The sequence below is a fragment of the Thiomicrorhabdus arctica DSM 13458 genome (genome assembly GCF_000381085.1).
In the GTDB taxonomy this organism is placed as follows: domain Bacteria; phylum Pseudomonadota; class Gammaproteobacteria; order Thiomicrospirales; family Thiomicrospiraceae; genus Thiomicrorhabdus; species Thiomicrorhabdus arctica.
Map to the genome: position 1 here is coordinate 1,268,770 of NZ_KB905899.1, position 57,671 is coordinate 1,326,440.

The 57,671-nt window shown below is 42.1% G+C and carries 53 protein-coding genes (2 of these 53 only partly in view); 21 read left to right on the forward strand and 32 right to left on the reverse strand.

From position 1 onward, the window contains the following. On the forward strand, positions 1-464 hold the 3' portion of the coding sequence (locus F612_RS0105900; protein ID WP_019556833.1) for a bile acid:sodium symporter family protein. It extends 397 nt beyond the left edge of the window; only the last 464 of its 861 coding nucleotides appear in the window; its start codon lies beyond the left edge, outside the window; its stop codon occupies positions 462-464. Between the two features lie 75 nt (positions 465-539). Here the strand turns inward: F612_RS0105900 and F612_RS0105905 are convergent, their stop codons facing one another. The 3 genes from F612_RS0105905 to F612_RS0105915 form a co-directional block, all read right to left on the reverse strand. Continuing rightward, complete coding sequence (locus F612_RS0105905) at positions 540-806, reverse strand: hypothetical protein (protein ID WP_019556834.1); 267 nt, start codon at positions 804-806, stop codon at positions 540-542. Positions 807-945: 139 nt separating this feature from the next. Then, positions 946-1,656, reverse strand: coding sequence for an N-acetylmuramate alpha-1-phosphate uridylyltransferase MurU (murU, locus tag F612_RS0105910; RefSeq protein WP_019556835.1), 711 nt, complete (start codon positions 1,654-1,656; stop codon positions 946-948). Positions 1,657-1,696: 40 nt separating this feature from the next. Beyond that, a complete protein-coding gene (locus tag F612_RS0105915; protein ID WP_245539513.1) occupies positions 1,697-2,734 on the reverse strand; it encodes an aminoglycoside phosphotransferase family protein in 1,038 nt (345 codons plus the stop codon). Positions 2,735-2,905: 171 nt separating this feature from the next. On the opposite strand from F612_RS0105915, the gene F612_RS12290 reads away from it, so the two are divergent. From F612_RS12290 to F612_RS0105945, 6 genes are all read left to right on the forward strand, one after another. Next, positions 2,906-5,176, forward strand: coding sequence for an LPS-assembly protein LptD (locus tag F612_RS12290; RefSeq protein WP_019556837.1), 2,271 nt, complete (start codon positions 2,906-2,908; stop codon positions 5,174-5,176). A gap of 68 nt (positions 5,177-5,244) precedes the next feature. Beyond that, the gene (locus tag F612_RS0105925; RefSeq protein ID WP_019556838.1) at positions 5,245-6,567 is read left to right on the forward strand and encodes a peptidylprolyl isomerase; all 1,323 of its coding nucleotides are present in this window, start codon (positions 5,245-5,247) and stop codon (positions 6,565-6,567) included. Positions 6,568-6,707: 140 nt separating this feature from the next. After that, positions 6,708-7,691, forward strand: coding sequence for a 4-hydroxythreonine-4-phosphate dehydrogenase PdxA (gene pdxA / locus F612_RS0105930; RefSeq protein WP_019556839.1), 984 nt, complete (start codon positions 6,708-6,710; stop codon positions 7,689-7,691). Positions 7,692-7,784: 93 nt separating this feature from the next. Then, complete coding sequence (gene rsmA / locus F612_RS0105935; protein ID WP_019556840.1) at positions 7,785-8,609, forward strand: 16S rRNA (adenine(1518)-N(6)/adenine(1519)-N(6))-dimethyltransferase RsmA; 825 nt, start codon at positions 7,785-7,787, stop codon at positions 8,607-8,609. A 26-nt stretch (positions 8,610-8,635) separates the two neighbouring features. Next, on the forward strand, positions 8,636-9,502 hold the full coding sequence (locus tag F612_RS0105940; protein ID WP_019556841.1) for a symmetrical bis(5'-nucleosyl)-tetraphosphatase: 867 nt from the start codon (positions 8,636-8,638) through the stop codon (positions 9,500-9,502). Positions 9,503-9,550: 48 nt separating this feature from the next. Beyond that, positions 9,551-10,114, forward strand: a complete 564-nt coding sequence (locus F612_RS0105945; RefSeq protein WP_019556842.1) for a hypothetical protein — start codon at positions 9,551-9,553, stop codon at positions 10,112-10,114. A gap of 35 nt (positions 10,115-10,149) precedes the next feature. Here the strand turns inward: F612_RS0105945 and F612_RS0105950 are convergent, their stop codons facing one another. After that, positions 10,150-10,446 (reverse strand): BolA family protein, encoded by a 297-nt coding sequence (locus tag F612_RS0105950; protein WP_019556843.1) that lies wholly within the window; start codon positions 10,444-10,446, stop codon positions 10,150-10,152. A gap of 188 nt (positions 10,447-10,634) precedes the next feature. On the opposite strand from F612_RS0105950, the gene F612_RS0105955 reads away from it, so the two are divergent. Beyond that, entirely contained in the window at positions 10,635-11,150 is a 516-nt protein-coding gene (locus F612_RS0105955; protein WP_019556844.1) for a DsrE family protein, read from the forward strand. 119 nt (positions 11,151-11,269) lie between these two features. Here F612_RS0105955 and F612_RS0105960 read toward each other — a convergent pair whose 3' ends face one another. Continuing rightward, positions 11,270-12,115, reverse strand: a complete 846-nt coding sequence (locus F612_RS0105960) for an ion transporter (RefSeq protein ID WP_019556845.1) — start codon at positions 12,113-12,115, stop codon at positions 11,270-11,272. Positions 12,116-12,294: 179 nt separating this feature from the next. Here F612_RS0105960 and F612_RS0105965 point away from each other — a divergent pair, with 179 nt between their 5' ends. Further along, the gene (locus F612_RS0105965) at positions 12,295-12,546 is read left to right on the forward strand and encodes a 2Fe-2S iron-sulfur cluster-binding protein (protein WP_019556846.1); all 252 of its coding nucleotides are present in this window, start codon (positions 12,295-12,297) and stop codon (positions 12,544-12,546) included. 148 nt (positions 12,547-12,694) lie between these two features. Here the strand turns inward: F612_RS0105965 and F612_RS0105970 are convergent, their stop codons facing one another. After that, positions 12,695-13,663: a PstS family phosphate ABC transporter substrate-binding protein gene (locus F612_RS0105970; RefSeq protein ID WP_019556847.1), complete on the reverse strand. Its 969-nt coding sequence runs from the start codon at positions 13,661-13,663 to the stop codon at positions 12,695-12,697. Between the two features lie 265 nt (positions 13,664-13,928). Between F612_RS0105970 and F612_RS0105975 the strand changes: the two genes are divergently transcribed. Continuing rightward, a complete protein-coding gene (locus F612_RS0105975; protein WP_019556848.1) occupies positions 13,929-15,500 on the forward strand; it encodes an inorganic phosphate transporter in 1,572 nt (523 codons plus the stop codon). Positions 15,501-15,844: 344 nt separating this feature from the next. On the opposite strand, the gene phoR is transcribed toward F612_RS0105975, so the two are convergent. The 6 genes from phoR to F612_RS0106005 all read right to left on the reverse strand — a co-directional run bounded on the left by phoR (position 15,845) and on the right by F612_RS0106005 (position 23,545). Then, on the reverse strand, positions 15,845-17,134 hold the full coding sequence (phoR, locus tag F612_RS0105980; RefSeq protein ID WP_019556849.1) for a phosphate regulon sensor histidine kinase PhoR: 1,290 nt from the start codon (positions 17,132-17,134) through the stop codon (positions 15,845-15,847). A 3-nt stretch (positions 17,135-17,137) separates the two neighbouring features. Beyond that, complete coding sequence (gene phoB / locus F612_RS0105985) at positions 17,138-17,836, reverse strand: phosphate regulon transcriptional regulator PhoB (protein WP_019556850.1); 699 nt, start codon at positions 17,834-17,836, stop codon at positions 17,138-17,140. A gap of 36 nt (positions 17,837-17,872) precedes the next feature. Further along, entirely contained in the window at positions 17,873-18,604 is a 732-nt protein-coding gene (gene phoU, locus F612_RS0105990) for a phosphate signaling complex protein PhoU (protein ID WP_019556851.1), read from the reverse strand. 58 nt (positions 18,605-18,662) lie between these two features. Next, positions 18,663-19,481, reverse strand: coding sequence for a phosphate ABC transporter ATP-binding protein PstB (gene pstB / locus F612_RS0105995; protein WP_019556852.1), 819 nt, complete (start codon positions 19,479-19,481; stop codon positions 18,663-18,665). Positions 19,482-19,590: 109 nt separating this feature from the next. Next, positions 19,591-21,231 (reverse strand): phosphate ABC transporter permease PstA, encoded by a 1,641-nt coding sequence (gene pstA / locus F612_RS0106000; RefSeq protein WP_019556853.1) that lies wholly within the window; start codon positions 21,229-21,231, stop codon positions 19,591-19,593. A 10-nt stretch (positions 21,232-21,241) separates the two neighbouring features. Continuing rightward, complete coding sequence (locus tag F612_RS0106005) at positions 21,242-23,545, reverse strand: ABC transporter permease subunit (RefSeq protein ID WP_019556854.1); 2,304 nt, start codon at positions 23,543-23,545, stop codon at positions 21,242-21,244. A gap of 381 nt (positions 23,546-23,926) precedes the next feature. Here F612_RS0106005 and glnA point away from each other — a divergent pair, with 381 nt between their 5' ends. After that, entirely contained in the window at positions 23,927-25,333 is a 1,407-nt protein-coding gene (glnA, locus tag F612_RS0106010) for a type I glutamate--ammonia ligase (protein ID WP_019556855.1), read from the forward strand. Between the two features lie 98 nt (positions 25,334-25,431). Here glnA and glnE read toward each other — a convergent pair whose 3' ends face one another. Together glnE and F612_RS0106020 are read right to left on the reverse strand one after the other, a co-directional pair. Next, complete coding sequence (gene glnE / locus F612_RS0106015; RefSeq protein ID WP_019556856.1) at positions 25,432-28,203, reverse strand: bifunctional [glutamate--ammonia ligase]-adenylyl-L-tyrosine phosphorylase/[glutamate--ammonia-ligase] adenylyltransferase; 2,772 nt, start codon at positions 28,201-28,203, stop codon at positions 25,432-25,434. A 230-nt stretch (positions 28,204-28,433) separates the two neighbouring features. After that, the gene (locus F612_RS0106020; protein ID WP_019556857.1) at positions 28,434-29,201 is read right to left on the reverse strand and encodes a class I SAM-dependent methyltransferase; all 768 of its coding nucleotides are present in this window, start codon (positions 29,199-29,201) and stop codon (positions 28,434-28,436) included. A gap of 222 nt (positions 29,202-29,423) precedes the next feature. On the opposite strand from F612_RS0106020, the gene F612_RS0106025 reads away from it, so the two are divergent. The 3 genes from F612_RS0106025 (at position 29,424) to F612_RS12295 (ending at position 31,657) form a co-directional block, all read left to right on the forward strand. Continuing rightward, positions 29,424-29,762: a P-II family nitrogen regulator gene (locus F612_RS0106025; protein WP_019556858.1), complete on the forward strand. Its 339-nt coding sequence runs from the start codon at positions 29,424-29,426 to the stop codon at positions 29,760-29,762. A 15-nt stretch (positions 29,763-29,777) separates the two neighbouring features. Then, a complete protein-coding gene (locus tag F612_RS0106030) occupies positions 29,778-31,031 on the forward strand; it encodes an ammonium transporter (protein ID WP_019556859.1) in 1,254 nt (417 codons plus the stop codon). 146 nt (positions 31,032-31,177) lie between these two features. Then, entirely contained in the window at positions 31,178-31,657 is a 480-nt protein-coding gene (locus F612_RS12295) for a flagellar basal body-associated FliL family protein (RefSeq protein WP_019556860.1), read from the forward strand. A 125-nt stretch (positions 31,658-31,782) separates the two neighbouring features. Here F612_RS12295 and F612_RS0106040 read toward each other — a convergent pair whose 3' ends face one another. Then, the gene (locus F612_RS0106040; RefSeq protein WP_019556861.1) at positions 31,783-32,211 is read right to left on the reverse strand and encodes a hypothetical protein; all 429 of its coding nucleotides are present in this window, start codon (positions 32,209-32,211) and stop codon (positions 31,783-31,785) included. Between the two features lie 67 nt (positions 32,212-32,278). On the opposite strand from F612_RS0106040, the gene F612_RS0106045 reads away from it, so the two are divergent. From F612_RS0106045 to F612_RS0106055, 3 genes are all read left to right on the forward strand, one after another. Continuing rightward, positions 32,279-33,070 carry a flagellin gene (locus tag F612_RS0106045; protein ID WP_026329655.1) on the forward strand — a complete coding sequence of 264 codons (792 nt, stop codon included), beginning with the start codon at positions 32,279-32,281 and terminating at the stop codon, positions 33,068-33,070. A gap of 259 nt (positions 33,071-33,329) precedes the next feature. Next, positions 33,330-36,098 carry a valine--tRNA ligase gene (locus F612_RS0106050; protein ID WP_026329656.1) on the forward strand — a complete coding sequence of 923 codons (2,769 nt, stop codon included), beginning with the start codon at positions 33,330-33,332 and terminating at the stop codon, positions 36,096-36,098. After that, on the forward strand, positions 36,076-36,810 hold the full coding sequence (locus tag F612_RS0106055; RefSeq protein ID WP_019556864.1) for a TIGR04211 family SH3 domain-containing protein: 735 nt from the start codon (positions 36,076-36,078) through the stop codon (positions 36,808-36,810). The genes F612_RS0106050 and F612_RS0106055 overlap by 23 nt, the downstream gene beginning before the upstream one ends. Positions 36,811-36,938: 128 nt before the next feature. On the opposite strand, the gene F612_RS0106060 is transcribed toward F612_RS0106055, so the two are convergent. The 7 genes from F612_RS0106060 to ffh form a co-directional block, all read right to left on the reverse strand. Next, a complete protein-coding gene (locus F612_RS0106060; RefSeq protein ID WP_019556865.1) occupies positions 36,939-37,655 on the reverse strand; it encodes a DsbC family protein in 717 nt (238 codons plus the stop codon). A gap of 200 nt (positions 37,656-37,855) precedes the next feature. Next, positions 37,856-38,761: a site-specific tyrosine recombinase XerD gene (gene xerD, locus F612_RS0106065; RefSeq protein ID WP_019556866.1), complete on the reverse strand. Its 906-nt coding sequence runs from the start codon at positions 38,759-38,761 to the stop codon at positions 37,856-37,858. Between the two features lie 183 nt (positions 38,762-38,944). Further along, positions 38,945-39,289, reverse strand: a complete 345-nt coding sequence (gene rplS / locus F612_RS0106070; protein ID WP_019556867.1) for a 50S ribosomal protein L19 — start codon at positions 39,287-39,289, stop codon at positions 38,945-38,947. A gap of 127 nt (positions 39,290-39,416) precedes the next feature. Beyond that, a complete protein-coding gene (trmD, locus tag F612_RS0106075; RefSeq protein ID WP_019556868.1) occupies positions 39,417-40,106 on the reverse strand; it encodes a tRNA (guanosine(37)-N1)-methyltransferase TrmD in 690 nt (229 codons plus the stop codon). Then, the gene (gene rimM, locus F612_RS0106080) at positions 40,096-40,617 is read right to left on the reverse strand and encodes a ribosome maturation factor RimM (RefSeq protein ID WP_019556869.1); all 522 of its coding nucleotides are present in this window, start codon (positions 40,615-40,617) and stop codon (positions 40,096-40,098) included. Before rimM ends, trmD begins: the two co-directional genes overlap by 11 nt. 29 nt (positions 40,618-40,646) lie before the next feature. After that, entirely contained in the window at positions 40,647-40,892 is a 246-nt protein-coding gene (gene rpsP, locus F612_RS0106085; protein WP_019556870.1) for a 30S ribosomal protein S16, read from the reverse strand. Between the two features lie 398 nt (positions 40,893-41,290). After that, entirely contained in the window at positions 41,291-42,676 is a 1,386-nt protein-coding gene (gene ffh, locus F612_RS0106090) for a signal recognition particle protein (RefSeq protein WP_019556871.1), read from the reverse strand. 199 nt (positions 42,677-42,875) lie between these two features. Here ffh and F612_RS0106095 point away from each other — a divergent pair, with 199 nt between their 5' ends. The 4 genes from F612_RS0106095 to F612_RS0106110 all read left to right on the forward strand — a co-directional run bounded on the left by F612_RS0106095 (position 42,876) and on the right by F612_RS0106110 (position 46,774). Next, positions 42,876-43,667 (forward strand): cytochrome C assembly family protein, encoded by a 792-nt coding sequence (locus F612_RS0106095; RefSeq protein ID WP_019556872.1) that lies wholly within the window; start codon positions 42,876-42,878, stop codon positions 43,665-43,667. Positions 43,668-43,812: 145 nt separating this feature from the next. Beyond that, entirely contained in the window at positions 43,813-45,084 is a 1,272-nt protein-coding gene (locus tag F612_RS0106100) for an HlyC/CorC family transporter (RefSeq protein WP_026329658.1), read from the forward strand. A gap of 17 nt (positions 45,085-45,101) precedes the next feature. Beyond that, complete coding sequence (locus tag F612_RS0106105) at positions 45,102-45,908, forward strand: inositol monophosphatase family protein (RefSeq protein ID WP_019556874.1); 807 nt, start codon at positions 45,102-45,104, stop codon at positions 45,906-45,908. Positions 45,909-46,180: 272 nt separating this feature from the next. Continuing rightward, positions 46,181-46,774: an HvfX family Cu-binding RiPP maturation protein gene (locus tag F612_RS0106110; protein ID WP_026329659.1), complete on the forward strand. Its 594-nt coding sequence runs from the start codon at positions 46,181-46,183 to the stop codon at positions 46,772-46,774. A 113-nt stretch (positions 46,775-46,887) separates the two neighbouring features. Here the strand turns inward: F612_RS0106110 and F612_RS0106115 are convergent, their stop codons facing one another. The 10 genes from F612_RS0106115 to murA all read right to left on the reverse strand — a co-directional run. Further along, positions 46,888-48,174 (reverse strand): OmpP1/FadL family transporter, encoded by a 1,287-nt coding sequence (locus F612_RS0106115; protein ID WP_019556876.1) that lies wholly within the window; start codon positions 48,172-48,174, stop codon positions 46,888-46,890. A gap of 158 nt (positions 48,175-48,332) precedes the next feature. Continuing rightward, positions 48,333-49,700 (reverse strand): DNA repair protein RadA, encoded by a 1,368-nt coding sequence (radA, locus tag F612_RS0106120; RefSeq protein ID WP_019556877.1) that lies wholly within the window; start codon positions 49,698-49,700, stop codon positions 48,333-48,335. A gap of 178 nt (positions 49,701-49,878) precedes the next feature. Beyond that, positions 49,879-51,426 carry an FMN-binding glutamate synthase family protein gene (locus tag F612_RS0106125; RefSeq protein ID WP_019556878.1) on the reverse strand — a complete coding sequence of 516 codons (1,548 nt, stop codon included), beginning with the start codon at positions 51,424-51,426 and terminating at the stop codon, positions 49,879-49,881. Positions 51,427-51,574: 148 nt separating this feature from the next. Beyond that, complete coding sequence (locus F612_RS0106130) at positions 51,575-52,234, reverse strand: cytochrome c1 (RefSeq protein WP_019556879.1); 660 nt, start codon at positions 52,232-52,234, stop codon at positions 51,575-51,577. Continuing rightward, the gene (locus F612_RS0106135) at positions 52,235-53,464 is read right to left on the reverse strand and encodes a cytochrome b (protein WP_019556880.1); all 1,230 of its coding nucleotides are present in this window, start codon (positions 53,462-53,464) and stop codon (positions 52,235-52,237) included. After that, positions 53,464-54,081: a ubiquinol-cytochrome c reductase iron-sulfur subunit gene (gene petA, locus F612_RS0106140; RefSeq protein ID WP_019556881.1), complete on the reverse strand. Its 618-nt coding sequence runs from the start codon at positions 54,079-54,081 to the stop codon at positions 53,464-53,466. The genes F612_RS0106135 and petA overlap by 1 nt, the downstream gene beginning before the upstream one ends. Before the next feature lie 155 nt (positions 54,082-54,236). Beyond that, the gene (locus tag F612_RS0106145; RefSeq protein ID WP_019556882.1) at positions 54,237-54,977 is read right to left on the reverse strand and encodes a Nif3-like dinuclear metal center hexameric protein; all 741 of its coding nucleotides are present in this window, start codon (positions 54,975-54,977) and stop codon (positions 54,237-54,239) included. 105 nt (positions 54,978-55,082) lie between these two features. Further along, positions 55,083-56,384, reverse strand: coding sequence for a histidinol dehydrogenase (gene hisD / locus F612_RS0106150; RefSeq protein WP_019556883.1), 1,302 nt, complete (start codon positions 56,382-56,384; stop codon positions 55,083-55,085). Continuing rightward, the gene (gene hisG, locus F612_RS0106155; RefSeq protein ID WP_019556884.1) at positions 56,377-57,018 is read right to left on the reverse strand and encodes an ATP phosphoribosyltransferase; all 642 of its coding nucleotides are present in this window, start codon (positions 57,016-57,018) and stop codon (positions 56,377-56,379) included. Before hisG ends, hisD begins: the two co-directional genes overlap by 8 nt. Positions 57,019-57,091: 73 nt before the next feature. Continuing rightward, positions 57,092-57,671 carry the 3' end of a UDP-N-acetylglucosamine 1-carboxyvinyltransferase gene (murA, locus tag F612_RS0106160; protein ID WP_019556885.1) on the reverse strand. It continues 683 nt past the right edge of the window, so only the last 580 of its 1,263 coding nucleotides appear in the window; its start codon lies beyond the right edge, outside the window; the stop codon is at positions 57,092-57,094.

The window sequence follows — 57,671 nt, forward strand, 5'->3', positions numbered from 1 at the left end:
ATTTGCCTATCCTTAAAACCATACTGCAATTATTAGTGATTACCTTAATTCCAGTGGCATTAGGCATGTTTGTTTTATCTCGCTGGCCAAATGCCGCTAAAAGCATTGAAAACAAACTAAAGTGGTTCTCTCTGTTTTTCTTAATCCTTATTATCGTTTTGATTGTGCTCAAAAACGCCGACAATGTTTTCGGCTTTTTTGCCCAGGCAGGCCTGGCGACGTTCATTTTGAATGTCGTGGTTTTGGGGGTAGGTTATCAAATGGCTAAACTGGCAAAACTATCGCATCCACAAGCGGTTTCGATTGGGTTTGAAGTAGGTATTCAAAATGGCACTTTAGCGCTGGTGGTCGCCGGGTCTTTGATTGGCAATGACGTGATGATGATTCCTGCAGTCACTTACTCTTTGATTATGTTTTTTACGGGCGCAGCATTTGGTTGGTGGGTCAACAGAAAGTCGGCCTAACACCTTACTGATAGACGTAAAGAGCAACCACAAAAAAGGCCCGAAGGTCGGGCTTTTTTGTGGCATTAAAAATAATTAAATCGTTTCTGGCGTCAACTCAACAGACTCTAAGAAATGTCTTAGTTTAGTGATTTCATCCTTATCAGCTAATTCATGTCCGTGATGCGGCAACCCTAAAACAATTTCTTGCTCGCGAAGTATCACTTTGGCTTTATTCGTAGTTGAAATATCGATTTCAGCGCCAAAATGTTCTAATGCATGTTGCAACTTTTTCCAATCAATATTCGTTGCAATTGGGTGGGCAAAAATCTTTTCAAGAATCACTTTATGCTTATGGCTCATGGTTTTCCTTTTCCGTTTTTAAGTTACTTAGTTATTTACTTCTGTTAATTCATTGTAAATAATTCAAACGAATACAGGAAAAAAATTAGATAGATATCGGATGGATAATTACCTCAAATCAATAATTAAACATGCAACCTTACTTCTCAAAAGGACAAGCAACAGCTTCCGTCTCTTTGAGACGCTCAAAAGTCCCTACATCAGACCAAAAACCCTCAAACACACCGCCAATCACGTGCTGCTGTAGCATCGCATGTCTAAGCAGTGGTGCCAACTTAATGAAACCCACTTCTAAACCTATGAATAATTTTGGATGCAAGACACTCATTCCTGAAAACGTGTAACAGCCCTGTTCTGTCACTTGCCGACTATCCAGCAAGCCAAAATCGCCTTGAGTATTGTGCTCCGGGCTAGGAACTAACATTAAAAAAGCCTCAATCTCCGGTGCTGAACGCATCGTGGTCGCTTGCTGTATTAAAGTGTCATAGTTAAAGTCAGAATAGACATCGCCATTAATGACTAAGAATGGTGCTTCTCCTAATAATGGTAAGGCTTGAATAATACCTCCCGCTGTTTCTAACCCACCTGCGGGTTCAGCCGAGTAGTGAATGTTCACCCCCCAACGTTTTCCATTGCCTAAAGCCGCTTCAATCTTATGACCTAACCATGCATGATTAATAATAATATCATTCACACCTGACTGAGCGAGTTTTTCAATATGATATTCAATCAAGGGTTTACCGCAAACCTCAATTAAGGGTTTTGGAATAGTATCCGTTAATGGACGAAAGCGATTGCCGCGACCTGCAGCCAGAATCATCGCTTTGATTGGCACTGTTTTCTCATTCATTACACTATCCACTGTCATCATTGAATTTAACCATTCACTATTATTGATTACTGAACCCTGCAAGTTTCGGTAAGATTTTGTTTTCTAGTAAGCGTACCAAGTCGATCATTTCCGGGTACAAAGAGCCCACCTGTACCAAATAATCTAACGTTAAAGGAATATCGTTTAGATAACTATCCTTACCATCGCGATGTGCCAGTCGACAAAAAATACCTGAGGCTTTTAAATGGCGCTGTATTCCCATCCAATCCATGGACTTTTGAAAGGCTTGCCACTCATCTTTGCTGACCAATTTGGCTTCACATAACTGTAAAAAATAACTTCTTTGCCATTCGCTGACTTGCTCTTGCGGCCACGAGATATAACAATCCCGTAACAGGGAGACCGCATCATAAGTCAGTGCCCCATGCACCGCATCTTGAAAATCTAAAATGCCTGGATTATCTTTCGAGGTGACCATCAGATTACGGCTATGGTAGTCACGATGCACATAGGTTAAAGGCTGCGCCAATGCAGACCTTTGCAGTAATTGCTGAACGTTTTGCCAATCATGCTTTTCGACTCTGTCTAAAGACACATTTAGGTGGGTACCGATTAGCCACTCAGGAAATAAATTCATCTCTGTCTCTAAAAGTGTCTGATTGTAAGCGGGCAATTTCTGAGCCGCACTTTGACCCTTTTTCTGCAGACGCACTAAAGCCGATAAAGCATCCTGATAAAGTCGGTCTGCCTCAACTTCGTTAGCACCCTCTAATGCGGACAAATACGTCGTGGTTCCCAAATCGGTCAGCAGTAAATATCCCTGCACTAAATTTTGCGCCAACACCTTAGGCACTTGCAAGCCCATCTTATTTAACTGATCTGAAACAGCAATAAATGGGCGGCAGTCTTCGTGCTCAACCGGAGCATCCATAACAATAAAGGAGGTCTCACCGGTTTCTTCTGAGTTGGCAAAAACCCTAAAGTAACGCCTAAAGCTTGCATCGCTCGAAGCAGGAACGGGATGTGACATATCACACCCTGCTAATAATGGCTGTTTTTTCAGCCAATCTAACATCATTTCAAATCTTTCGTCCACAATGGGTTCCATAAGGCTAATACTCGGTTAAAATAAACTTTTTACGCATAGTTAATGATTATCCGCTTGATGTCAAATTCTCAATTAAATTTTTTTGGATCATTTATTCATTTTTCCCACATTAAAGTCGGGAGAGGAACACCTGTTTCCGTTGCAAAAAGGCTTCTGAAAATGCGCCTAACGGTCGCCTTCCTCATTTTTACTGGCCTCGCAATGATTCTTCTTAGCACACAAAGTTTCGCTGAAAGTCTCAGTGATAATTCCGCCAGTCGCTGCCTGCCAGAGTTGATCACACCCTTGCAGAAGATTCCAGCTCAGCCTTCTGGATCCATCGCAGCACAAGACACGCCCGCCCCACAAAACCTAGAAGCGGACGAACTCACACAACCCAGCACAAACACTTATCAACTAACTGGTGCAGCTACCTTTAAACAACCAGGCCTGGTCGTTTTAAGCGATAAGATGCTCTATAACAAGACTGAGAAAACAGCAGATTTCTTTGGCAACGTTGAACTCCACCAACCACAAATACTGATTACCGCGGAACAAGCTCAACTTGATGAAAACTCACAGACTGCTACCTTAAAACAGACCGAGTACCAGATTTTGCCAAGCCGTGTTTATGGTCAATCTAAACAAATCGTTATTAATCAAACAAATGAAAATGCTCAACTGGACCGCGCCAGCTTAACCGCTTGTAGGCGACAGGCAGATAAGAGTGTTCCATGGGATTTAAAGTTTGGTGAACTGCATATTAATAACCAAACACGGCGCATGGTGGGTAAGAACACGACCTTATATTTTAAAGATGTGCCTATTTTCTACACGCCCTACTTTGACTACCCTTTGGATGATCGTGCCAGCGGTTTGCTTTTTCCAGAATTTGGCAGCTATAAGTCATTGACTCAAGACAAGACCATGAGCTACCTTAAATTGCCCTATTTTTTCAATATCGCTCCCAATATAGATGACACCCTCACCGTTATGCCAATGACTCAACGTGGCTTGGCACTGGATAATGAGTTTCGTTACCTAGGTAAACATGGCAATGCCACACATAATGTCGTATTGGATGTCACGGCTTTACAGGATCAACTTGTCGTCGAAGACCGTTTAAAAAATCGGTGGCGCACAAGCCTTAATGCCAGTCAAAACTGGGGTAAAGGCTTAACCAGTGATGTGCTTTGGCATGAAGTTTCTGATGAAAACTTTTTTGCAGACATTCCCGTTAACCCGGCCTTAAACACCGTGACACAGACCGAACGTCATATTCAACTTGACTACCGTCAAGGTAATTTACACAGCTATGCACAAATCTTAAACCATTTAAGACTACGTGATGCAGTGCCTAACTATGAAAAAATGCCAGAAATCGGAATAGATTACAGCCGCCAAGTAGACCACTTTAGGATGGATATGCAAGCAAATGCGACCGAGTTCGCGATGTCGAATATTCAACACTCCAATCCAGAAGCTTTGCGAGTTCACTTACAACCTGCACTTGAATACCAGCTACGTAAACCGTTTGGTAGTCTTAAAAGCACCATAGTCGCCAATCAGACACAGTATCAGATGCATGAAAATGGTTTTAATAACACAGGGGAATCATCTATTAATCGATTTGTCCCGCAATTTGCGCTCAAAGGTGCATTGATGTTTGAACGTCAACTTGAACTATTTGGCAAACACTATACGCAAACCTTAGAACCACAAGTTCAATACCTCTATGTTCCTTATGAAAATCAGTCAAATTTACCTTTGTTTGACACGGCAACTCGTAGCTTAGCATTCAGCAATCTTTTTACTCTGAATCGCTTTACGGGTTCTGACCGTATTGGCGATGCTAATCAGGTAGCCAGTGCGCTGACATCTAAATTGCTCAATGATAACGGGCGTCAAATTGCCGATATCGGAATTGGTCAAATTGTCTATTTTTCAGATCGCCAAGTCATGCTTACCGGCAATATACCCGACAGATCTGCCGTTTCTGATATTTTTGTCAAGTTAGGGCTAAATCTCCCAAAACTCTATTTTTCATCCACCATTCAACTCACTCCAGATGACTACCGTTTGACCAACAGTAACAGTCGCTTAAAGTGGCAACCTAACCAAAACAATACGGTTTTGCTGAATCACCTAGCACAAAACCAGGGCACCAATAGTGAAACTGAAGTCATTAGTCTAGGTGGCTTCACGCGCATTAATCATGAGTGGGAAGTGGGCATTTATGCAAACTATGACCTACAGAATGACCAACTTTTTGCGTCTAATATGGGCTTAAGATACGATAGTTGCTGCTGGGCCGCAGAAATCGTTGCAGAACATACACAACTTATAAATGGCTTGTATAATGATAGCATCCAAATTCAGTTTGAATTGAAAGGTATCGGCACGGCGAACCAGAGTTTCAAAAACGATTTCGCTCGGAAACTGAACTTTTAGTAAGATGTTCAACGTAATTTGAATGGTTTACTTTTACACTTTTATAGAACCTAAAAAACGGCAATTGCATGAAAAAAAATAAAACCTCATTTTTTCCTAGTTCGCTTTCTTTGAAGTCACTGTTTTTGAGTGCTTTCACAAGTTTGGCGATTTTATCTTCGATGCCCACGCTCGCCACCGAAACCTTAATTGACCGGATAGTTGCCGTTGTTAATGATCGTATTATTCTAAAAAGTGAACTGGATACCCAGGTATTTACCAAGGCTCAGGAACTGGCTGCACAAAATATCCCCGTTGAAGATACCAGTGCCCTACAAGCCAAAGTATTGGACAGCATGATTTTAGAAACGTTACAACTTGAACGTGCTGAAAAACTCGGCTTACAAGTAGAGGATGAAGAAGTTAACCAACAATTGCAAAAAATTGCAGCGCAAAACAAACTGACATTAATGGATCTAAGAAATCAGCTGAACATTGAAATGCCTGATGGCTTTCAAAAAGTCCGTGAAAAAATTAAAAACAGAATACTCATTCAAAAACTTCGTGAGGCAGAGGTCATCAGCCGCGCCCATGTCACAGAGAGTGAAATCGAACATTACCTACAGCGTGAAAATTTAGAGACCAGCAATATTGAAATCCGTTTAGGACATATTCTGGTTGAACTGCCAGATTCTGCAACACCTGACCAACGTAATGACGCGCTGGCAAAAGCACAAGATTTGCTTAAGCGCATCCACAGCGGTGAAGATTTTTCACAACTGGCTGTACGCTACTCTAATGGTAGCAAAGCTTTAAATGGTGGCGATTTAGGCTGGTTGAAACAGACTGAAATTCCGACCTTCTTTGCTGAGGCTATTTCAGGTTTAAAAACAGGGCAAGTCAGTAAAATCATCCAAAGCCCAAGTGGTTTTCACATAATCAAAGTCATTGACCAAAAAGATAATGCCTTGAAATTGGTTAAAGAGTACCATCTACACCGATTCATTATTCTTAGTGACAATGCAGATCAACAAAACATACCCACGCATATTATTCAGCTGACCAGCGCACTAAAAAGTCTGAAAGACTTTAATGCTTTAAGCACTGAGTTCCCTGATATTCCGAGAGAAGTGAATGCCGCCAGTGACTTGGGTTGGAAAACCGTAGAAACCTTGCCTAGTCCGATCCGTAATGCCGTCACAAACCTTGAAAAAAACCGAGCCTTGCCCCCAATTGCAACAGAAAAGGGTTGGATGATTTTATTCCTAGAAGACACGCGTATTATCGATCAGAAAGCAGTGGATAAAACTCAACAAGCCATTCAGGCCATCCGTGTACGTAAGGCCAATGAGATGTTTGACTTATGGTTGCGTCGACTTAAGGATGAAGCCTTTATTAAAATTCATTTATAGGATGACTTTACGATGAGTCATTCGTTATGCTGAATGACATCTCTAAACCCTTTTTCACTTTCAACGCCAACTCAGAATATTATAGGAGCTGGCGCTCATGTTTCATTCAACTCATTTGCTCAAGATACATAGGAATTCACATGACTAAAAGACTGGTCATTACTTCAGGTGAACCAGCGGGTATTGGTCCTGACTTGGTTTTGCAACTTGCACAAACCAATTGGCCAATAGAACTGGTGGTGCTCGCAGATCAAACGATGCTTGAACAACGTGCCGTGGCTTTGCATCTTGATGTCAGTTTTAAGACCTATGATGCCACTCAACCAGCACAGCCAAGCCGTGCCAATCAGCTCACGATTGAACACTTACCGACGGCTTCACCTGTCGAAATGGGAATTCTTAATCCAGATAATGCCCTGTATGTGATTCACATGTTGAAACGTGCCATTCAGGGATGTCTATCTAATGAATTCGCAGGCATGGTAACCGGGCCAGTTCACAAGGGGGTTATCAATGAAGCTGGCCACCCTTTTACAGGCCATACCGAGTTATTAGCAGAAGACAGTAACACTGACCAGGTCGTCATGATGCTGGCAACGCCAGGCCTAAGAGTGGCGTTAGTCACCACTCACCTACCCCTTAAGGAGGTTCCTGAAGCCATTACACAGCCATTACTCACCAAGGTCTTACAAATTACGCATAACGCTTTAAAAAACCAGTTTGGTATTCCAAACCCGTCTATTTTAGTGGCTGGACTTAATCCGCATGCCGGTGAAGACGGTCATATGGGGCGCGAAGAAATTGATGTTATTAATCCCGTTTTAAACGCCTTAAGTGACAAGATGAATCTCAGCGGCCCTCTTCCAGCTGACACGCTGTTTACGCCTAAATATCTAGAGAAGGCAGATGCTGTGTTAGCCATGTATCATGACCAAGGCTTACCCGTTTTGAAACATGTCGGTTTTGGGAATGCCGTTAATATCACCCTAGGCCTGCCCTTTATCCGCACCTCGGTCGATCATGGCACTGCATTGGATTTAGCAGGGACAGGCATGGCCGATACAGGCAGTTTTAAATATGCCATCGAAGTTGCCTTACAGATGATTCAAAGCCGCCCTGTATAAGCGGTCCATTATGTTTAATCATGTGAATTAAGTCATGCTCAGCATCTGAATAATCACTGTAGAACTAACCAAACAAACAATAGAGCGAATATTATGGCAAAACCAAAATCAGGGCGTCCTACGACCCATAAGCATAAGAAGCAGTTTGGGCAAAATTTCTTGAACAATGGGCGTATTATTGACCAAATTGTTGCCGCTATCCGTCCTTTGCCAGAGGACCATATGGTAGAGATTGGCCCGGGAGAAGCGGCCTTAACAACCCCACTTATTGACCGCGTTAAGAAATTAGATATCATTGAGATCGACAATGACTTAATTGGCCCACTTAAAATTAAATTTGCCATAAAACCCGCCTTTAATCTTCACCATACAGATGCACTTAAATTTGATTATTCGACCCTACTTTCAGAGTCTGAAAATTCCATTCGAATCGTCGGTAACCTTCCTTACAATATCTCAAGCCCGTTAATGTTTCATCTACTCAAGTATGCAGATAAGATTAGTGACATGCATTTTATGCTCCAAAAAGAAGTCGTCAATCGCATCACTGCCAACCCCGGTGGTAAAACCTTTGGTCGCTTAAGTGTGATGATTCAATACGCTTGCGAAACCGAATATCTATTTACCGTTGGCCCTGAAAACTTTACACCTCCACCAAAAGTAGAATCAGCAATTATTCGTTTAATCCCGCATAAGATCAAACCGTTTATAGCCGACGATGAGAAAACCTTTGCAGATGTGGTTCGTCAATCTTTCAGTCTAAAACGTAAAACCTTACGTAACAACTTAAAAGGATGGTTGGACGCTGACCAAATAGAGTCTCTCGGTATTGACCCAGGGGTTCGAGCGGAAACACTTCCTCTGGAAAGATTTGTGCAGATGGCCAATTTATATTACAAACTCAAAACCCAAGCATAAAGGGTCGCTACCAAGGTTTACACACTATGGCAACTTACGTAATTGGAGATCTACAGGGTTGCTTTGATGAGTTGCAAAACTTATTGAAGCACATTGACTATCAACCCAAAACAGATGTTTTGTGGTTTGTCGGTGACCTAGTGAATCGTGGCCCTAAATCTTTAGAATGTTTGCGTTTTGTTAAAAAACTTCAAGAGAAAGGTCGTGCCTTCACTGTTTTAGGCAACCATGACTTTCACCTTCTTTCGGTCTATGCTGGTTTTACAAAATATCTTTCTAAATCAGATACGCTCAATGGTATTCTGAACGCTAAAGATGTTAAAGAGTTAATGGATTGGTTAAGACAACAGCCCTTAATGGTGACCCACCCAAGTTATAATTCAGTGATGGTTCACGCGGGCATTCCACCTCAATGGACGATATCCCAAGCTCAAAGCTATGCGAAAGAGGTTGAGTTACATCTTCAAGGGAAGAATTGGCGACGCTTTTTAACGGAAAATTTATTTGGTAGCCAACCGGACGAGTGGCAAGAGACTTTAAGGGATTGGGATCGAATTCGTTATATTGTGAATGCCTTTGCGCGAATGCGCTATTGTGATGCCAATGGAAAATTAGAGTTTAAGCTTAAATTGGCGCCTTCAAATAAACCCCGCGACAATAATGCATCTCACTCCACTGAATTTGAACCTTGGTTTGTCTTTCCCAACCGAAAAAACAAAGATTATGAAATTTTCTTTGGTCATTGGTCTACGCTTGGTGCAATTGATGCTTATCATGTACATGCAACCGACACAGGTTGCTTGTGGGGAGGCTCTCTGACGGCCTATTCCATAGAAGAAAAGCGACGTTACACGGTCGATTGCCGACAGCAATGTAAGCCCAAAAAAAAGTAAACGCACAAAAATTGACGATTAAGTCAGGTATAAAGGCCACTAAGCATTATGGACACTCAATTTGAGACTGAGCAAACTCAACCTATTCCTTCGCCGCAAGAGATGCTCTCACGACTGAATCAAGTCAACCCCAAATACTTTGACGTTAAAGCGATAGAAGATCAGTTAAAAGGCAATAAAATTTGGATTTATGTCCTGACATTACCGGTTAGTGCCGTTTTATTAGCTGTATTTACGCTGTTGGGGACCTTTATGTTTAATCAACCCATTATCAGTTTTCTTATTACTGCTGCGTTACTTTTTTGGATTGGTAAAATGTTTGATAATCAACAGCATCGATATAAATATGCCGCTCGACAAGAAGTCATTAACCGTATTGCAGAAATTGAACAAAATTTTGGATTAATTCCGCATTTTAAAAACTTTCTACCCAGTAAATATCGTCATATGTGGCAATCTGTTCGTAAAGGTAACTACACTTACATTGAACAATATGTGCAAGCATTAGTACTCTTGCAGCATAAGTTAGAACCAGAGAAATTTATCCGCATCTGGCATCTCACCTATCCTGACATAGATTCAGAAAATGAGGAACAAGCGGAATACTTATAAACTAAGTCTAATATAGACCGGCTGAACCTTCTAGTTTAAGGATGGCTAGCACATTTTGGAGAAGCAGGTACCGTTGCTCGTATAGTCCACTCTTCAGGAGAGTATGTGTGTAATGCTAACGCATGAAACTGTGGCATTAAATCAGACAATACACGATATACGGCTTGCTGTCGTTTAACCTTACCGATGCCGTTAAAGCCTTCAGAAACCAGCGTCATTTTAAAATGGGATTCGGGCGCTGGTCCAGAATGCATATGGCTCTCATTCAATAATTCAAAAAACACAATCTGAAAATTTTCGTTTATAGCTAGTTCAATTTGTTGCTGTAGCATCTATGTCTATCCTGCTTTAAGGGTTTATGAGCTATTTTTAGTGCTCACGATGGCATCATTATAAACCCAACTTAATCCACATTGATATCACTCGTACTGCGATGGGTTATAATACTAAGCATTCGTCATTAAAGTATTGACACAAAATCATTAACATTCATCTCATTTTTAATCAGTAGGTACCTATTATGTCCCTTTTAAAATCAACAATCATCCTGGGTTTATTTTTATTCAGCACATCACTCTACGCAGCGTCTACAAACGTTAATACACCTGAATTTAAACTTAAACAAATGCCTGAGTTACAAGATCCTGTCACGGACCGCTTTCCAGGTGATCCTGCAGAGCATAAAGCGGTGTATATGTTCAATAAATCAGATGCGGGCTATCAGCACAGTATCCTGAACTCGATTCAATCAATGATTAAAAAATATGGCAGTAATGTCGATATTGCCGTTGTTGCAATCGGTCCTGGCTTGCATGTACTCGCTAAGAAACCACAACGTAAAGTGGATCCTTTAACTTATGAACGGGTTGCAAGTTTTGCAAAAGATTACAATGTCCGTTGGATTGCATGCGGAAGCACAATGCGAACGATTCATTGGACAGATGCAGATATGCGTCCATTTGCAGAGTATTCTGAAGTAGGTGCAGCCGCATTGATGGAACTGCAAGAAGAAGGTTACAAATTATTAGTTTGGTAAAAAACCCAGGCCGACTATCTTCTTAACCCAAGGAGACTGTTAATCCAATACTAACAGCGCTTTTTGGTACCTTGATACAGATACTGGTAATAAATGACCAGGCCTGGTCATTTCTTTATTCAGGGTTTATTGAGCGGCTGTTGCGCTAATAAAATATCGAGTTTTTGGTGTAAGGCCGATATTTCTGATTCGATACGAATTTCATAACACTCTTTCGCACTCTTCTCATCAGCAAGCGAGTCCGCTATATTTTCGGCTTCCATTTTCTTATGCTCTTCATCGAGCACTTCAACCACGATACCAATCATCATGTTCAAGAAGACAAATGCTGAGAAAAAGATAAACGTAATGAAATAAATCCAACTAAAACGGTATAAGGTCATGGCCTCGTACATCACATCTGTCCAATCTTCAAAGGTGGCCACACGGAATAATGTTAAAAGAGAGACCCCTAGATCGCCCCATAAAACCGGATTTAGATGTCCAAACAGTAAATTTCCGATCACTGCATACAAATAGAAAATAATAAACATGAGTAACGCGACATACCCCATTCTCGGCATCGCTGAAATTAAGGCGTTGACTAAAACGCGCAATTCGGGAATAAAGGAAATTAATCGCATGACACGGAAAAGACGTAACATTCGTGCAACCAAAGCATATTGTGAATCGTCTAATGGAATTAGGCTGACCACGACAATGATAAAGTCAAAGATGTTCCAACCCTTTTTGAAAAAATCTGTAAAGCGTTGTTCTGCAGCCATACGAATAGTAAGCTCAATGACAAAAAATAGAGTCACAGCATAGTCTAAAAATCGCAGTCCACCATCCAATAAAGGATGCAGTTCGTAGGTTCGAACTCCAATCACCAAAGATGAAAAAACAATCACACCGATGACAAATAACTCGAATACTTTGTTATCACGAATTTCTTGAAAACGTGCTTGGAACAATTCCCAACTCATTTTTAACTCCACCCTTATTTATAATGAATTATGGTCAAGAGATGAACTCTAAACAATAATGAAACCTTTCTAAAATTTTGGCTATTTTACTGTATTCGCATTTTAAAATAGTTGTTAAAATAGCTTTTTAAAATTGAATGACCATTCGAAACAATTCAACGAAATAATAGGAGTATACGATGGCTAAAATCACGGTAGTGGGACAAGGAGACTGCGAGTTTGATGGAGAATTTTCAATGTTAGAGGCATTGGATGAAGGTGGTTTTGATATGCCTTATAGTTGTCGTGGAGGTAATTGCGGTGCCTGTAGCGTTCGTCTAATTTCTGGTGAGGTGGTTGAGATTCAAACCCCTGTCTATGATTCCGGTGAAGGCGAAATTCTAACCTGTAGCTGCATTCCGGTTAGTGATGTCGTTATTGAACTGATTTAAGCCTCACACATTACAAGTGAGAGTCGATTCAAATAGCCTCACTCGACCTAGCTAATTTGATCCTGCTTAAATTTTCAGACATAAAAAAGCCCCAAATAAATGGGGCTTTTTTAGTTTTACAGTCAAATCGAATCAAATAGTTTAAATCTTATTTGATTTTGTTTAACTCTTTTTGTGCAACAGCTACTGGTAATGGGATATAACCATCTTTAGCAACATCTTGCTGACCTTTTTCAGAAAGAACCAACTTAAGGAACTCTTTAACAACAGGCTCTAGAGGCTTGTTAGGTGCTTTGTTTACATAAACATAAAGCAGACGAGCTAATGGGTAAGTACCATCAACTGCGTTCGCTGGATTAGCTTCGATAAAAGCGCCACCGTCTTTCTTCGTCAGAGGGACAGCCTTAACACCAGCCGTTCTATAACCGATACCTGAATAACCAATACCGTTTAATGAAGCTGAAACAGACTGTACAACAGAAGCTGAACCAGGTTGCTCATTTACAGAAGACTTATAATCTCCTTTACAAAGCGCTTTTTTCTTGAAGTAACCATAAGTTCCTGACACGGAATTACGACCGTAAATTTGGATACTCTTATTTCCTAAATTACCCTTAACGCCAGCTTCACCCCAAGTTGTGATGTCAGCTTTAGTACCACATTTACGTGTTGAAGAGAAAATTGCATCGACTTGAGGAAGAGATAGACCCTTAATTGGGTTATCTTTATGAACGTAAACCGCTAAAGCATCGATTGCAACGGCAACTTTTGTTGGCTTATAACCGTGCTTATGCTCAAACATTGCAATTTCTTTAGACTTCATCTGACGACTCATCGGACCGATGTTAGATGTACTTTCAGTCAATGCTGGTGGTGCAGTAGAAGAACCCGCGGCCTGAATTTGGATATTCACATTAGGGTAAGTACGTTTGAACTCTTCAGCCCATAATGTCATTAAGTTAGCCAATGTATCTGACCCTACAGAAGAAAGGTTCCCTGAAACACCTGATACTTTTTGGTAAGGTGCTAATGCTGTTTCACTTGCATAAGAAACTAACGGTGCCGCTAAAGTTGCTACAGAAAGGCCTAATGCCATAACGATTTGAGATTTTTTCATCTTGTTGCTCCAGAAGATTTGTAAACACAATTTCATTTAATTCGAGGGCTATTCTAGAGTAGCTTCATAAAACTACGTTGACAGAAATATGACAAGTATGTGACATCCAATTCCATAACAATTCCGATAATAAATACACCCTTTCTTATTTAAAAGCAACAGGCAGTTGGTAATTGTCAAAAAAGTATAATATTCCTTTTGAAGGGCTTTATTTTTATATACAATTCACGGATCAAATTTAATCAAATAATCGAGTCTAAATTTTATGGAACTTCGAAATATCAATGACCTTGAAAAAGCGACCTTAAGTGGCCGTAAAGAGATGCTCCGTTTCGGGATTGCTCTATTCTTCATTATTGGAATCATTCTCTTCACCTCAGGCATGCAAAATGGTACAGGGGTCATGAGCGTAGAACTGATCGTTGCAGCCATGATTGGTGGCTATATGGCACTTAATATCGGTGCTAACGATGTTGCAAATAATGTTGGACCTGCGGTTGGCTCTAAAGCATTAACCTTAACCGGTGCTATTATATTAGCGGCGATCTTTGAATCTGCAGGTGCCTTAATCGCTGGTGGAGATGTTATCAGCACCATTAAAAAAGGCATTATAGACCCTGGATTGATCAATGATCCACAGACCTTTATCTGGTTAATGATGGCAGCTCTATTGGCTGCCGCTTTATGGTTAAACATTGCGACGGCATTAGGTGCACCAGTATCAACCACACACTCGATTGTGGGTGGTGTTTTAGGTGGCGGCATCGCCGCCGCCGGTTGGGACATTGCGAACTGGAACCAGGTAGGGGCCATTGCCGCTAGCTGGATTATCTCTCCCTTGTTAGGAGGTTTGATTGCCGCTGGGTTCCTAATGTGGATCAAACGTAGCATTACCTATAAAGATGATATGGTAAACGCTGCCAAGAGAACCTTACCGTTGTTGATTGCGATAATGGCTTGGGCTTTCTCAACCTACTTGGTGATGAAAGGTCTGAAAAAGATCTGGAAGGTTGATTTTGAAATTGCCCTATTAATCGGTTTTGGGATTGCTGTTGCAGTTTACCTAACTGTTCGACCACTGATAACGCGTCAAGCAAACTACTTGCAAAACAGCAAACGCAGTGTCAACACATTGTTTACTATCCCGTTAATTTTTGCAGCGGCTTTATTAAGTTTTGCACATGGCGCGAACGATGTCGCCAATGCGGTTGGACCGCTGGCGGCGATTAACGATGCCATTAACTCTCAAGGCATCCATGCTAAGGCTGAGATTCCTTTATGGATTATGGTGATTGGTGCGATTGGTATCAGCTTAGGTTTACTACTATTTGGCCCTAAATTGATTCGCACCGTTGGCTCTGAAATCACTGAACTTGACCAAATGCGCGCTTATTCAGTTGCTATGGCAGCCTCGATTACAGTGATTATTGCGTCACAGCTTGGCCTCCCTGTCAGCTCAACCCACATTGCAGTGGGGGGCATTTTCGGAGTAGGTTTTTTACGTGAATACTTAAAGCGTAGTTATGCTAAAGCCATTCAAGAGATAAAAGACCATCACCAAGGTGAGGATGAGGAGGAAGTCAATGCTTACATTCGACGTTTCGCGAATGCCTCCATTGCTGAAAAGAAATACATGCTTTCGCAACTGAAACAGAAAGAAGCTGAAGTTGAGTTAAGTAAAAAAGAACGCAAGAGTTTAAATAAAGTTTACCAAACGGAACTGGTTAAACGCTCGGCATTCTTAAAAATTGTGACCGCCTGGGTCGTTACCGTTCCGGCTTCCGCAGGAATGGCGGCACTCATTTACTTTGCGATTCGCGGCATGATGATTCCTTAAAGCTTAGCTACCTCACCAGTAGACTAAAAAGGGAGCCTCGGCTCTCTTTTGTATGTCTAGCTGTTATGCAGATGAGTGGCTAAAAGCGGACACCAAAACGTCACGCTAAGAGAATGGCCAGGCCTGGTAGAGTGAGAAATAAGACTTAAAATTCAGATTTTCTTAATCTCGATCATTCAGCGAAAGAAAGGTGACAATTTAAGCGAAGTCGACAATCCAAACAGACCATTATTAGAATGGTCTTCTTAAACTACATACATAGAACCACAGTGGACAGACTTAACTTTCTTAAGTTTCGTAAGTTTGAGTGTTTATGGGGAACATTTATAAAAGAGTGAAACTTTTTATTGAACAACAATATCCAAGGGGAAATCGCATTTAAAAACACTGCCTTTGCCGATCACGCTTTCAACCTTCAAGGTTGTACCGTGCTGTTCTAGAACATGCTTAACAATTGACAAACCGAGCCCTGTACCACCTGTCACTCGTGAACGATCTTTGTCAACGCGATAAAAACGTTCAGTCAAGCGAGGAATATGTTCAGCGGCGATTCCCAACCCCTGGTCCTTCACTTCATAGTGCGCCCCCTCTTTATCCAGGTACCAGCGAATCGTGATATTGCCCCCTTCAGGAGAGTAACGAACCGCATTCGCCACCAGATTCATGAAAACACTCTTCAGCGGCTCGGTATAACCCTGTAACCTTAGGTCAGGACTTATCTCAAATACAATATGATGTGCATCACTTCCAAGCTGCCGAGCCTCAACACTGATATTTTGTAAAATTTCAGGAACATCGACACTCGTGGCGGCTGACGTGATCGAATCCGCTTCCATTGAGGAAAGGGTTAAGAGGTCTTCGATAATCGACTGCATCCGATTGGATTGGTTTTCCATGTGCTCTAAAGGGGTTTTCCAAAGGATCTGTTGTTCACCCGGCATATCCTGCATCAGCTCAAGATACCCTTTCAGAACCGTTAAAGGCGTTCTTAATTCATGTGAGGCATTAGCAATAAAATCACGTCTAATTTGAGCCAGCTGATAAAGTTCAGTAATGTCTCGTACCACCAACAACTTATGACTTTCAAAGTAGGGAATTATTTTGAGATCAAAAGTACGTTGCTTGCCCTGTAATGTGTTCAAAATAAGAGCTTCTTGAAAGTCGGTTATGTTCAAATACTCAATAAATTCAGGCTGACGAATAATACCTTCGACCTTACGACCTATATCCTGTCTACGTATACCCAACATTGATTCGGATGGTGTATTAAACCATTCAATATAGTTATTCTGGTCTAGTGAAACGATCGCATCCGGGATCTGCATTGAAGCGGCTTTAAATTGCTCTGATTTATACAGATGCAAATCCGCGTGTTTTTCAAGCGCACGTTGTTTTTTCGAAACCAGATAACTTAACTCACTCCAAAAACCAGAAGCGGGTGGAAAAGTTGCATAACTGCCGCCACTCATCCATCTTTCAAACTTCCGCATACTCCACAACTGTCGTCCCATATAGGAAAGCAGATATAAAACAAAACAGACAATCCAAGCATTGGTTAACCAGGCGATAAACACCACAATCCATGCACTGGTGATGATCCAGGTGAGTTCTCGCTTAACGCCACTGGAGAGCAACGTTTAAGCGTCCGTCACTGAAAAACGGTAACCTGAACCACGAATGGTTTGAATATAGTCTGCAACTTCCAAGGGTTCCAACAGCTTGCGTAAACGTCGAATATGCACATCTACGGTTCGATCTTCAACCACGACATTGGTGCCCCAGACTTCATCCAATAACTGACTGCGTGAGAATACACGATTAGGGTGAGTCATAAAAAAGTGAATCAATCTAAACTCAGAAGGCCCTAAAGAGACTTCTTGTTGATCAATAAAAAAACGATGGCTGGTCAAATCCAATTGCATCTTGCCAGATTCGATCCTGTCCGTTAGAGGTTTATCCGACAATTGACGGCGTAATAAGGCTTGTACACGAGCGACTAATGCACGAGGTGAAAAAGGCTTCACCACGTAATCATCGGCACCAGAATCGAAGCCTTTAACCTGATCTTCTTCTTCACCACGCGCAGTCAGCATAATAATTGGCAAAGACTGTGTCTGGCTATTTTGGCGTACTTTTTGGGCGAAAGCGACCCCTGACATACCTGGGAGCATCCAATCCAGTAAGATCAGATCAGGCTTATCCTCCAAGGCAATCTTCCAGCCTATTTCTGCATCAGGGGCTTCGCGCACCAAGTATCCCGAAGCACTTAAAGTAAACTTTAGCATGTCACGAATAGCCGCTTCATCTTCTATAATCAGAATTATCTGTTGACTCACTTAGTATTCCTCATTGAAATTCTAGACATTTTGGCCTTACTCTTTAACACCATCTAAAAATTCACTTAATTTGACGGTATCCATATTTCGGATATCTCGACCTTCAACCAAATAAACAACACTTTCCGTTAGGTTAACGACATGATCCGTTATACGTGAACAGGCTCTGACAGCATAAATCATCTCCATTAAATGCTCAGGAGAGTGTCCAGTTTTTTCAAAAGCTTCTTGAATTTCAGCCAATGCATGCTTCTGTACAAGTTCCATTCTTTCTTGATCATCCACTATATCAATGATTTCGGATAAATCCAGACACGAAAATGCATTTAGAGATTTTTTTAGGTTCTCTACGCCGCATGACGCAATCTCAACTAACCCTTTAAACCCTGGTAAACTCGAGCATTGAACACGTTGTTTAGCCATTCTTGAGGAAAGCTTTGAAGCAATTACGGCCTCATCACCGATACGCTCTAAATCGACAGCCATGCGAATTGAGATAATAATCAAGCGTAAATCAGATGCTCTTGGCTGCTGTCTTGCTAAGACCATTGCACAAAGACGATCAATTTCCATCTCTTCTCTATTGACGATTTTATCCAGTTGCTTAACTTTCTTAGCAATCGATCTATCATCACAGGTTGTCGCTTCTAACAAATAATCAAGCTGCCTCTCTACCAAACCACCCATTTCGAGTACTTGATTGAATAATGCTTCTAAGTTGCGATTAAGCTGTCCTGAAATATGTTCATTAAATTGTCCTCTCTCCATAATTCTCTCCTCAAATTTATACAATGACCGATTCTAGTTGTTGAAACAATCGGTTCAATTAGCCATAACGACCGGTAATGTAATCCTCTGTGCGCTTGACTTTTGGATTGGTAAATAAATTGTCGGTAGAGGAATATTCGATCAACTCCCCCATATACATAAAAGCGGTGTAGTCAGAAACACGCGCCGCTTGTTGCATATTGTGGGTAACGATCAGTATAGTGAAATCCTTCTTCAGTTCAAATATCAGTTCTTCAATCGCTAAGGTTGAAATAGGATCCAGGGCTGAAGTCGGTTCATCCAACAATAAAACATCTGGTTTGATGGCAATTGCCCGAGCAATACATAATCTTTGTTGCTGTCCACCCGACATAGCAAGCGCATTATCATCCAGACGATCCTTCGCCTCTTCCCATAGTCCAGCACTCTTTAAAGCCCACTCTACCGTCTCATCCAGTAACGCCTTGTCTTTAATACCCTGTAGCCGTAGGCCGTAACAAACATTTTCATAGATTGACTTTGGAAATGGATTTGGCTTCTGAAAAACCATGCCTACTCGTCGGCGCAATGCTGACACATCCATCTGCTTTTCATACATATCATCACCGTGCAGAGCCATTTTACCCTCTACGCTAACGATATCAATTAAATCATTCATGCGGTTAAAACAACGCAACAATGTCGATTTTCCACAACCAGAAGGACCAATAAAAGCAGTCACTCTGTTTTCTGGCACCAGCATATTCACATTACTTAACGCTTGCTTATCACCATAATAAAGATTCCAATTTTTAACTTCTATGGCAATTTTTTCATTTTCCAATGATAAGGCTTTATTCGATCTGTCTAATGCGATATTCATCTTTGCTTCACTCATGATTTGACTCATCTCTTTTTGTTCAAATCTATTCCGTTTACCAGAGGCCTAACAGAATAGTAAAAATTTTATTAATGTTCCCAAAAAACCGCTATAAGACAAGCTTTCATTAATTTTCGAGCGCTTTATACTTTTCGCGCAGACGGTTACGAATGGTAATTGCTCCTAAGTTCAATGACACAATAATAATCACTAATAACAGTGAGGTAGCATAAACCAAGGGTTGTGCCGCTTCAACATTCGGACTCTGAAAACCGACATCATAAATATGGAAGCCTAAATGCATAAATTTATTGTCTAAATGAATAAAAGGTGCCACCGAATCAATTGGTAATTCAGGTGCTAACTTGACCACACCCACCAGCATCAACGGTGCAACCTCGCCTGCCGCACGGGCAATGGCTAAAATCAAACCCGTCATAATGGCAGGAGTTGCCATGGGTAAAACAATCTTCCAGATCGTTTCAGACTTGGTGGCGCCTAATGCTAACCCGCCTTCGCGTAAGGACATGGGGATGCGAGACAAACCTTCCTCAGTCGAGACGATGACGACCGGCAAGGTTAATAAAGCCATGGTTAAAGAGGCCCAAAGCAAGCCAGGTGTACCAAAAGTGGGACTTGGCAGCGCATAACCGTAGAATAACTCATCAATTGAGCCCCCTATAATGTATACGAAGAAACCAAGGCCAAATATACCGAATACTATAGAAGGCACACCGGCTAAGTTATTAATAGAGATGCGAACTAAACGTAGTATCAATCCATCTTTAGCATACTCACGCATATAGATGGCCGCAACAACCCCCATTGGGGTCACGAACACCGTCATTAATAAGACCATGACGATCGTACCAATCATAGCAGGAAAAATACCGCCTTCTGTGTTTGCTTCTCGAGGATCTTCACTGATAAAATGCCCAATAGAACTGAAGAAAAACCCAAGTTTTTCAACGTAGTTCATATTGTTAGGTTGCCAAAATTGAACCACCTTTTCAACGGGCACTCTTAATACTTGCCCGTTACTAATAGCGACAGCCACCTCACCCAATGTCTCCTTTTGGTCATATAAAACTTTCACTTCTGCTTGGTAAGCTATAAACGTTTTTTGAAACTCAGCACGTTCTGCTTTTAAACGACTCTCATCCTCCGGCGTAAAGGCCCCTTTAATGCGGAGCTTCTTCTCTTCAAAACGTAGATCTTCAATATGCTTATTGACAGCGCCCATATCGAATTTTTCAATTGAGGTTATCGCAGAATGAAGTGCCTTGCCTTTCGCAACTTGGACTTGTAATTCTGAACGAATCTGAGTTGGATCATTGGTCGTCTTGCCATTCAACGTAAAAGATGAAAAATGCCCATAAACATTCCCGTACTCATATCGCTCAATAACGACCGGATCCTTCGCTAAGGTGTCCATTTTTCCTTGAACATTTTCAGAACTGACCCATTTAAAGTCAATTCCGAAAACATCTCGGTTTCCCATTTTAATAAGGTATTGTGGAATCAGTGTTTTTAAACCGGATGCTTCCACTACGACTTTGTTTTTAGTTTCTTGTAACTCGCCTAATATCCGAGTTGTGTCACCATTCGGGCTACCAATATTAAACTCATATACTGGATGTGGCCAAAAATGCGCCAAGCCTTTATAAGAAATCATTGCCAATAGGCTCAAAACCAATACCACACTGATACTAACCGTCGAGGCACTTAGCCAGATCCAATGCTCGCCTTTGTTTAACCATTCTTTCATCATGACTCTCCTACAATGAACCGTATTTACGTCGCATACGCTGTCTAACGACTTCTGCTAACGTATTAAACACAAAGGTAAAAATAAACAGCACTAGGCCGGCTAAGAATAAAACTCGATAATGTGAACTGGCGACTGCCGCTTCTGGCATTTCAATAGCAAGGTTAGCCGCCAAAGTTCGCATCCCTTCAAATAAATTCATTGTCATCAGAGGGGTATTACCAGACGCCATTAAGACAATCATCGTTTCACCAACGCCTCGACCAAAGCCCAGCATAACTGCTGAAAAGATCCCTGGACTCGCGGTTGGAATCACCACACCAATCAAGGTTTGCCAACCACTGGCACCCAAAGCAAGTGAACCATTGACGAGATAAGTAGGCACATTATAGATCGCATCTTCAGTGACCGAGAAAATGGTCGGAATGAGGGCAAAACCCATTGCAAACCCGATAACCATGGCATTACGTTGATCGAAATCAATGCCAGCACTGAAGGTTAACCAATGACGCATATCGCCATTAAACCAAGCGTTTTCCATTGGAGAACTCATTTGCATAGCAAACCAGCCAAGTAAAATGACAACAGGAATCATTAAAATGGCACGCTTCCCTAGAGGAACACTATTACGAATTGATTTAGGCAGTCGGGTCCAGCCGAAACCAAACAAAATGACACCGACGGGAATCACAATCAAAAGGGCAAAGAAACCAGGTAGATTCTCTTCCATATGCGGCGCAAGCCACAGGCCTGCCAAAAACCCTAAAATAACCGTTGGTAGAGCTTCGATCATTTCAACTGTAGGTTTCACCCATTGCCGAGTTTGCCTGTCCATAAAAAAGGCTGTAAATATTGCCGCTAAGATCGCAATCGGGACGGCAAATAGCATGGCATAAAAAGCGGCTTTAATGGTTCCGAAAGTCAAAGGCATTAGGGAAAACTTCGGTTCAAAGTCGGAACTTGCCGAAGAGGACTGCCAAGTATAAGTCGGTTCTGAATAACCTTCGTACCAAACTTTACTCCATAAGCTTGAGAAAGAGACATCAGGATGATCATTGTCAATATCATACTGAACCAACTCACCATCTTGTGTTTCCACTAAAGCTCCATTAGAACGAGGGGCCATCACGACCAGGCCTGCAGCGCCTTGAGAAACCTGCTTAGTCGCTAGATGGCGTTCAGCGGTAGAGTTATACAGTTTAAATTCTCCAGCAGCATCCGTGACCGCAAAACCTTTGCGCCCTTTTTCAATCGCAATTGACTGAATCGGTGAGTCACTGACTTTAAATGAACGAATGTGCTGTAAAGAGAAAATATTATCATTATCACGGACTGGGAACCATTGGTGAACATTCCCTTTATCCGTACCGATCATCAAAGAGTAGTCACCTAATAAAAAGCGAATCACCGTTGGGTGCTCACTATTCTCGACTAGAGCTACATGCTGTAATAAACTCGGCGCTTCCAAGTCAGATAGATCGTAGTAATCTGCCGTACCATTTTTAGAGATCACATAAAGGTTACGTCCACTACCATCGAGCATTAACCACTTTGGAATCATAGTCGATTCAAAATCAACCGATGAATCTTCTTCTAGGCTGACTGAGTCATTGAACATAGACTCTGTTTTAGAGAAGGATTTAATTGCAACTCGCTTAGATCCTTTTGTCTGATAAGCCACTCGGACCTCTTCATCCAATGACTTAATCGCTAACGACTGAATAGCTGAATCACTGACTTGAAGAATATCTTTACCATATGGATAAGTGACTTCAGGTGAGACTACGCGCTGATCATTCGGGTAACTAATTTGATAACCGTATTTAGCAAACAGTATCCCGCCTTCTGAAAGGCCGAATGCAACCAGATTCTGCAATTCATTGACCACCGTAAAGCTTGTGATACTCTGACCTTGTAGTGGCAAATCTTCTGTCAGCTGAATACGACCATCCGCTAGATCAAAGCCGATTAGTTTACCTGACTCAGTCATTCTCATTGCAGAAGATTTGTATTCATCCACACCATAATAGAGCGTCTTTTCAGCATGACCGCCCGGTAGATCATAACGTTGATGTTGCTCAACACTGGCTGGAACAAATAAGGGAATAACGACGTATAGCAAAAAGAACATAATTAATAGGACTGAAAAAATAACGCCTATACCGCCAATGGAGATACCCCACTTAACGAGTTTGTCCTTGATATTTCTGCGTTTGATTCGCTTTTCAAACGCCGGCCCTGTGAGAGCAGCCTCTAAAGTCGAATGAGGTTTTTTGTCCCCTGCTGTAGTCATATGCTTTTTAACCTGTTTCATGAGTTGACAAGATCTATTCAATTTTATAATGAGTCTAAATGTTCGAAGATTATAATCCACTAATATGACAGCTAAATTGCAAAATACATAAAACCTAAATGCGACTTGTCATAAAACGGTAACATTTCTATGAAAAATAACATTAAGACTGACACTACACCGCCTATATACACTTTCTTGCACCACTAAAAAGATGCAACGCACCATTATTTTTAACTTTACCACCCTACTAGGCCCCATTTAATTACTCTTGAATTTATGCCAAATGCTTTAAATTCAATTAGTTAAACTTTTAGTAGAAATAATTGGAATTTTGGCACGTTTCAAGCTAACATTCCTAAAGTTCTAATTTTTAATGTATAGCCCTAAAAGGATAGCAAAATGTCTCAAGAGATTTTCGACTTAATTAAAGACAATGATGTAACGTGGGCTGATCTACGTTTTACAGATACACACGGTAAAGAGCAACACGTGACCATCCCTGCATCAGCAATTGATGAAGATTTCTTTACTGACGGTGAAACGTTTGACGGTTCTTCAATCGCGGGTTGGAAAGGCATCCACAACTCAGACATGATCTTAATGCCTCAGACAGATGGTTTTGTTTTAGATCCGTTTACCAATGATCCTACCATCATTATCCGCTGTATGGTTGTTGACCCATCAAATATGGAATCTTATGAAAAAGATCCTCGTGGCATCGCTAAAAAAGCCGAGGCTTATTTAAAATCTACAGGCGTTGCCGATTCTGCGTTCTTTGGTCCGGAACCAGAGTTTTTCATTTTTGATGATGTGCGCTGGGGCTTAGATATGTCTGGTTCTTTTGTAAAGATTGATGCAGACGAAGCCTCTTGGAACTCAGAAAAAGTATTTGCTAACGGCAACGTTGGTCACCGCCCTGGCATTAAAGGTGGCTATTTTCCAGTACCTCCAGTAGATCAGTTACATGAAGTACGTGCAGACATCTGCGCAATGTCTGAAGCAATGGGCCTAAAAATTGAAGCACACCACCACGAAGTCGCGACAGCTGGCCAGTGTGAGCTAGCAATTGCGGGTAACACCTTAACGGCTAAAGCCGATGAAGTTCAAATCCTAAAATATGCGGTACACAACACAGTGCACGCTCTAGGAAAAACAGCGACCTTTATGCCTAAACCAATCGTTGGTGATAACGGTAACGGTATGCACATCAATATGTCTTTATCTAAAGATGGTAAGAACATCTTTGCAGGCGACGTCTATGCTGGTCTTTCTCAGGAAGCGATTTGGTACATTGGTGGTTTAATGAAGCATGCTCGTGCATTAAATGCATTCACTAACCCGGGTACAAACTCTTACAAGCGTTTAGTCCCAGGCTTTGAAGCACCCATTTTACTAGCCTATTCTGGTTCTAACCGTTCTGCGTCTATTCGTATTCCATATGCTCCTTCTGAGCGTTCACGTCGTGTTGAGTTACGTTTCCCAGATCCAACGGCGAACCCATACTTAGCATTCGCTGCTTCGATGATGGCGGGACTTGACGGAATCATTAACAAGATCGATCCAGGCGCGCCTTCAGAGAAGGATCTATATGACCTTACTCCAGAAGAAGAAGCCACTTATGACACTGTTTGTGCATCATTAGAAGAAGCTCTAGATGCATTAAATGCAGATCGTGACTTCTTGACGGCGAGCGGTGTATTCACGGATGTGATGCTTGACTCTTATATCGAGCTGAAAATGGAACACGTTACTCAGTTACGTGCAACAACGCACCCAATTGAATTCGAGCTTTACTACTCTGCTTAATTCAGAACAGTAAGACATAAAAAAGCCCGCTTTATGCGGGCTTTTTTATGTCTGGTTAAAATAACCAGGCCTGGTAAAGCAGGCCGTTAAAATTAACATCAACCTAACATCAACTTATTCCAAACTGACTGCACGACTTCTCGTTGCACTTGATAACAGGTACTGGCCACTAAATACTTTTCTTTTTGCAAAGCCACTCGATGGTATTTAGAGCGGTAAACTTTATAAGCTTCAAGCAAGCCATCCACCTCCTGTAGACTCAATAATTTAGCTTCGGCAATCGCTTCGAGAATCCTTAAGTTATCACTAAATACAGACAGGTTAGGATATTGATGTGCATAAGCCAACACCAAAAACTGCACCATAAACTCGATATCCACAATCCCCCCTCTGCCCTGCTTTAAATCAAACAGCTCATCATTGCTTTTATCCAATTCATTTTGCATCCTCAAGCGCATATCCACCACCTCTGTTCGCAAACTCTCAATCGAGCGCTCTTTACATAAGAACTGGGTTTTAAACACTTCAAAAGCCGCAACCGACTCAGCATCCCCGACCACGGCACGTACTCGTACAAATGCTTGAGACTCCCATGTCCAGGCTTTATTTTCTAAATAATTTTTGTACCCTTCAAAATCCACCACCATCATGCCTGAAACACCATTCGGTCGCAGACGTGTATCTACTTCATACAAAACACCAGAAGGCATTAAGGTCGTCATCAATGAGATAATTTTCTGCCCCATTCTGACAAAGTAAATGGCATTATCTAAACTTTTACCCTTTAAAGATACCGCCTGATCGCTAGAGTTAAGTCCTTCATAGACAAAAACGATATCCAAATCCGAACCATATCCAAGTTCAATTCCACCAACTTTACCGTATCCCAGCACCATAAACGGGTTACGCTTATTGGCTTCAGTCATACCACCCGGTAAGCCACTGCGTTCCTGCATCATTTGCCAAGCAAATTCAACGGTTGCATTTAATACCGCTTCCGCTATCCAAGTCAGGTAGTCACTGACTTTTGTCACAGGGAGGTGTCCTGTAATGTCAGCTGCTGCAACTTTAAAGACTTGCGCATGGCGCCATTCACGAATTTGATTCATGAAAAGCTCTTCATCTTGACCCGTGCTATCCAATAAAGCTAGCGCTTCGTGCTGAAGCGCTGACGCTTCCAAAGGAGCATATAAGGTACGTTCATCTAATAGTTGATCCAATAAAGCGGGATACTTAACTAACATCTCTGTTAGCCAAGCACTGACATCACACAACTTAACTAAATGCGCTAAAGATTCGGGGTTTTCTTTTAACATCACCAAGTAGACACTACGCTTTGCAATGGCTTCAATCACCGATAGCACCCGTGTTAAAGACTGTTCACTGTATTCCGGTTTTAAGACTTCCTGCATCAAGAGCGGCATGGTTGCATTCAATCGTAACGCGCCTTCACGGCTTAAAATTTTAATGGTTCGACTGTCCTTAAAATCCCTTAACACCTTTAAAAAATGCGCCGCTTTATCAACGGGCAAATTTTGATCACTTAAATCACCAACGTCTTCTAAATCAGACAACCAAAGTTCTGATAATCGATCTTGAGATTCGCAAACTTCATCCTCTGCAAACACCTCATTAAATTGCCCCTGGACAAACTCTAGATGCTTACTTAACACGACCATAAACTCAGAATACTCAGAAAAACCCATTGAGTTTGCAAGCATAAGCTGTTGATGCGGTTCGCTCGGCAGTGAATGCGTCTGCTGATCGCGCCACTCTTGCAAGCGATTCTCTGCACGCCTTAAAAACACATAAGCCGATCGTAAATCTTGATGACTCTCTTCTTCCAAAAAATTGTTATCTTCTAAGACTTGTAACGTTGTTAATAGAGAACGACTTTGCAAGGTTTTATCGCGTCCACCGTGCACCAACTGAAAAGCTTGGGCAATAAACTCAATCTCTCTAATCCCGCCTGGCCCGAGTTTGATATTATGCTTCATACCCTTCTTTTTGACCTGCGCCGCAATCATCTGTTTTAATTCTCGCAAGGAATCCATCGCACTGAAATCCACATAACGACGATAGATAAATGGCCGCAAAATATCAAACATATACTTCGCATCAGTAGCATCGCCCGCCATCACTCGGGCCTTAACCAAAGCATAACGCTCCCAAGCACGACCATGGAGTTCGTAATAATGTTCTAAACTGGCAAACGTGACGGCTAAAGGCCCTGCATCACCAAAAGGTCGTAGACGCATATCGACACGATAGACAAAACCATCTCCAGTTGTTTCTGTTAATGACTTATTCAGTGCCTGACCTAAACGTGTGAAAAAGAGATCATTGGTAATGGTGCGCTTGGCATTTGAATATTCATCAAGGCGGGTTTCTCCCCCTTCTGGATAAGCAAAAATAAGATCAATATCGGATGAAAAATTAAGTTCTTGCCCTCCTAATTTCCCCATACCAATCACTAGCATTTTTTGCTGCAACCCAGATTCTCTACCGTAAGGAGTACCGTAACGCAGACATAAACGCTCATAATGCCAATCTAAGGCCGATGTCACCAAAGCATCGGCTAAATCCGACATGGTTAACATAACTTCTTGCAAACTTGCCAAGCCTGACAAGTCTCTAATGGCAATACGTCCCATCTGCCAGTTGCGGATTTGTCTTAACAAAGTCTTCAACTCTTCTTCGTCAACAGCATTCATAATTTGTTGATAGACTCTTTGATACAGTTCGCCTTCCGCCCACAGCTCTTGCCAATGAGCCTGCTCTAGCAATTCTGGAAAACGCTGAATTTTTTGCTCAACAAAAGGACTCCACTGCTGAACTTGTTCTAATGAATACTGCATCTTTGAAGACATCCCTTTACCTCGTAAAACCGTTAATTTATTCTTTCTAATGTAGCATTTTCAGAATGGATTGCGAGATGATTTTATCTCTTTAAGACTAATGACAAAACCTTCATTGGTTTTACTCATTGTTAGCGGATAACCACTGCATTGAATCGCTCAATGTAAGAAAACAAACAGGTCTGGCATGTCCTGCGGCTTTATACAAGCCGTGTGAGCGTAGGGTCATTATGAATCAAATATCACAAGCGATAGATATACAGGGTGGTTTGCCGACGATCCGACAACTCCCAAATCTCAGTGGGCGTTATTTCCGGAATTGCAAAACTATTGGAGATAAAAACAGAACCTGGTTGCATCTCCTCTTTAATCTTTTGCCAAAGTTTAGGCATTGGCTCTGGCGATAAAAAGGCATACACAATATCATAGTAACTTAAGTCTGTTTTCCACATATCCATAGCATAGGTACGTCCCCCGCGAAGGCGGGTATAAATCTTTGAAAACAAATAGGGGATCGGTGCCGTTTCTACGCCGTGAGACTCACTAATATTCAACTGCCCAGCCATGAATACGACATTGCCTCCCAAGCCACAACCCAAATCTAAAAAGGTTTGATTCACCTGAGGCTTAATAAATTTTTTCAATGCCTTACGAGTTGTAGAATTTGTCAGGTAAAGCGGCACCCTCTCCGTTAAAGCATTGGAAAACACTAACCAAACCAGTGCAAATATTCCCAGAGCCCACAGTGGATTAAATTCAACTAGAAGCCCCACATACAACCCAATTGGAATAAAAAATTGAATCCAACGCCACCAACAAGGTAAACCTAAACGACAACTAATCATGGCTGCCAACAATGCTTGAATCAAGACCAAAAGTGAATAAGAGTATGGTGGCGTGACCACTTTGGGCGCCAAAGTGACACCCAAAGTAAGAACAAGCAATACTATTAACTGAATGAACAGCGCTAAAACAATCTTCGGCAACCTTATTAATTGTTTAATCAACATACTTAACCATGCCCAACCCTCTTTAAAAACACTTCAAATGCACCAGCTTGAAACAAAGCTGGCACCATATCAATACAAACAAATTCTAAAACGTCTTAAAAACTATAAAATACACCCTAAAATACAGGTAACTAATTGATATTTAAGAAAACAAACATACCTGGCATCAAATACGCTATTGTTAAGTCGCAAATAACATAAATAATTTAAAGAGAGGTTAGTATGAAACTGGTTGTTGCAATTATCAAACCTTTTAAACTTGATGACGTTCGCGAAGCACTGCATGATGTTGATGTGCACGGTATGACCGTTACAGAGTCGAAAGGTTTTGGCCGCCAAAAGGGTCACACAGAAATATATCGTGGTGCAGAGTACGCGATTGAGTTCCTACCTAAATTACGACTGGAAGTCGCTGTATCAGATGAGCAGCTTGACAGCGTCATTGAAACAATTGGGGCGGCGGCTCGAACAGGTAAAATTGGAGACGGAAAAATATTCGTTATGCCATTAGAACAAGCGGTGCGTATTCGTACTGAAGAAACTGGCGATATCGCTCTTTAAGGAAAGGATTTAATTATGGAACAAGTACTACAATTAAGTTACGCACTTGATACCTTCTACTTCCTAATGTCTGGTGCATTAGTGATGTGGATGGCAGCTGGTTTTGCCATGCTGGAAGCAGGTTTAGTGCGTTCAAAAAACACAACTGAAATCTTAGCTAAGAACGTTGGTCTTTTTGCCATCGCTTGTATTATGTATATGCTAGTCGGTTATAACATTATGTATCCTGCTGAAGCGGTAAACAGCTTCTTCCCAGGTATCAGCTTCCTAATTGGCAGTGGTGGTGACCACCTAGCGACAGCAGTGACTGCTGGCGGTGATGATGCACCTTACTATTCAGGCATGTCTGACTTCTTCTTTCAAGTCGTATTCGTAGCAACGGCAATGTCTGTTGTTTCTGGTGCGGTTGCTGAACGCATGAAGCTTATGTCTTTCTTCGCTTTTGCAATCGTCTTCACATCAGTTATCTACCCAATGCAAGGCTTCTGGAAATGGGGTGGTGGTTTCTTAGACGGCCTAGGCTTCCTTGATTTCGCTGGTTCTGGTGTGGTTCACATGGCGGGTGCTTCTGCTGCTCTAGCCGGTGTTTTACTACTGGGCGCTCGTAAAGGTAAATATGGACCAAATGGTGAGTCTCGTGCGATCCCTGGTGCTAACCTTCCGCTTGCAACTCTAGGTACTTTCATCCTATGGTTAGGTTGGTTTGGTTTCAACGGTGGCTCTGAGCTTAAAATCTCTAACGTTGAAGAAGCAAACGCTGTAGCAATGATCTTTGTAAACACGTTAATGGCGGCTGCTGGTGGTGTTATCGGTGCGTTACTCATGTCTAAGTTCAAATTCGGTAAAGCGGATTTAACAATGATGCTTAACGGTGCGTTAGCTGGTTTAGTTGCGATTACTGCAGAACCTTTAACCCCTTCAGCTTTAGAAGCAACCTTAATCGGTCTTGTGGGTGGTATCCTAGTTGTTCTAGCCATCCTATTTATTGATTCTAAAATGAAAATTGATGATCCAGTAGGTGCTATCTCTGTTCATGGTGTGGTCGGTATCTTCGGTCTTATCGCAGTTACTTTCACAAACCCAGATGCAACTATTGTGGCTCAGTTAACCGGTATTGCAGTCATCTTTGCTTGGGTATTTGGCACCAGTTTAATCGTATGGTCTATCATCAAAGTCATTATGGGAATCCGTGTCACTGAAGAGGAAGAGTACGAAGGTGTTGATCAATCTGAATGTGGAATGGAAGCCTACCCTGAATTCACAAAATAAAACCAACTAAGACTCCTCGGTCTTGCCCCGCACTGCGGGGCTTTTTTATGCCCGCGCGCTTTTACTTCTAGAAAAGCCAATATCGCCATACAGTTTTATATACAATGACTCAACTAATTCCACCTCTTTAAAAAGAAGTCTCTTTCATGAACAGTTCCAACCCACGTGCGCTAGCAACCAAAACAATGCTTTTGATCTTAAGTCAGATAATAACGACATTTTCAGCGACCAGTTTTGCGAGCAGTGCTCCAGATAAAACCGGATACTCCACTAAATACAAACAATTTGATGCACCGTCAGAGAGGGTCCCCAAATATTTTTCGATGGAAAAAATAGTGGTTAATTTTCGCGGCGAAGGTAAAGCGAAGTTTTTGGCAATTGATTTAGAATTTATGTCTTACTACCCACAAATCGTCGAAACAGAAATGGAACATTTGCGTCCGATTCTAAAAAATAATATCGATCGCTTATTACGCAATCAATTTTACTCACAACTACATACCCCTAATGGTCCAGATCGTTTACGAGAAGAAATATTACAAGTAGCCCGTAAAACTCTAGAACGTCACCAACTCTTTCCTGACTTATTAGAAGATGTTTATTTAGAACGGTTTGTCATGCAATAGAGAGAGTTCGTTGAATGAACGTGACATGGAACATAAAAAGGCCTCACCCATTTAATGACGTTTTTATGTATTTAATGACTGGAGTTGACGAAAACTAACGGTTTAGAACAATCCGCTCTAGTCACTTACAAAGTACGTAATGTATACAGCAACTTTAGAAACCACATTTTTAAAGAAGGCTTTACCACTATTGGGTGATGAAACTTTAATAACACAGATGTTTCTTCTGGATTATAGAGCGGGTGATGCTCCCAATCCATTAGATCTTCATAGTCAATACCACTGTCTAAAGCAATTAATTGCCAAGGCAAAACCGCTTGTCCTAACTTTGCTTCTGGCCCTATTGCCGTAAACACGAGAGGAATTTTTTCTGCCAGCGTGACGGTTTTAGACTGTCCAGACTCCATCCAAATTCGTACTAACTCCCCCTCTTCCAATATCGTACCGTAGGGCAAAAACTGATAAACCGCATTTAAATTGGTGACAGAATTATCCACCAAAGGCGGGCCTTCTTCGAACTTAAATTTACAGTAACCTCCTGAACAACAAGACATTTTTCTTTCCTTAACGTTTAAAGACGCGTAAAATCAATGTATACACAAATTACATGGGGATTTTAACATGGACATCAGCGCTTATAGTACTACTAACAATCCATCCCATTCCAGCAACCTTCAGTCTATCAATGAAAGCATGGCGAGCGGTTCAAAAATAAACCACTCATCTGACAACCCTGCCGCTCAAGCAATTATTACGGCGTTGACGACACGAGTGGATACACAAGACATGGCGACGCGTAATGCAAATGATGGCATATCATTACTGCAAACAGCGGATAGCGCAAGCAACTCAATCACACAATCCTTACAGCGGATGAATGAGCTGTCAATTCAATCTATGAATGGCACTTTAAACCCTTCGCAACGCAGCATGCTGAATCAAGAATTCCAACAAAACCTTCAGAGTATTAATCAAGTTTCGGATTCAACCAGCTTTAATGGTAATAAACTATTAAATGGTAATACAACCGGTATCGATATTGCACTCGGAGACACGACCAGCCGCTTAACGTTACCCAACCTGAGTACCGACGCTTTGAGCATTACGGGGTTAGACATTAGCAATCCAGCAAGTGCCTCATTGGCAATGGATGGGGTTAGCTTGGCGATTGAACAGCTTAGCAGTGCGCGCAGTCAGTTTGGTGCTCAACAAAACGGACTCACCAGTGCCGTCGATAACCAACAAAACCAAAGTTTGAACACGATGGCAACTCGAAGCCAGCTAAGCGACACCGATTTTGCACGCACCATTGCAGAACAATCCAGATTGAATATTCTAAATCAAAGCTCCATCGCAATGATGTCACAAGGCACTCAATCTAAGTCCTCTGTGTTACAGCTTCTTGGCACCTAGATTTAGTTAATAAAACTTAAATATTGAACATAACGCTCTATACTTCTAAAAGCATTCGGCAGTTTACCTGCCGTTTTGTTCTCCTATCTTTTAAGCCTCTACAACTCTACAAACACCCTCTCCGACTCTGTCACATAAAATGAATAGACTTTGCTTTACATTTCATTGTTTTTATCCATGACAGTTAAAGACTTCTTCAGCTGTGATTGTTATAATCGGCGGATTATTATTTAAAATTTACGAGTTGATTACGAACCCTATGGAAAAGCATTTCGATCCAAATACAATTGAAACAAAATGGTACCAAACTTGGGAGAATAAAGGTTATTTCAAGCCCAAGAATGACGATTCCACCCCCTATTCAATTATGATTCCGCCTCCAAACGTGACTGGAAGCCTACATATGGGGCACGCTTTCCAAGACACCATTATGGACACTCTCATTCGTTATCACCGAATGAAAGGTGATGATACGCTGTGGCAACCTGGAACCGACCATGCCGGAATTGCGACCCAGATGGTTGTTGAACGTCAGCTTGCCGCTAAAGGCTTGAGCCGTCATGACCTTGGACGTGAAAAATTCATTGAGAAAATTTGGGAATGGAAAGAAGATTCTGGTGGCACGATAACGCAACAACTACGTCGAATGGGGGCTTCACCAGACTGGACACGTGAGCGCTTTACTATGGATGATGGCCTGTCTGATGCGGTTAAAGAAGTCTTTGTTAGCCTATATGAAGAAGACCTAATCTACCGTGGTAAACGCTTAGTGAACTGGGATCCTGTCCTGCATACGGCGGTTTCTGATTTAGAGGTTATCTCTGAGGAAGAGCAAGGTAATATGTGGCACATGAGTTATCCATTAACCGATGGCTCTGGTGCATTAGTGGTAGCAACAACACGCCCTGAAACCATGTTAGGAGATCAAGCGGTTGCCGTTCATCCTGATGATGAACGTTATCAACATTTGATCGGTAAAACCATTACTCTACCTTTAGTCGGTCGTCAAATCCCAATTATTGCAGATGATTACGTTGATCCAGAATTCGGTACTGGTTGTGTCAAAATCACGCCTGCTCATGATTTTAACGATTACGAAATGGGCAAACGTCACGACCTACCGATGCTCAACATTCTCACCCATGATGCCTGCATTAATGAAGAAGCGCCTGAAAAATACCAAGGTTTAGATCGTTATGAAGCGCGTAAATTAATTGTTGCTGATCTAGAAGCCCTAGGTCTAATGGTCGATATCAAACCCCATACTTTAATGGTGCCTCGCGGGGATCGCTCTCACGCTGTCATCGAACCGTTTTTAACCGATCAGTGGTATGTTGCTGTTGAAGCCTTAGCGAAACCTGCCATTGATGCGGTTAAGAATGGCGACATTGAGTTTGTGCCTAAAAACTGGGAAAACACCTATTTTGAGTGGATGAATAATATTCAGGACTGGTGCATTTCTCGTCAAATATGGTGGGGACACAGAATTCCAGCCTGGTTCGATGATAACGGTAAAGTCTATGTCGGTCGTAATGAACAAGAGGTACGTGAAAAGAATGGATTTGCCGCTGACTACAACCTCCGTCAAGATGATGATGTCTTAGATACCTGGTTCAGTTCTGCCCTTTGGACATTCTCAACTTTAGGTTGGCCCGAAAAAACACCTGAATTGGCAAAATTTCATCCAACATCTGTATTGGTTACCGGTTTTGATATCATTTTCTTCTGGGTGGCTAGAATGATTATGATGGGGCTTAAATTCACAGGTGAAGTGCCCTTTAAACAGATTTATGTACATGGATTAGTTCGTGATGGTGAAGGCCAGAAAATGTCTAAATCGAAAGGCAACGTATTAGATCCGATTGATCTTATTGACGGTATCGAGCTAGAAGACCTGGTTAAAAAACGTACCTACGGTATGATGCAGCCAGAAAAAGCGGCCAAAATTGAAAAATCAACTCGTAAACAGTTTGCTGATGGCATCCCTGCTTTCGGAACAGATGCGATTCGTTTTACCTTCGCTTCTTTAGCTTCGACAGGTCGCGACATCCGTTTCGACTTGCAACGCGCCGAAGGGTATCGTAATTTCTGCAACAAGCTTTGGAATGCAACGCGTTATGTCTTAATGAATACCGAAGGTTTTGACACAGGGGTGGATAAAAAAGCTGATATCGAGTTTTCACTAGCGGACAAATGGATTGTCTCTCGTTTACAGAATGTTGAAACTGAAGTGGCTAAACAGTTCGATGCGTACCGCTTTGATTTAGCCGCAACCGCACTCTATGAATTTATCTGGAACGAGTATTGTGACTGGTATTTAGAGTTGGCTAAACCGATTTTGAATACGGACAGTTCTGATGCCGCTAAACGCGGGACACGTAAAACATTAGTGAGCGTTTTAGAAACGATTTTAAGAATGCTCCACCCAATTACGCCTTTCATTACCGAAGAAGCATGGCAAGCCGTTTCACCCCTGGCAGGAAAGCACAATGACACGATTATGCTTGAACCTTATCCTGAGGCAGATGCCTCTAAAATTGATTTGGATGCCGAAGCAGAATTGGAATGGGTCAAAAAGTTCGTTATTGGCGTGCGTAAGATTCGTTCAGAGATGGACATTGCACCCAGCAAAGCATTGCCTGTTTTACTGGCTGGCTTAAATGATAATGACCAAGCCTGGTTGAAAAACAATGAACTCTACCTTTTATCCCTAGCGAAACTGGCATCAATTGAAGTGCTGTTAGATGAAGTCAATGCGCCTGAATCTGCCGTTGCACTCGTAGGCGAAATGAAAGTTTTGATCCCCATGGCGGGGTTAATTGATAAAGAGGCTGAAATATCACGTTTAGATAAAGAGATTGGCAAACTCCAAGGCGAAATAAAACGTTTAGGCGGCAAGTTAAGTAATCAAGGATTTGTTGCAAAAGCACCTGAATCTGTCGTTGCCATTGAACGCGAGAAATTAGCCAGTTATGAAACAGCACTTAAAAACCTAGAGGCTCAATATGAAAAAATCCAACAGCTTTAATGCAATAATTCCAAACGTATCTAAAGGCATTCTTGTTGCAAGCATACTGGTATTATCGACCTTCGGCATGCTCTCAGCAAGCAATGCTGTTGCGGCTTCGGGCTATACGCATTATGTCACCGACTCAATTAAAGTCCCTGTTCGAAGTGGTCCGAGTTATAAGCATAAAATTCATCGTATGTTGGAAACGGGCACACCGGTCAGCATTCTTGAAGTCAATAAAGATGGCTGGTCTCAAATTCAATATAAAATTGACAATAGTACCTACACAGGATGGATGGCTTCAAGTACCCTACTTAATCAACCCGTTGCCAAGGTTCGCCTTGAACAGCAAATCGCCAAAACGAGTTCTGTTGAAAAGAAGTTGAATGAATTACAACAGGAGTTGAGTACATTACAAACTCGCTTCACAATCACTGATAGCGCACTCTCAACGATCAAACAAGAGAAATTTGAACTGACACAAGCATTAACTCATTTAAAAACCATTTCCAGTAATTCAGTTTTACTTGATAAACAAAACCAGGATATGAAGCAACGTTTAAGTCAGTTAGAAAGTCAAAATGCCATTATGACAGAGCAAATTGAACAGTCTGGCGACTCACTCAAACGCCAGTGGTTCTTAACGGGTGGTGGTGTTTTATTACTTGGACTTCTTCTAGGCCGTTTTTTCAGAACGCCTAATAAACGAAAAAAATGGGGTGAAATTTAAAGGTCTACCCTTCAACCGGCGCACCGTATTAAGATCCACAAAAAAGCCCTCACTTTAGAGGGCTTTTTTTATTGGGCATCAATTAGAGACCATCAATGATTTACATAACACTCTAAAACAGACAAGCATCACTCATCAAGGATCTTAATGAGCTCTTTCGCAGGCACATAACCCGGTAGCAACTCGCCACTGTCCAAAATAATATTCGGCGTGCCATTCACTTCAAAATATTTTGCTTCCATCATATGGTCTCGCACAGGATTAACGCATACTTTATTCGCAACGGGTTTACCGAGCATCGCATTATCCATCGCTTTAACACTGTCTTTGGCACACCAAACAGAGACCGCTTTGTGATATGAAGGAGAACCCATGCCAGAGCGAGGATAACTGAGATAACGAACCGTGATACCTGCTTCATTTAAAGCTGGAATTTCTTTGTGCAATTTAGCGCAATATGGGCAATCAATGTCCGAAAAAACGGTTATAAAATGGGTTTGCTTTCCTTTCGCAGGATAGATAATCATAGACGATTCGGATATTTTCTGCATAGCACTCTGCCTGGCATGAGACTTCGCTAAGTCCGTTAGATTGTCTCTGGTTTCCAGCGCAATCAAATTGCCATTGAGTAGATACTTTCCATCAGTAGACATATAAACCACTGTCATACCCACCTGAACTTGATAAAGATCCTTAATGGGTGTCGCTGTAATAATCGCTTCCGGCGCATTTGGCAGCATTGTCTTTAATTGAGCTTTGATGGCTGCTGTGTCTGCTGTTGCTGTATTTATCACCACCGAGCTGACTAAAGTAACAGAGAGTAAAAACTTTCTCATGGAAAACATATTGAAAAGACCTTTTGAATATTCATTGTGAAATAGAGCATGATTAAAAAACATAGTACTTTGTTAAACTGAACCGATTATAACCGCTAAACAAATTCAACCTAAAACTTAAAGGCTTGAAATAAACTGTCGGTCAAAATATCTCTTTTCAGTCGTTAATCGCACCTTAGAGACGAGTCTAAAATGCAGAACAGATCTTTTTAGCCACGAGGATGATGTTGTTGATGGAGTTTATGCAAACGTTCTTTGGCAACGTGTGTATAGATCTGTGTCGTGGATAAATCACTATGGCCTAATAATAATTGTACTGTTCTTAAATCGGCACCATGATTAATTAAATGTGTCGCAAATGCATGCCGTAAGGTATGCGGAGATAATTTACTACGAATACCCGCGTCATACGCTAGATTTTTAACGCGATGCCATAGTGTTTGCCGCGTCATAGTTCGTCCAATACGTGAAATAAAGAGACTGGGAATCCAGCGTTGCTTAACCAAAACTGGACGTGATTCTTTGATATAACGCTCTAGCCATTCAATGGCCACTTCACCAATGGGCACAATACGTTCTTTACTCCCTTTACCGGTCACCTGTACCAGACCTGCTGATAGGTTTAGTTGCTCAAAAGGCAAATCCACCACTTCAGAAACCCGCAAGCCACTGGCATACATCAGTTCCAAAATAGCCCTGTCTCGAATCCCTAAGACCGTAGTGGTATCAGGCGCCTCCAGTAAAGACTCCACCTGTTGCTCGGTGATGACCGTTGGAATCGACTGAGGGACTTTAGGCGACTTTAGCAAAGCCGTAGGGTCGGAAGCAAACAATGAGTTCACTACAGCCCATTGATAGAAGCGTTTTAAGGTTGAAAGGAGACGAGCATTGCTCTTGGCCATCCGACCGCTCTCTTGTAGATCATACATTAGATTTTCAATATGAGAACGTTCGACCAGATCAAAACGGTGCAATTTATTATCGGATAACCAGGTCTGGTAGAGTTGTAAATCGGTTTTATAAGCGGAAATGGTGTTATGACTTAAGCCTTCTGAAACGGACAGAAAGACCAGAAAATCATGAATATGATGAAACGATTGTGAATTATTTGGCATACCCAAAGTATAGCAAATAGCATAAGACTGGTGAGACGTGAATCGCTTAGGTGAAATAGAAAAATAACAAATTAAGGGAAAAAGTGAATCTGACCATAGAATTTTAGGTATTAAATTTAAGATAACAGAAATAAAAAACGCCCAATTAAGGGCGTTTTTTAGAATAAGCTAATCGTTAGACGATTATACTTTTTCTCTGATACGTGCAGCACGACCAGAAAGCTCACGCAGATAGTAAAGTTTCGCACGACGAATTGCACCACGACGCTTAACTTCAACACTGTCAACGACAGGACTATAAGTCTGGAAAGTACGCTCAACACCCACACCGTGTGAAATCTTACGCACGATGAAGTTAGAGTTAATGCCACGGTTCTTAATCGCAATCACGACGCCTTCAAATGCCTGAAGACGTTCGTTTTTACCTTCTACAACCTTAACCTGTACAACCACTGTATCACCAGGACCAAATACTGGTAATACTTTAGTCATCTGTTCTGCTTCAATACGCTTAATGATATCGCTCATTTTAAGCTTCTCCATATATCGGTTCAATCAATTCTATTGTGAACCAGAAGGGTTATCCCTTCTAAAAGTTTATTCAACATTCGCTAACCAAGTAAACACTTGCTAGCCAGAGGTTAAATCCGAGTTTTTAACTGTTTATGTCAGACAAAATATCTGGACGACGCTGCTGGGTTCGTACTAATTTCTGAGCTTGTCGCCAAGCATCAATTTTGGCATGGTTACCCTCCATCAAAACCGAAGGGACACACATACCGTCCACAACCTCAGGTCGGGTGTAGTGCGGACAATCCAACAGACCGTCTGAAAATGAGTCTTGCTCAGCGGATTGACTATGCCCTAATGCGCCAGGAATTAAACGGATAACCGCATCCATTAACATCATGGCTGGCAGTTCCCCGCCACTGACAACAAAATCACCAATGCTGATCTCTTCATCCACAGATGAAGTAATCAAACGCTCATCAACCCCTTCATAGCGGCCACAGAGCAAGGTAATATTGTCGTACTGAGTCAAATCAGCTACTTTCTGCTGAGTGAGAGGCTGACCTTGCGGTGATAAATACACCACATGCGGTTTTGCCTGTAACTCACCTTCAATCGCAGAAAGCGTCTCTTTTAACGGTTGATACATCATGACCATTCCTGGCCCGCCCCCGTAAGGACGATCATCAACTGTTTTGTGCTTATCCAAAGTAAACTGGCGTGGATTCCAGGTTTTTAAAGCATAAAGTTCAGATTGAATTGCACGCCGACTCACACCTGATTCCGTTAATGCTGCAAACATTTCCGGAAACAAGGTAATGACATCAAATCTCACTGTCTTCTTCTTCCAATTCCCAATCGACAATAATTTGCCGATTGTCTATATCCACTGACTGAATAAAACGATCCATAACAAATGGAATCAAAATTTCTTGATCCCCTTTTATACGCAACACATCGTGTGCGCCTGTCTGGACAATCTCAGTCACCTCGCCCAATGCAATATTATCTTGCGTTGTGACTTGGCAGCCAATCAAATCAATCCAAAACCAACCATCATTTGCTTGCTGCAGTTGAGAACGGTTTATGGCGATTTCGCAACCCATGTATTCACGGGCTACGTCACGATCAGTCACATTTTCGATCAGAGCAACCAGTGTTTTACCACCTGACTGCACTTTACTGTCAAGTATTTTGACTTGACGCCACTCGTCTTTGCATTTAATCCACCAAGGCGAGTAGTCTAAAATATTTTTTCTAGGGTCAGTATGGGAGAAAATCTTCACCCAACCACTGACTCCAAAAATACCGTTAATCTGGCCGACGACCAATTTTTCATCAGACATATCTAGACCTTTTTAACGGGAAGAAAGAATTAAGCGACAGCCGCTTGCTTAACAATACTAGCAACACGTGGGCTCATTTGAGCACCTTGACCAATCCAAAACTCTAGACGCGCCTGATCAAGACGAGTTTTTTCTTCAGCACCCGTTGCTACTGGGTTATAAAATCCAACTTGTTCAATAAAACGACCGGTTGCTTTGTAACGTTGATCTGCAACGACCATTTTATAGAAAGGACGCTTTTTAGATCCACCACGTGCTAAACGAATAACTACCATAATATATTTCCTTTTAATCAGGCGATGAGAGGTAATCCCCTCAACTAATTCTTCTGTTTTCACCAACCATTTGGCGAACTGCGGGATTATACAGATATTCAACTTCAACTTCAACGTGTTATCTTAATTATTTGCAACGGATACCACACACCTCTAAATTCAATAACCTCTTTGTTTTTAAAGACTTTGTGGGTTTTTATGAAAGCTAACTCATTTTATTATTCAAATAACTCATTTTTGCCGACAAAAAAGCCTTAAGCGATACCCGTTCGCTTAAGGCTTTGAAATGTAATGAAGATTAAACATCTCCATCAAACTTGTTTCGATTACAGCAACTCCAATCTCTAAACTGTCTGCTCAGGCCTGGGCAGACTTAAAAAAGGAGTTTAATTGGTTCTCTATCTCATTCCAGGAGGCATTCCACCCATACCACCCATTCCAGGTGGCAACTTACCCGCTAAACCACGCATCATATTTTTCATACCACCCTTTGACACTTTTTTCATCATCTTCTGCATTTGCGTAAATTGTTTTAACAAACGGTTCACGTCTGGAACGGTTGTACCTGAACCCATTGCAATACGACGTTTACGAGAGCCTTTAATGACCGCTGGAAAGCGACGCTCTTGACGCGTCATGGAATGAATCATAGCCTCTAAACGCTTAAATTCTTTCTCTGCCACATCCCCACTGATTTGGTCTTTCATCTGGCTCATTCCAGGCAACTTGCCCATTAAGCCACCCACGCCACCCATATTTTGAATTTGCTGGAGTTGCTCCAGAAAATCTTCTAAGTCAAAGGCACCTGATTTCTGAATTTTTTGAGCGAATTTTTCAGCTTTTTTCTGATCAATCTTCGACTCTGCGTCTTCAATTAAACTCAGGACATCTCCCATACCGAGAATACGACCTGCCATACGATCTGGATGGAATGTTTCTAAAGCATCGACCTTTTCTCCAGAACCAATAAACTTGATTGGCTTACCGGTGATTTCACGGATAGAAAGCGCTGCGCCACCACGCGCATCTCCGTCTGTCTTGGTTAAGATCACCCCGGTTAACGGCAAGGCATCATTGAAAGCTTTTGCCGTATTTGCAGCATCCTGTCCTGTCATCGAATCAACGACAAATAAGGTTTCGCAAGGTTTAATACTCTGGTGAAGGTGCTGAATTTCTTCCATCATTTCAGCATCTATGTGTAAGCGACCTGCCGTATCCAAAATCAGGACATCGACAAATTGTTTCTTCGCTTCAGCATGGGCATTTTTCGCAATCTGTACCGGATCTTGATCTGCAGACGAGGGAAAGAAGAGAACATCAACCTGTTCCGCTAATGTCTCCAACTGTTTAATCGCTGCTGGACGATAGACATCCGCTGAGACCAACATGACTTTTTTCTTGTCACGCTCTTTAAGTAACTTGGCCAACTTAGCAACAGAGGTCGTTTTACCTGCCCCTTGTAAGCCGGCAACCATAATCACCGCAGGCGGTTCAACATTGAAGTTAAGAGGTTCGGCCTCCACCCCCATGACTTCTGCTAACTGCTCTCGTACAATTTTGATAAAAGCCTGACCCGGGTTCAAACTGGTTGAGACCTCTTGACCAATCGCACGTTGTTGCACCTTCTCAATAAACTGTTTAACGACGGGTAAGGCCACATCTGCCTCAAGCAGCGCACGACGCACATCTCTCAGTGCGTCTTTCACATTAGCTTCCGTCAGACGACCTTGACCACGAATGGATTTAAAGGTTTTCGATAAACGATCTGATAGATTGTCAAACATACAAAACTCCTAACAAAACAGTACATTACTTACACATCACAAACATAAGTTTGTGCTTTTAAACGCGTACGGTCTTCAATTCAAAAAATAATTCCGCTATTATAGCTGAAATATCTCACAGATTGATGTCTTCATAGTGACCCTTGTCCATGAAGCCACTCTTCTTAGTGAGACTTCTAATCATCAAAGGTTCGGTTTTATGTTAATCAGTGGATTTAGTGCGTTATTTGCCAGTCTCTTATACTTGTATGCAAGTAGCTTGATTTGGCGCAAGATTCAAAGCCGAGCATCCGTTGATGTACGTATCAAAGTAATTCAACTCGCGGTGGTTGCAACGGTTCTTCATGCCTATGCCCTTAGCTCAATGTTGTGGGTAGATCACGGCATCAATCTTAATATTGGTATTGTGCTCTCACTCATTGCCGTACTTGGCAGTGCTATTTTGCTGATTACCAATATCAATAAAAGCACCGAAACGCTCGGAATCTTTATTTATCCGCTTGCCGCATTGACCACATTGATCCCTTTAACCATTCACGGCGAAACCCCACTGTCTTTTGAATTGGGTAGCCATGTTCTCATCTCAATTTCTGCCTACAGCATTATGGGGCTTGCGACAGCACAAGCCATTTTGTATGCGATACAAGAACGGCGCTTTCGTACCAAACAGCTCTCACGATTGATGCAAGCTTTACCACCGTTGCAAGTGATGGAAAACACCCTCATTCAGTTGGTTTTGATTGGTTTTGTTTTCTTGAGTTTTGCTTTGTTGAGTGGATTCTTCTTTATTGAAGATATTTTTGCACAACACCTCATTCACAAAACGTTCTTCTCAATTTTATCTTGGCTTGTCTATGCCACTTTTCTATTTGGCCATTTTAAATATGGCTGGCGAGGTCAAAAAGCCGCACGATATACTATTTGGGCTTATTTTCTATTGATTCTAAGTTATGTCGGAACCAAAATTGTATTGCGATTTCTAGGATTCTAAAGGTCATTCATAAGAAGGTTGTTTATGAAAACAGCACACGAATTATTCGCCGTAACAGAGGTCACGTTAACTTGTTGAGTCAGGGCTTTTTTCGGTACCGATAAAACGGTATAATTCGCATTCATTCACAACCGATTACACCACATTGAATTCGTTAGATATTTCGATCCTTTTTGGCATACTTGCTCTTCTCATTATTTTATCTGCCCTGTTTTCAAGCTCTGAAACCAGCATGATGGCCTTAAATCGCTATCGATTAAAGCACCAAGCGAATGCTGGACACAAAGGTGCTATTAAAGCCCAAAAACTTCTTGAGTCCCCAGATAGACTTCTCGGCGTTATCTTACTTGGCAATAATTTTGTCAATATTTTCGCCTCATCCATTGCCACCATCATCGCTATGAAACTTATTGGTGAAGCGGGGATTGCGTTAGCCGCAGGACTGTTAACGTTAATCATTTTAGTGTTCGCGGAGGTTGCACCTAAAACCTTAGCGGCACTTTATCCCGAAAGAATCGCGTACCCTGCGGCTTACATTTTAACCCCTCTATTGAAAATACTCTCTCCAGTCGTGTGGTTTGTAAACTTCTTCGCCAATGGTCTGCTCAAGATGTTTCGTATTGATATCAAACAGAACGATGACCAACACTCTTTAAGCCATGAAGAGTTGCAAACCTTAATCGATGAAGCCACCAATCAATTGCCGGCTCAATATCGTGACATGCTGTCCAGCGTATTAAACTTGGAAAGCGTGACCGTCGAAGACGTTATGATTCCGAAGCAAGATATGTACGGTGTTGACTTAAACCAACCCTTTGAAGGGGTTTTAAAAGCCATCCAGAAATCTCCTTATACCCGTATCCCGCTGTACCGTGGTTCCATAGAAGAGGACTTAATCGGCATAGTCAACCTACGCCGCGCTTTGCCTATTTTAATGCGCAATGATACCTCCCTGAAAGACATAATAAAAATAACTCGACCCGCTTACTTTATTCCAGAAACCACCTCTTTAAACGTACAATTACGAAAATTCAATGATCACAAACGTCGAATGGCACTGATTGTTGATGAATATGGCGATTTGCAAGGCCTATTGACCATGGAGGATTTGCTTGAAGAGATTGTTGGCAAACTTTCTACCGATTCCAAAAGTAAATATGAAAATACCGTAGCATTGCATGCTGATGGCACAATGACGATTAATGCTTCAGAGTTCATTCGTGACCTTAATAGAGATTATCAACTTACCTTACCGACCGATGGACCTAAGACCCTCAATGGTCTTATCCAAGAAGTGTTGGAAACATTACCGTTTCCAGGGACCTGCATCAAGGTAGATGACTATGTATTAGAAGTGGTTGAAACCTCAAGCAATGCTATCGAAACCATTCGCTTAACCCCTCCAAGCGACGAATAATTTAAAGAGATGACTTTATGAATAAGCATATATTTACCGACGAACAGCAATGGGCTAAACTCAAAAACGGCATTATTACTCTGGCTAAAAATGAAGTATTATCTCGATTTGAGCGAGTCTCCGCAAAAATAAAAACGGATGGATCACTGCTGACCGAAGCGGATACTCAGATGCAAATTCAGACCCAGGCTTTCTTAAACAAAAACTGGCCCGAGTATGCCTTTTTAGGTGAAGAGTCGACTTTAGAAGAACAAGAACTCGCGATGAACAGCGCAGACGGTTGCTGGATACTTGATCCTGTTGATGGCACCAGTAATTTCGCCATTGGCATCCCTGTTTATTCAGTCTCTTTGGCGTTAATGATACAGGGTGAAATTATCGTCGGATTAGTTTACGACCCTTCACGAGCTGAGATGTTTGCTGCCAGAAAGAAACTTGGTGCTGAATTAAACGACACCCTGCTACAGGCACAAACAGCTAAAACGGCTTTAAGCCAATGCAGTAGCATTGTCGACTTTAAACGCCTTCAGCCCGCCTTAGCGATAAGTCTCGCGACCCAAGCACCTTACTCTTCGCAACGCAGTTTTGGTTCAGTCGCGCTTGACTGGTGTTGGATTGCCGCAGGTCGTGGTCAAGTTTACCTGCACGGAGCACAAAATATTTGGGACTATGCTGCGGGTTGGTTGATTTTAGAGGAAGCAGGTGGTTTAAGCTGTACCCTAGAACAAGAAAAAGTAGTGGTTGCCCGAGTTGAGAAACGCTCAGCGGTCGCAGCCACTACGCCAGCTTTATTTAAAGAGTGGAAAGCTTTTCTCATGCCCTAAAACAACAGAAAAAGGAGAGTCCAAGATGATCTCTCCTTTTTTCTCAATCTCTTATGCACTCGACGAACTTTAAATTTCCTCCCCCTCCTCACATATTCACAAGCTCGCTTTAATGAGTTCCTGGAATACCTTCTGACCCGATTTATTGCGTTTAATTTCATTAAATTTTTCGCGTATGGCGTTAATATATTTGATTAGTTCTTTGAATGACTAAACCTGATAATAAAACCATATCAAGATTCCATCCTTATGATTTTTAAAGGTGTTCATACATGATAAGACTATTTATAAATATGCAAAAAATGATGGATTTAAATCATTACCTCTCTTTTTTAGCTCCACTCGCTTTACGCCTGTATTTAGTGCCTGTTTTCTGGGTAGCAGGTATGAATAAGGTCAACACTTTTCCAGACATTATCGAATGGTTTGGCAACAAGGAATGGGGACTCGGATTACCATTCCCTGAACTCATGGCTTTTTTAGCAACTTCTGCAGAAGTTGGAGGAGCCATCTTATTACTGTTCGGATTAGGCACTCGTTGGGCCACCATCCCCTTAATGTTTACCATGGTTATTGCTGCGACAGGCGTACATTGGCAAAACGGTTGGCAAGCCGTGCATGATTTAATGTCACCCTGGGCAAATGAACATTCAACGGCCGCACTTGAACGTTTAGACCGTGCCAAAGAAATTTTACAAACCCATGGTAACTACGAATGGCTTACTGAACACGGTAATTTTATTGTCAGTAACAACGGCATAGAATGGGCGGCCACCTACTTCATTATGCTACTGGTTTTATTCTTTATAGGTGGGGGTAAATATGTCAGTGTCGATTATTGGATACGCAAACGCTGTATGCTATAAAACGACATAAACACATAAAAAAGCCCGCTTATTCAATGAATAAACAGGCTTTACAACGTCTCGATTTTAAAGTGACCAGGCCTGGTCACTTTAAAGAAGAAATTCCATTAAGATTAATACGTCCAGACGAGCTGCGCGCTTAAAATATCAACCGATAAATCGTATGAACCGACTAAAACACTATTCCCTAAATCAGATTGAAGTGTGTAGTCAACATCTGCTCTATCAGCCATGATACGAGTGTATGCAAAATCAATCGACATTTTAGAACTGACTTTGTAACCAGCACCGACTGAAACCCACTTGCGATCTGCATCAGGCGTTCTTGGAGAACGGCTGTATTTATCAGGCACAGGGGTTTCATCTAACGCTACACCCGTACGCAACTTCCATGTATCGTCTAATTGGTAAACCATACCGACTGCATAACGCATACTATCGCCAAAGTTTTGATTAGATTCTGAATTTGGTCCATTGTTATCAAACTTAACAATCAATTCATCATAGGCCTTCCAACCTGTCCACGTACTGCTCGCTAACAGCTGAATTTTATCATTCACTTTATAATCAACAGCCAGACTTGCCGTTGCGGGTAGGTTAACGCTAGCAGATGCATTCGCGTCGAACAGCACCTGATTTAAGGTATAACCACCTAAATTGTAGCTTGAGTTAATCCCGGTGTAGTCCACATTACCTTTAACGTTATGTGTCATTGCAGATCGATAGGACAAGCCAATATTGAGCGCTTCTACCGGGGTGTACATCAGCCCCAAATTGTAGCCATACGCCCAACTATCGCCAGTCACTTCTGCAGTACCATCAGTATCACCAATAGCCGATTGGTTAATTTTTTGTTGCAAAACCACATCTACATACTGGGCGTTCAAACCAACACCAAACGAAAACTGATTGTTTATTTTACGAGCAATTGCTGGATTAATATTTAAGGTTTTCAGATTTGTTTCAGTCGCATGATAGCGCCCAACCCAATTTTCATCATAAGAAATATGTTGACCAAATGGAGTATTAATTCCTAAACCAGCATCATAGTCACCCAACTTACCTTTCCAATAAATATTAGGCACTAAACCAAGGGTTGCCCCATTATCACCAGAACCAGAAATATCATTACCTGGAGCACCAAAATAGGAGTGATTGTTAGAAAAATCGGCCACGGGTGAAATAATATGCGCACCTAAGATAGCCTGACTACCTTTAATTTTAGTCATTCCAGCTGGGTTAAACCACAGGACACTGGCGTCTTCTGCATTAGCCGCCGCACCCGCATAAGAGAGCCCCTGACCACTAGCACTTTGTTCAATTAATGCAAAACCTGATGCATTGGCGGCTTGTGATGCTAAAGCGATTAAAACTGCATTTGTTAGTTTATTGAATGACATATTATTTCCTGTTTTTTTAAATTTGCGACATTCTATCAGGACTTAGGTCATACCGATAATTGAAATTAATGAGGAGGGGGATAAGTAAATTGAATTGCCATACCGGATGGAACGATAAACAACCAGACCTGACCATTATAAAGACCCTTGGTGATTAATCAGAGAACGTTCAAGGCTTCTTGCAAACTCTTTACGCCGATGACTTCCATCCCAGGAACCCCCCCTTTTGGCACATTACCGATGGGAACGATGGCTCTTTTAAAGCCATGTTTGGCGGCTTCAAACAGTCTCTCTTGACCACTAGGAACCGGACGAATCTCACCTGCCAAACCAACCTCACCAAAGACAATTAACTCTTGGGAGAGTGGCTGATTTCGCATGCTTGATAGAATCGCAGAGAGTACGGCTAAATCGGCACTGGTTTCTGTGACCTTGACCCCGCCGACCACATTGACATAGACATCTTGATCACTGGCTTGAATGCCACCATGACGATGCATTACCGCCAATAGCATAGCAATTCGATTTTGATCTAAACCAACCATGACCCGCTTAGGAGCGCCATACAATGCATCGTCGACCAAGGCTTGTATCTCAACTAATAACGGTCTTGAACCTTCCCAGATGACCATGACGACTGAACCTGATGAAATCTCATCTCCCCGGGAGAGAAAGATAGCCGAAGGATTTTTGATCTGTTTCATCCCTTTTTCAGTCATGGCGAACACACCTAATTCATTGACCGCACCAAATCTATTTTTGATGGCTCGTAGTGTTCTAAAACGGCTGTCTGACTGGCCTTCTAAAAATACAACGGTATCAACAATATGCTCCAAGACTCTTGGTCCTGCAACTTCACCTGACTTAGTCACATGCCCGACTAAAAAGATTGCAATATTATTCTGCTTAGCATAACGGGTTAAATAAGCCGCTGTCTCACGCACCTGGGAAACCCCACCCGCCGCACCACTGACCTCAGCGAGTTGCATGGTTTGAATAGAATCGACCACCATAACTTTCGGTGATTCATTCTGTGCTGCTGCGGTAATTAGCTCGACATCCGTCTCGGTTAATAGACGTAGTTTTTGATCTGGTAACTCCATGCGTTTTGCGCGCAGAGCCACTTGTTGTAAAGACTCTTCACCCGTCACATACAAGACATTATGCACCATGCTTAAATGACACATAACTTGTAATAAAATGGAAGATTTACCAACCCCAGGATCTCCGCCAATTAACACCACAGAACCTGGTACGATGCCTCCCCCCAACACACGATCTAACTCGGTCATGGTGGATGATATTCTAGGAACGGATGCTAAATCGACATCGACAATGGACTTGACCTGACACTCCATCGCCCCTGAAAAGCCTTTAGGGGCAGCTGAACCACTCGCACTTTTCGCTGGGCTGAGTTTAAATTCCTTGAGGGTGTTCCATGCGCTGCAGGCCATGCATTGGCCTTGCCACTGGGAGTGTTCTGCACCACAATCAGTACAGACGTAGGCGGACTTTATTTTTGCCATGAATACTATCGCTCTTTATGAGACCTTTGCACAAGTCAGGGACGCGAGAAAAATGAGATAAAATTTTACTGATTAAGGCGGGAAACTTGTTAATAGCGAGCTATTGACAAGTTTCTCAACGAAAAGCAGGGAGATTTTAGCCTTTTTTATCCGTTTATGACCTCGTGCAAAGGCCTCTTTATGATTGTTTGACTGAAGATGTCGCCTGAATATCGATGCCTTGAAAAGCCATTGGCGTTTCTTCAGGAAAAATTTGGGCCAATGGTAATGACTTTCCTGTGCCTTGCACCACTCTGACATGCTCTCGTGTGAATTGACGCGGTTCGGCCACTCCGCAAGAGTGTGCTATTAAAGACACTTCATGAATAAGATTGTGATGATAACTTGCAACGCGTTTGGATTTTTTCTCTGGGACCAAACCGCTTTGTAAACGTTTGTTATGTGTCGTTATCCCGGTCGGACAACTGTCTTGATGGCACTGCATTGCCTGAATACAGCCTAATGAAAACATGAAACCTCGGGCAGAATTAATAAAGTCTGCTCCCATGGCTAAAGCCCAAGCGACCATCGTCGGACTCGTTAGCTTTCCAGAGGCTATCACCCGGACTTTCTCTCGTAACTGATACTTAGTCAATAAATCTATGACATAAGGTAAGGATTCGGCTAAGGGCAGACCGACATCATCCATCAATGCAATAGGCGCTGAACCCGTCCCTCCTTCCGCGCCATCAATCGTAATAAAATCAGGTGCAGAATCTAAACCGCGTTGCTGAACCGACTGACAAAAGGTCTCAAACCAGGCTGGAGATCCCATGACAAATTTGAAACCCACAGGTTTACCGGTTACATCCCTTACCTGATGAATCATGTCTAACAGGCTCTCATTATCAAAAATTTCAGGATGGCGATTGGGACTGATCGAATCTTCTCCGACAGGAATCCCTCTTATATCGGCAATTTGTTGCGTGACTTTCGCACCTGGTAATATTCCACCTTTTCCCGGTTTTGCACCTTGACTCATTTTAATCTCAAACATTCGAACTTGTTCGTGGGCGGCGGCCTCCCTTAATTTTTCATTGCTCAAGTTACCACTTTTATCACGATACCCATATTTAGCCGTACCAATCTGTGCGACCAAGTCCGCACCGCCCTGCAAATGAAACTCAGACAGCCCTCCTTCACCAGTATTCATCCAGCAACCCGCCTGCTTTGCACCTTGGCTCAAAGCTAACACAGCAGGTTTAGACAAGGCGCCAAAACTCATGCCCGAAATATTAAACAAGGATTGTGCTCGAAAGGGGGTTTGAGTATTTGGCCCAATCAACATAGGAGGGGAAGAGACTGAGTCCTTTTCTAACATCGGAAATGCACAATTAGTAAACAATATTTTGCCAGGATGACTGATATTTCGCGTTGAGCCAAATCCTTGGGTAGTCGAAATGTTTTTTGAAGCACGGTATACCCAGGTACGTTGTGCTCGGTTAAAAGGGCGTTCATCTTGGTCCGCTGCATACATGTATTGACGCATGAATTTGCCTAAATATTCGAATAGATAACGAAATCGAGCGATCACCGGGTAATTGTGACGAATTGCGTGTTCAGTTTGCATCCGATCGACAATAAATGTGACCAGCAACAGCGCAACGGTAAAGCCTGTCACCATGATAAAAATAATAGACATCCAATGTAAAATCATTGCAACCCAACCCAATGTCATTGTTTCCATTTAGCATATCCCTTTGTATCAAATTGGCTTGACGACCATTTTGCCATGTTTAGTATAGACTGCTTTTTATACGTTTATATCACCAAGAAAACCATAAATAAAAAAGCCCGCATTGAAGCGGGCTTTAACTGACTGATTGACATTATCGTTAATGCTCGATGTCTTTCCAATACTCTCTTTTCAAAAGATAAGCCAGCAACAACAAAACAAGTAAAAAAGCGACAACCTTCCAGCCTAAGTCTAAGCGATCAATCTTCGAGGGTTCACCTACATAGTCCAGAAAGTTTGTAATATCACGCGCAGCTTCAGCATACTCTTCTTCACTTGAGTGACGTTGAATCCCCTCAAGTACGTTCGGCATAGCTGTGCCTTTTAAAACATGATTTTCCCATTCACCTTTCTCATTTTGCTCATAGCCACGTAAAAAGCTATAAATATAATCCGTGCCTTTTAATCGAGACATCAGAGATAAATCAGGTGGTTCAGTTCCAAACACATCCATTGCCACACCTGGCAATATACGGGTTGTAACGTCTTCATATACTGTGCTTTGACCGTAAGCCATTTCGGCAACAATGGCATCTTCGTCCCAACCTAAATTACGTGCAATACGATTATAACGCATGTATTTTAGTGAGTGACAGGCCATACAATAATTAGAAAACAAGATTGCGCCACGTTTCAGAGAGTCTTGATCACGTAAATTATTCTGTGCTGGCTCCAGGGTAATACCGTACCCTCCGGAAGCCTGAACACTAGCTGATAAAGAGAGCATACAGAAACTTAATATTAATAAAAATTGTTTCATTTAAGTAACCCTCTCTGGAACAGGCTTAGTATGTTCATTTTTCGAAGTAAAGGGTAATACCAAGAAAAACATGAAGTACAACGCGGTAAATATTTGCGCTAACTTTGTTAATTCAGGGGTTGCAGGCTGAGTTCCCAACCAACCTAAAACGACAAAACTCACCACCAAGATTGTTAAGAGGATTTTAAAAGAGATCCCACGATAACGAATTGATTTAACTTTACATCGATCTAACCATGGCATAGCGAATAACACGGCAATCGCACCGCCCATGGCAACTACACCTAAAAATTTATCTGGTATCGCACGTAAGATTGCATAAAACGGCGTGAAATACCAAACGGGTGCAATATGATCAGGTGTTTTCAATGGATTCGCTGGTTCAAAGTTGGGCGCTTCAATAAAGTACCCCCCCCCTTCTGGTGCATAAAATATCACCAAGGCAAATAGCGTCATAAAGAATACGGCGCCCATCGTGTCTTTTACAGAATAGTAAGGATGGAAAGCAATCCCATCGATTGGCAGACCTTTATTATTTTTATATTTTTTAATCTCAACTCCATCAGGGTTATTCGAACCTACCTGGTGCAGTGCCACAATGTGCATAAAGATCAAAATAACCAGTACCAAAGGTAAGGCAATCACGTGTAATGCAAAGAAACGATTCAAGGTGACATCAGAGATAACAAAATCACCTCGAACCCATAAGGCTAAGTCAGGTCCAATGACAGGAATGGCTCCAAATAAAGAGATAATAACCTGAGCACCCCAGTAAGACATTTGACCCCATGGCAGTAGATAACCCATAAAGGCTTCTGCCATTAAGACTAAGAAAAGCATCATGCCTAGTAACCACACCAGCTCCCTAGGCTCCTTATAAGAGCCGTAAAGCAATCCTCTCATCATATGCAGATAAACCACTAGAAAGAAAGCGGAAGCCCCCGTAGAGTGCATATAACGAATAAGCCAACCCCACTGCACATCACGCATAATGTATTCAATTGAGTTAAACGCTTCTGCCGCACTCGGTTTATAGCTCATGGTTAGCCAAATACCAGAAACGATCTGATTGACAAAAACCAATAATGCTAAGGCGCCAAAGAAATACCAAAAGTTAAAGTTTTTAGGTGCATAGTACTCACCGACATGCTTGTTCCAGGTACTGATTAACGGATAACGTTTATCAAACCAGGCTAATAAAGTTGATTGCTGCTTATTTTGTTCGGACATTATGCAACGCCTCCTTCTGCAGGACCTTCACCAATACGGATCAAATAATCCGTAAGAAAATGATGTGGTGGAATGACTAGGTTGGTCGGAGCAGGTACTGACTGAAAGACTCGACCAGCCAAATCAAAACGTGAACCGTGACATGGGCAAAAGAACCCTCCTTGCCAATCGGCACCAACATCAGGAGAACCGATTGCTGGTCTATAGAGAGGAGCACAACCTAAATGAGTACAAATCCCAACAACGACCAAATATTCATCTTTAATGGCTCGAGTAGGGTTTTGACAATACTTAGGTTGTATCGACTCTAATGAAGCCGGATCTCGCAACTGTCCATCTAAAGGCGCTAAACCGCCAAGCATATCTGAGGTTCTACGCACAACCCATACAGGCTTGCCGCGCCACGCAACCGTTAACATCTGCCCTAGCTGAAGTTGACTAATATCAGCATTCACTGGTGCACCAGCGGCCTTAGCTTTTTCACTTGGCTGCCAAGAGCTGACAAACGGGACGGCCAAAAAAGTTGCTCCTGCAGCTCCGACGACACCTGTCGCGCCCGTAAGAATTTTACGGCGTTGTAAATTAACGCTCACATTATTTTGTTCTTCTGTCGACATACCTGTCTCTTCCTAGTTTACCCAAGCAAATTCCCCTTATTCTACCGAAGGTTACTGGAAATTAAAATCAGTATTTACCCATAAGCCCTTTTAATAAGTTTTATCTATGTCGTTTTATAAGCAAATATAATACCTCCAAACGACCGTATATCAACTCACACAGGATTTTTAACATCCACAAAGTGACACTCAATATTAAATTTCTCGGCCAAGTGCTCACCTAGCATTTTAATACCTAGACGTTCAGTTGCATGATGCCCAGCCGCTAAATAATGAATGCCCGCTTCACGCGCTATGTGAGTAGTTTGTTCTGAAACTTCACCACTAATATAGACATCTGCACGCCAGTCGATGGCTTGATTTATGTAATTTTGAGCTCCGCCACTGCACCAAGCGATGGTTTGAACGACATCAGGCCCTCCGGGTAAATGCAGGACTTGTCTATTTAAGCTATTGGACACTTGCTCTACAAAGTTTTTAATTGGCACTGCTTTTGCAAGCCTGCCTAATCTCACAAGACCAGGTATAGGAGTGATATCTTCTAATGCCCATAATTTTCCAAGCATTGCATTATTACCCAATTCGAAATGGCCATCTAATGGTAAATGATAGGCCAATAAGTTCATATCATTAACTAGCAGGGTTTTAATGCGCTTCTGTTTAAACCCTGTAATTTCTGGTGATTCACTCTTCCAGAAATACCCGTGATGAACCAAAATGGCATCGGCCTGCAACTCTACCGCCTTATCCAGCAAGGCCTGACAAGCTGTCACACCGGTGACGATATGCTTAATTTCAGCCTTACCTTCTACCTGTAAACCGTTCGGAGCATAATCCTTGTACTGCTCAATTGCTAAAAAATCGGCTAAATATTCCACTAATTCTGAACGTAACATCCTACCCTCTCCACTGCTGTCAAAAACCTTTTAAATAGGCACAAAAAAACCACCAGGCCTGGTCAGACCGAGTGGTTTCTTTACGAACGTAAAGATCAAATGAGATTAATCTTTGATACGGTAACGAGCGGAAGCAGCGTGTGCTTGAAGCCCCTCACCATCCGCTAAAACGCCAGCAATGCGTCCAAGGGTATTTGCACCTTCTGCGGAACACATAATCAAGCTTGAACGCTTTTGGAAGTCATAAACTCCTAAAGGGGATGAGAAACGTGCTGTTCTTGACGTCGGTAAAACGTGATTAGGTCCGGCACAGTAATCACCAATAGCTTCCGCTGTAAAGCGCCCCATAAAAATTGCGCCAGCATGTCGAATCTTTGGCAGTAATGCCTTAGGATTTTCAATGGATAACTCTAAGTGCTCAGGTGCAATGAGATTAATCATTTCAAGCGCTTGCTCTTCATCATTCACCACGATAATCGCACCACGGTCTTCCAAAGCTTTACGGATAATGGTTTGGCGCGGCATCGTCGGCAGGAGACGATTCATGCTCTCTAACACCTTATCAGCAAACTCGGCGTCAGGCGTTACCAAAATAGACTGTGCGTCTTCATCGTGTTCAGCTTGAGAGAATAAATCTACAGCAATCCAATCAGGATTCGTTTTACCGTCACAATACACTAAGATCTCAGAAGGACCGGCAATCATATCGATGCCGACGGTTCCGAAAACCATACGCTTCGCAGTGGCAACGTAAATATTTCCAGGCCCTACAATTTTATCAACCGCAGGAACTGTTTCAGTCCCATAAGCCAAAGCTGCAACCGCTTGTGCACCCCCCAAGGTAAAGACGGCATCCACATCACAAATAGCCGCTGCCGCCAACACCATATCGCTGACTTCGCCATCCGGTGTAGGCACAACCATGATAAGTGTTTCAACACCGGCTACTTTTGCAGGAATTGCATTCATAATCACCGAGGAAGGGTAAGCCGCCTTGCCACCTGGCACATACAGTCCAACACTGTCTAAAGGGGTGACCTGTTGACCCAACATAGTACCGTCAGCCTCTTCATAACTCCATGAAGCTTGAACTTGTCTTTCGTGATAGTCACGCACACGTTTTGCAGAAGTTTCTAGCGCTTGACGCTGGTCTGCAGGAATTCTTTCTAAAGCCGCGAATAAGCGCTCTTTAGAAATTTCTAATTCGGCGGCAGAGTTCAAAGATAAGCGATCGAACTTAGCGGTGTATTCAAGTAACGCGGTATCGCCATTTAGACGAACACTGTTAACCACTTCTTTAACGACATCATTAATTGACTCATTAGAAACAGTTTCCCATGCAAGAAGAGTGTCTAACTCTTCTCTAAATCCTTCTGCACTAGCAGATAAACGACGAATATTAAGCATTTTGACTCTCGATGACTGATTTAAACTTTTGAACAATCTCATCAATTTGATGAAACTTGGTTTTATACGCATGCTGATTAACAATCAGGCGTGAGCTGATGTCCGCAATATGCTCCATCGGCACTAAGCCGTTGGCACGCAAAGTATTTCCAGTATCGACTAAATCGACGATTCTATCGGCTAAATCAATCAGCGGAGCAATTTCCATAGAACCATAAAGTTTGATTAAATCAACCTGCTCACCCTTTTGAGCGTAATACGCTTGGGCAGACTTTAGGTATTTAGTCGCAATCTTAAGACGATGACCATGTGCTTTTTCAAATTCAGGGCCAGCCACCATTAACTGGCATTTGGCAATTTGCAAATCCAACAACTCATAGAGGTTGTCAGTTGGCGCCTCCATGAGCACATCTTTACCAGCAACACCGATATCGGCCGCGCCATGGGCAACATAAGTCGGCGCATCGGTTGCACGCACAATCAATAGCCGTACATTTGGGTTATTTGTTGGCAAAATAAGTTTACGGCATTTGCTCGGATCTTCTAAAGGTTCAATGCCCGCCGCTTCAAGCAACGGAAGAGTATCTTTGTAAATACGCCCTTTAGAGAGCGCGATAGTTAGCTGTTCATTCATAAGTTCATCAAATAGTTAATACGTTCAAAAATTAAGCGTGATTTAAATCATGCTCGACAAATAGACACAATCGTTAATCAGATAAACGATAGATATGTGCACCTATTTTATGAAATTTTTCTTCAATCAGTTCATATCCACGATCAATATGATAAACCCGATTAACGATTGTTTCACCTTCTGCAACTAGGCCGGCAAGGATTAAGCTTGCTGAAGCACGTAGATCTGTGGCCATTACGGGCGCACCATGCAGTTTCTTAACACCGCGAATGGTTGCGGTATTGCCTTCAATAGAGATATCCGCTCCCATTCTAGCCAATTCTGAAACATGCATAAAGCGGTTTTCAAAAATCGTTTCCTGAATTGTTGACTCACCATCTGCTAAAGCATTCATCACTAAAAACTGTGCCTGCATATCCGTTGGGAAAAGTGGATATGGGTCAGTAACGATATTCACAGGTTTTAATGAGCGATTGCGCATATCCAAAGTAATGGTGTTTGCTGTACAAGTGATATCAGCACCGGCTTCTGTAAATTTGTCTAATACGATACTTAAGTGTTTGGGGTTAACTTTAGTGACGGTTAACTTACTTTTGGTAATTGCCGCTGCGGCTAAATAAGTCCCGGCTTCAATACGATCGGGAATGACCGAA

Bases quoted from the DNA above. Each gene is read 5' to 3' on its own strand.
- F612_RS0105905 (WP_019556834.1), bottom strand. From the start codon at position 806: ATGAGCCATAAGCATAAAGTGATTCTTGAAAAGATTTTTGCCCACCCA.
- murU (WP_019556835.1), bottom strand. From the start codon at position 1,656: ATGAATGAGAAAACAGTGCCAATCAAAGCGATGATTCTGGCTGCAGGT.
- F612_RS12290 (WP_019556837.1), top strand. From the start codon at position 2,906: ATGCGCCTAACGGTCGCCTTCCTCATTTTTACTGGCCTCGCAATGATT.
- F612_RS0105925 (WP_019556838.1), top strand. From the start codon at position 5,245: ATGAAAAAAAATAAAACCTCATTTTTTCCTAGTTCGCTTTCTTTGAAG.
- pdxA (WP_019556839.1), top strand. From the start codon at position 6,708: ATGACTAAAAGACTGGTCATTACTTCAGGTGAACCAGCGGGTATTGGT.
- rsmA (WP_019556840.1), top strand. From the start codon at position 7,785: ATGGCAAAACCAAAATCAGGGCGTCCTACGACCCATAAGCATAAGAAG.
- F612_RS0105940 (WP_019556841.1), top strand. From the start codon at position 8,636: ATGGCAACTTACGTAATTGGAGATCTACAGGGTTGCTTTGATGAGTTG.
- F612_RS0105945 (WP_019556842.1), top strand. From the start codon at position 9,551: ATGGACACTCAATTTGAGACTGAGCAAACTCAACCTATTCCTTCGCCG.
- F612_RS0105950 (WP_019556843.1), bottom strand. From the start codon at position 10,446: ATGCTACAGCAACAAATTGAACTAGCTATAAACGAAAATTTTCAGATT.
- F612_RS0105955 (WP_019556844.1), top strand. From the start codon at position 10,635: ATGTCCCTTTTAAAATCAACAATCATCCTGGGTTTATTTTTATTCAGC.
- F612_RS0105960 (WP_019556845.1), bottom strand. From the start codon at position 12,115: ATGAGTTGGGAATTGTTCCAAGCACGTTTTCAAGAAATTCGTGATAAC.
- F612_RS0105965 (WP_019556846.1), top strand. From the start codon at position 12,295: ATGGCTAAAATCACGGTAGTGGGACAAGGAGACTGCGAGTTTGATGGA.
- F612_RS0105970 (WP_019556847.1), bottom strand. From the start codon at position 13,663: ATGAAAAAATCTCAAATCGTTATGGCATTAGGCCTTTCTGTAGCAACT.
- F612_RS0105975 (WP_019556848.1), top strand. From the start codon at position 13,929: ATGGAACTTCGAAATATCAATGACCTTGAAAAAGCGACCTTAAGTGGC.
- phoU (WP_019556851.1), bottom strand. From the start codon at position 18,604: ATGGAGAGAGGACAATTTAATGAACATATTTCAGGACAGCTTAATCGC.
- pstB (WP_019556852.1), bottom strand. From the start codon at position 19,481: ATGAGTGAAGCAAAGATGAATATCGCATTAGACAGATCGAATAAAGCC.
- pstA (WP_019556853.1), bottom strand. From the start codon at position 21,231: ATGAAAGAATGGTTAAACAAAGGCGAGCATTGGATCTGGCTAAGTGCC.
- F612_RS0106005 (WP_019556854.1), bottom strand. From the start codon at position 23,545: ATGAAACAGGTTAAAAAGCATATGACTACAGCAGGGGACAAAAAACCT.
- glnA (WP_019556855.1), top strand. From the start codon at position 23,927: ATGTCTCAAGAGATTTTCGACTTAATTAAAGACAATGATGTAACGTGG.
- glnE (WP_019556856.1), bottom strand. From the start codon at position 28,203: ATGTCTTCAAAGATGCAGTATTCATTAGAACAAGTTCAGCAGTGGAGT.
- F612_RS0106020 (WP_019556857.1), bottom strand. From the start codon at position 29,201: ATGTTGATTAAACAATTAATAAGGTTGCCGAAGATTGTTTTAGCGCTG.
- F612_RS0106025 (WP_019556858.1), top strand. From the start codon at position 29,424: ATGAAACTGGTTGTTGCAATTATCAAACCTTTTAAACTTGATGACGTT.
- F612_RS0106030 (WP_019556859.1), top strand. From the start codon at position 29,778: ATGGAACAAGTACTACAATTAAGTTACGCACTTGATACCTTCTACTTC.
- F612_RS12295 (WP_019556860.1), top strand. From the start codon at position 31,178: ATGAACAGTTCCAACCCACGTGCGCTAGCAACCAAAACAATGCTTTTG.
- F612_RS0106040 (WP_019556861.1), bottom strand. From the start codon at position 32,211: ATGTCTTGTTGTTCAGGAGGTTACTGTAAATTTAAGTTCGAAGAAGGC.
- F612_RS0106045 (WP_026329655.1), top strand. From the start codon at position 32,279: ATGGACATCAGCGCTTATAGTACTACTAACAATCCATCCCATTCCAGC.
- F612_RS0106050 (WP_026329656.1), top strand. From the start codon at position 33,330: ATGGAAAAGCATTTCGATCCAAATACAATTGAAACAAAATGGTACCAA.
- F612_RS0106055 (WP_019556864.1), top strand. From the start codon at position 36,076: ATGAAAAAATCCAACAGCTTTAATGCAATAATTCCAAACGTATCTAAA.
- F612_RS0106060 (WP_019556865.1), bottom strand. From the start codon at position 37,655: ATGTTTTCCATGAGAAAGTTTTTACTCTCTGTTACTTTAGTCAGCTCG.
- xerD (WP_019556866.1), bottom strand. From the start codon at position 38,761: ATGCCAAATAATTCACAATCGTTTCATCATATTCATGATTTTCTGGTC.
- rplS (WP_019556867.1), bottom strand. From the start codon at position 39,289: ATGAGCGATATCATTAAGCGTATTGAAGCAGAACAGATGACTAAAGTA.
- rimM (WP_019556869.1), bottom strand. From the start codon at position 40,617: ATGTCTGATGAAAAATTGGTCGTCGGCCAGATTAACGGTATTTTTGGA.
- rpsP (WP_019556870.1), bottom strand. From the start codon at position 40,892: ATGGTAGTTATTCGTTTAGCACGTGGTGGATCTAAAAAGCGTCCTTTC.
- ffh (WP_019556871.1), bottom strand. From the start codon at position 42,676: ATGTTTGACAATCTATCAGATCGTTTATCGAAAACCTTTAAATCCATT.
- F612_RS0106095 (WP_019556872.1), top strand. From the start codon at position 42,876: ATGTTAATCAGTGGATTTAGTGCGTTATTTGCCAGTCTCTTATACTTG.
- F612_RS0106105 (WP_019556874.1), top strand. From the start codon at position 45,102: ATGAATAAGCATATATTTACCGACGAACAGCAATGGGCTAAACTCAAA.
- F612_RS0106110 (WP_026329659.1), top strand. From the start codon at position 46,181: ATGATAAGACTATTTATAAATATGCAAAAAATGATGGATTTAAATCAT.
- F612_RS0106115 (WP_019556876.1), bottom strand. From the start codon at position 48,174: ATGTCATTCAATAAACTAACAAATGCAGTTTTAATCGCTTTAGCATCA.
- radA (WP_019556877.1), bottom strand. From the start codon at position 49,700: ATGGCAAAAATAAAGTCCGCCTACGTCTGTACTGATTGTGGTGCAGAA.
- F612_RS0106125 (WP_019556878.1), bottom strand. From the start codon at position 51,426: ATGGAAACAATGACATTGGGTTGGGTTGCAATGATTTTACATTGGATG.
- F612_RS0106130 (WP_019556879.1), bottom strand. From the start codon at position 52,234: ATGAAACAATTTTTATTAATATTAAGTTTCTGTATGCTCTCTTTATCA.
- F612_RS0106135 (WP_019556880.1), bottom strand. From the start codon at position 53,464: ATGTCCGAACAAAATAAGCAGCAATCAACTTTATTAGCCTGGTTTGAT.
- petA (WP_019556881.1), bottom strand. From the start codon at position 54,081: ATGTCGACAGAAGAACAAAATAATGTGAGCGTTAATTTACAACGCCGT.
- F612_RS0106145 (WP_019556882.1), bottom strand. From the start codon at position 54,977: ATGTTACGTTCAGAATTAGTGGAATATTTAGCCGATTTTTTAGCAATT.
- hisD (WP_019556883.1), bottom strand. From the start codon at position 56,384: ATGCTTAATATTCGTCGTTTATCTGCTAGTGCAGAAGGATTTAGAGAA.
- hisG (WP_019556884.1), bottom strand. From the start codon at position 57,018: ATGAATGAACAGCTAACTATCGCGCTCTCTAAAGGGCGTATTTACAAA.